The following is a 57,671-nucleotide window of genomic DNA, read 5'->3' as shown; positions in this document are numbered from 1 at the left end:
TATTGATTAATTTTTCAGCTTCTTTTTTGATTAATTCTTTATGTTTTTCGTTTTTTAAACCATTTTCAATATATGGTGTTGCTTCTTGTAAGCTTCCTTGTCTGCTTGCTTTATAATCTTCACCTAAAATTACATGGAAACCAAATTGAGATTTTACAGCATCTGAAATCTCATCTTTTTTTAGTTTTTTAGCTGCATTAAAATACTCAGGAACTAATTCATTTGCACCCATATATGGTAAATCTCCGCCCATTGCTCCTGAACCTTTATCAAGTGATTTAGTTTTTGCTAATTCGCTAAATTTAGCAACTAATTTATCACCTTTTAAGCCTTTTAATTGCTTAATAATATCTTTTGCTTCTGCTTCAGTTTTTACTAAAATATGCTTAGTTTTTACTGCTTCTGGAACTTTAAAATCATTTAAGTGTTCGTTGTAGTATTTTTTAATTTCTGCTTCGCTTACTTTAATGCTCTCAAATTTATTTAATAAATATTGTTGAGCTAATAATAATTCTTTTGCACTATTTAAAGCTGCTTGATATTTTGCGTCTTTATCTAATTTTAAATTTTGTGCTTCTTTAGCAAATAATCTTTTTGATAATACATCTTTTATTAAACCTTCTTTAGCTTCTTTTGGAAGTGCATTAATATCACTTATTTGAAATTGTGCTAAATATGGAGCTAAATCATCGCTTGTAATTTCTCCACCTTTATAAGTTGCAACTACTGCTGCATTTAAACTCATACCACATAAAAGTCCTGCTAGAACTAATGAAAATTTTTTCATAATATCATCCTTTTTCAATTGATTTGATATATCATTTTACAAATGTTGTGTAAAAAAATAGTAAGATAAGAAAATGAAAAAAGATGCAAAAGAAATTAAAAAAAGATTTTTAGAAAATTATAAGAATGCAAAAAGTGAATTAATTTTTCATAATGATTATGAATTATTAGTTTGTGTTATGTTGTCAGCTCAATGCCTTGATAGTAGGGTTAATCTAATCACCCCTAGTCTATTTAGCAATTACCCTGATATAAAGAGCTTATCAAATGCAAAATTAATAAGCTTAAAAGAGCTTATTAAAAGTTGTAATTTTTATCAAAATAAAGCAGAAAATCTCATAAAAATGGCAAAAAGTGTTATGGAATTTCATTCAGGAATTATACCTATGAAATTTGAAGAACTTATAAAGCTTGCAGGGGTTGGAGAAAAGACAGCTAATGTGGTTTTATGCGAGAGTTTAGGTGCAAATGTTATGGCTGTTGATACGCATATTTTTAGAGTTAGCAAAAGATTAAAAATTTCAAACGCAAATACTCCAAATGATTGTGCAAAAGAGCTTACAAAACTATTTAAAACTGACCTTGATAAACTACATAAAGGAATGGTTTTGTTTGGAAGATATATTTGCAAAGCTAGAAAGCCAGAATGCAATAATTGTTTTTTAACTGATTTATGTGATGAATATAAAAAGCAAAAGAAATCTAAAAATTAGCAAAAAATTATATTTTGTAATTTTTATAAATTTGATTGCTTTGTTTTGCTTGCAAGTTCATTTAAAATTCTTAGATTTTTGCGAATTTTTAGAGCAAGATAGCTATGAGTTAAAAATCACTAATAATTATTTAAAGACAAAAAACAATAAAAGTTATTATGTCTTAGCACTTGCTTATAAAGATGTGTTAATTTATACAACTACAAATTCAAAAATAAACTCAAATCACATAAGCTTAAAATTTGCAGCCAAAGATAAGCTAAACTTTTATGAATATTTACAGGCTAGATTTTATTTACCTAGCTATGCCTTAGAAGAATTAGATGAAATTAGCGAAAACGCATTTGTAAAATACTTTATAAATCAGCACGAAAACGAAACTATGAAGCAATTTTTTGGAGCTTTATTTTTTGCAAAAAGTATTAGCAAGGATTTGCGAGATAGCGTAAATTATTATGGAATCGCACATTTACTAGCAATATCAGGCTATCATTTAGGGCTTATTTATTCTATATTTTTCTTTATATTTTCTATTGTTTATAAATATTTTCAAAAACGATTTTTCCCTTATAGAAGTATGCATTTTGATTTAGGAATAATCATTTTTATAATACTTGCTTTATATTTTTATGAAATCGGTCTAGTTGCTAGTTATTTTCGTTCATTCGTTATGGCTATTTTAGGATTTTATTTCATTATTAGAGCGATTAAAATTGTTAGCTTTGCTCATTTATTTTTAGCATTTTTTGTTTGTATTGCTATTAATCCTAGTTTTTTGTTTAATGTTGGGTTTTTCTTCTCTTGTCTTGGAGTTTTTTATATATTTTTGTTTATTTATCATTTTAAAGTTGATAATTTATTTAAATTGATTTGCCTTGAGCTTAGCACATTTTTTGCTATGATTGCACCTGTTTTATACTTTTTCCCACTTTTGAGTTTTCAGCAATTATTTGGGATAATTTTAACGCCAATTTTTGTGATTTTTTATCCTTTGGTTTTGTTTTTGCATATAGTTAATTGCGGAGATTTTTTAGATAAATACTTATTAATATTTTTAGATTTTAAAATGAATGCGATTAATTTTAAACTTGATTTTACTTATTTTATTACTTATATAATTATTAGTTTTTTAGCTATTTTACATAGGTATTTAGCAATTTTTGTTATAAGTTTGAACTTAATATTTTTTATTTATTTAGGACTAACATGAAAAAGATTTTACATATCTTAAGAACAATAGTAAATGTAAGCGATAAAGGCATTTTACAGCACGCAAGCTCTCTTAGTTTTTATAGCGTTTTAAACATTATTCCTATATTATCACTTAGTTTTTTTGTCTTTGCACATATGCCAAGTTTTAAAGAACAAAGCGCTCAAATTAATAATTTTATTTTAGGAATAATTTTGCCTAATCAAGAAGCAAATTCAATAAACTACATAGAACAATTTTTACAAAATAGCACCAAGCTTGATGCTGCTGGAATTATTGCTATGGTATTTGCTTTATTTATGTTTTTTAATTCTTATGAAAACACGATTTCTCATATTAGCAATACTGCAAAAAGAGGCTTTTTTTCATCACTTAGCATATATTGGTCTTTAATTACCTTAGCACCATTAGGCTTACTTACTAGCTTTTATTTAAGCTATAAAATACAAAAATACATAGATGCAATAGGAATTAAATTTAACTTTTTAGGTATTTTGCCATTTTTAATAATTTGGGCTTTATTTTTTATATGCTTTCACATATCAATAAACAAAACCTTAAACCCTAAAAAAATAGCACTTGTAAGCTTTTTGGTTGCATTAATTTGGAGTATTTTTAAATCATTATTTGTATTTTATATATCTCTTAATCAAGTTTATACAAGTATTTATGGTAGTTTTTCTGCTGTTTTATTCTTTTTTATATGGGTTTATTTTTCTTGGATAATTTATCTAAATGGAATTAGAATAAGCTCTATTTTAAACGATGAACCTAGTAAAAAAGCTAAAAAAGATTGAAAGAATTTGAAATAGGATTTTGAAATGGTGCTTAGGGGGAGACTCGAACTCCCGACCTCCGGCTTATGAGACCAGCGCTCTAGCCAGCTGAGCTACCTAAGCACTTTTAAAAGTAAAACGCAAATTATATATTTCTTAGCTTAAAAGAATATAAAGAAAAATATTTTTTTATAAATTATCCAAAAAACTACTTTTTCATACAATTTTTTGCCATTTTTTAGCTAATTATTGATTTTTTATTGTAGAATAGGGCTTTTATTCAATATTAAGGAGTTTTAGATGACTAAAGCGGATTTTATTTCAATTGTTGCTGGTAAAGCAGGTTTTTCTAAAAAAGATGCTACAACAGCTGTAAATGCTTTCATTGAAGCATTAACAGAGTCATTAGAAAAAGGTGAATCAGTTCCATTCAACGGATTTGGAACATTCTCAACAGCTGACAGAGCAGAAAGAACTGCAAGAGTTCCAAGCACAGGTAAAGAAATTAAAGTTCCTGCAACTAAAGTTGTTAAATTTAAAGTTAGCAGCGTGTTAAAAGACAAAGTTGCTGCAACAGCTTGCAAAACAAGTAAGTGCGGAAAGAAAAAGAAATAATTATTAGTGGCTTTAATTAGCCACTATATTTTGTCTTTCTAATATAAATTCTTAAAGCTTTTAATTCTTTTTTACCTATTTTATAATATATGTAATTTAAATAGTTTTTTATATCTTCTTTACTTATTTGTCTAGTATTAGAAAAATGCTCTAAAATGTAATTAGGTATTTTAATTCTTTGATTAGGAGTTAAATTATGCTTTATGAAATCATTAAATATTTTTTTTGCTTGATTGTGATTTTTAACACTTGAAAACCTTGCAAACATAAATGGTAATTTGGTTAAGTCATACCACTTTTCGCACATATCAATATAGTTTTCAGGCGTTTTTACATACTCTTTTAATGCTTTATCTCCGATAATCACCCTACCCTTTAAATCAAGCACCTTTGCTAAAGCATTTGAAGTTGCTGATTCTTTATCGTTTTCTTGAGTTGAGTTTTTTTCTACTAAAACACTTAAAACTTTTTTATTGGCACAAATACCAATATTTAAATTTTTATATTTACTTTTTTTGCTTTCAATGCTTGAAATTATTGCGCAATCTATTCTTTTTTCATTTAAAGCCTTGTTAAGTTTAGCAGGAACATTTTTTTTATACTCAATGCTTTTTTTAACATAACTTGGCAATTTAGAGCTTTTTAAATAAAAATGTAAAGGCAATAAATTAATATAATCAATTTTTCCGAATATCACTTTTACTCCTAAATAACAATAAAAATGCAATAAATATAACCAAATAATGCAAAGTTTCAGGAATTTTGACACTCAAAGAATAGTGAAACGCAAGTAATAAAAACACAAAAGTAGAATAATTTAAATATTTTTTTAAAAACATTAAAACCATAAAAACAAATGCTATAAAACCTAAAAGATTTCTTATTGCTAATATGTTATATAGCAAATCTTTTAATACAAATTGATTATCTAAAATAATAAAATTTAAAAAATGCAAAATCGCATAAAAGCCAGATAATTTGCCAAAAAATTTAACAAAAATGATAAATCTATTTGGCAAAATAATACTTAAAAATAAAAATATTAAAGCAAGTTGTCCGCTTGCTTTATATATATCTTTTACAAAATCATAACCCAATAAAATAGATGCTGCAAAATATCCAAAAGATAATAAAACTAAAAGAACTTTAATTGTAAATATCATTAAAAATTCTTTCTTAAATCTAAATCTTTATATAAATACCCAACTTCTTCTTCATAACCATTAAACATTTGCGTATCTTCTTTAAAAAAGCTACCTAAAACTCTATGTGATGCTTGAGACCATCTTGGATGTGCAACATTTGGATTTACATTTGCATAAAATCCATATTCTTTGGGATTGTATTTCTCCCATGAGCTAATAGGCTGTTCTTTTGTAAATTCAATTTTTGCTATTGATTTAATATATTTAAATCCATATTTCCAAGGAACAACTAAGCGAATAGGAGCTCCATTTTGAGCTTTTAATTTTTCTTTATAAAGACCAGTTGCAAGCAGGGTTAATGGGTGCATTGCTTCATCAAGCCTTAGGCCTTCTACATAAGGATAATCTAATACTCCATTAAATCTTTGATCAGGAAATATATCAGGATCATACAAGCTTGTAAATTTTACATATTTTGCTTCTTTTGTAGGTTTTGCAAGATTAATTAATTCTCCTAATTCAAAACCTTGCCAAGGTAAATTCATACTCCAAGCTTCTACGCAGCGTAATTTATAAACTCTTTCAACAATTTTAAAAGCTGATAAATCAGTTAAAGTCATTGGATTTTCACATAAACCGCTAATCTCTATTGAAATTGCTTTTTCATTTAATTTAGACTTATTTGCTAGTTTTACGCATTCGCTTTTATTAGTGCTAAATTCATAAAAATTAACATAATTATAAGCATATTCACTATCGCTTGGAACTAAATCAAGATTTGTTTTACTTAATTCTTCAGCTATTGCACTACTTGAAACTAAAGCTCCTGCACCTAATTTTAAGAAATTTCTTCTATTTAAATAAAAATTTTTATTAGTTACCATTTTTTCTCCTTATTAATTTTTATTCTATGTGAAAAAAATAAATACTTATTATGAAAATTCTGTTAAACTTCCCAAAAAATATTAATTTAAAGGATATGTCATGGCAATTAAAGCTGATTACATTTGGATGGATGGACAAATTATTGATTTTGCTGATGCAAAAGTTCACTTTTTAACTCATTCTTTACATTATGCAAATGCTGTTTTTGAAGGAACTAGAGCTTATAAAACTGAAAATGGTATGGCTATTTTTAGATTACAAGATCACACAAAAAGATTATTAGAAAGTGCAAAAATAACAGCTATTACACCTCCGTTTTCTCAAAAAGAATTAGAAGACGCTCAAATTGAATTATTAAGAAGAAATAAATTTAATTCAAATACTTATATTCGCCCTTTAATTTTCTTAGGCGATGGAATTATGGGAATTTATCATGCAAAAGCTCCTGTTAGAGTTGGAATTGCTGCTTGGGAATGGGGTGCTTATTTAGGTGAAGAAGGATTAGAAAAAGGAATTAAAGTATGTTGCTCATCTTTGATGAGAAATAGCACAAAAGCAAACTTTAATAAAGCAAAAGCAAGTGCAAACTATCTAAACTCAATGATGGCTAAATATGAAGCTATTAATTCAGGTTTTGAAGAAGCTTTAATGTGTGATGAAGAAGGATTTATTGCAGAAGGTACAGGCGAGTGCTTTTTCATGGTTAAAAATGGCGTATTAATTACACCTCCAAATGATTATGCTCTAAAATCAATCACTCAAGATTCAGTATTAAAAATCGCTAAAGATTTAGGAATTAGCGTTGAAAGAAGAAGAATTAGTAGAGATGAAATTTATGTTTGCGATGAAGCATTCTTTACAGGAACTGCAGCAGAAATCACACCTATTAATTCACTTGATCACAGAATCATAGGAAATGGCTCTCGTGGTGCAATGACTAAAAAAATCCAAGATGCGTTCTTTGATATAGTATATGGAAGAAACGAAAAATACGCTTCTTGGCTAACTTATATTTAATTTTTAGAGCGTTAAATCGCTCTAAAATTACAAGAATTTGAAATAGGAATTTAAACTACACAATCTTTAGCAAATTATCAACAAATCTATGCTTTTATAAAGTCTTTTCTAATTATAAACTTATACAATGTAAAATGCCTTTTTAATCAAAAATAAGGAGTATAAATGCCAGCAGATTTGAATGATTATTTCAATAAAAATAAAAAAAATGAAAATAAAAAATCAGATTTTAATATTGATTTTAATTTTAAAGGCTTTGGTAAATTTAATGGCGTAATTATTGCTGCTATTGTAATATTTTTAATTGTCGCTATTTCAAAACCATTCGTTGTAATTAACTCAGGTCAAGTAGGTATTAGATCAACTACTGGTAAGTATGATCCTATCGCACTACAACCAGGTTTTCACTTCATAGTTCCATATTTTCAAAAAGTGTTAATAATTGATACTAAAGTAAGACAAATAAATTATGCAAGCTATGAAGGTGCAAACGAAAGAACTTATGGTAAAGAAAGCATTATTAATAAAGAATCAATAAAAGTAACCGATGCAAGAAACTTACCTGTATCAGTTGATATTACCGTTCAATATCGCCTTGATGCAAGCAATGCACCACAAACCATTGCTCAATGGGGACTTGATTGGGAAAATAAAATAATTGACCCTGTTATTTTAGAAGTTGTAAGAAGCGTTGTGGGCAAATATACAGCTGAAGAACTAGCAGTTAAGCGTAATGAAATAGCAACTGCAATTGAACTTGAATCAAGAAAAAGTGTAGATGCACAAGCAAATAAACCTGTACTGCTTGAAAGTGTTAAGCTTCGTGGAATTATTTTACCAACTAATGTAAAAGAGCAAATTGAAAAAGTTCAAATCGCAAAACAAGAAGCAGAAAGAACAAAATACGAAGTTGAGCGTGCAAATCAAGAAGCACTTAAAAAAGCAGCTCTTGCAGAAGGTATAGCAAAAGCAGCAATCATTGAAGCACAAGGTAAGGCAGACGCTCAAAAAATAGAAGCAGACGCTCAAGCTTATGCAAACAGAGAAATAGCAAAAAGTATAAGCAAAGAATTATTAGAATTAAAGCAGATTGAAACCCAAAGACAATTTAACGAAGCTTTAAAGGTTAATAACGATGCTAAGATTTTCTTAACACCTGGCGGTGCAGTTCCTAATATTTGGCTTGATAATGCAAGCACTAAAAGAACTACAAGCTATAATAATTAATGCAAAAAATATTAGATTCGATAAGCTTTTATTTAGCTAATTTTTACGCCCAAGATTTAATACTTCTTGGGCTTTGCTTTTTGTTTTTTATAATTATTTTAATACTTGCTATATTTTTAAGAAGATTTCCGGTTTTTTCATTGTTTTTAATAATTTTTGGAATTATAGGTGAATTTGTTTTGTTTTTTATGGGTGAAAATTATATAAATATGACCTATCGCCCTGCTGAACTTGAGTTTATTAAAAACGAAAAATTATTATTTAGCGATAATATTTTTCTTGATTTTAAACTACACAATAAATCCCAAAAAGATTTTAAAATATGCAAAATCAAATTTAGCATAAAAAAGCCTAGCAAAAATAATTTTGTATTAATCAAAAACACTCTTAAGCCTATTAAAACAATAGAAATCGTTCTTAAAGATATACCGGCTAATTCTTATGAAAAATCATTTTTAATAATACCAAGTAATGTGAAAAAACACACAATAAGCACATTTATAACTTGCTTTTAAAGGAGTAATATGTATTTATCAAGCTTTCATATTTTTACAATTTTTGCGGGATTTGTGATATATATTTTCGCTCAATATTTGCTATATTATTTTTTTAAAGAAAAAATAAAACTATATACATTTTCATTCACGCTTTTTGTGTTTATGATGATTTTAACCTATTCTGTTTTACTTACTCTTGATGGTGTGCTTAAAAAAAGTGAGTTAAGAAATGTTGATGATTATAAATCGCAAAATAATGTAATAATTCAAGGTCAAATTTATAATAACGGCAAAGTGCCTTTAAAAACTTGTAATTTAAATATTAGAATTATGAACCTTAATGTCAAAAAAGTTGATGGAAGCATATTTGATACAAGCAAGCATACAAGTATTTTTAAACTTAAAAAATTACAAAATTCTTATTCTTATGATTTTGAAATAGATGGAATAATTAGTGAAAATACTGCAAAAACATTTAGAGTAAATGTCTCTTATCCAAAGCATTTTACAGATTATAAACTAAGATATAATCTAAGTTGCAAATAATAATTCCTAATTTCGTAATTCTTTACTATAAGGATTATGAAATAAAATTAAATAAATCAATCACTTTTATTTATATATAGAAAATTATATTTTAGCAATTTTTATAAGTTTTAAAATATTTTATAATCTTGGAATTTATTTATAAAATAAATTCCAATAAATCTTAAATTATAATAACTAAAATTTTTCATCCATATACCAAGTGTTATTTATCTTTGTAAGATTCATTTTATGGTTTTCAGTTCTACCATTGTTATGTGTTATTACAGAACTAACTTTAGCTTTACTTTCACTTATATCTAATATATTTGTTTCTATTGATTTAATTCCGCCTTTTTCAACAATCTTTGTTTTTATATAGCTTAAATCTTCAGTTAAACGTTTTGTGTATTCTCGTCTTTCATCTTCTGATTGAAAATAGAAACATTTGGCAAATTGCTTTGCATCTCCTTCAAAAAATGCGTTATAACATTTTTTTACTACAACATCTGGGGTATCACTTCCGCAAGCAACAAACATAATAGCAAGGGTTGCAAAACTTAATAATTTTTTCATTTAATCTCCTTTAATTTTTGTGTTATTTCATAAAATTTTTAACGTTAATGCTAATTTTATTTATTTTCGTACCTCCTTTTATAAGTTTTATAAAATAATTTTTAAGATTTTTCTTAATATGTAGTGTTTTATGATTTTGAATTTTTCAATAAAAAATAATCCATAATTTACTTGTTGTATTATGAAGCAATATTTTTGATTTTTATAAATCTCACCTAATATTACATACTTAAAAATCTTTAATTAATTGAATATAATACCCCCCCCCATTCTTAAATAAGGCTTAAATTGGTAGTAAATAAAGATTTTTATTCCTATTTTAATTTTTTTTAAAATAGAAATTTGGTTTTTGTAGTCTAGAATATCACTAAAATTTAGTTTGTTTTATATTTAAAATCCTATTTTAAATTCCAAAGATTTTGCAAGGAATTTGAAATAGGAATTTGGTTTAGATTTTAAGCTCCCATTCGTAAGCGCTTTTGCAGATTAATTCTAAATCATCGTTGTGGTATTGCCAATTTGTAAGGCTTTTTATCTTTTCGTTTGATGCAACTAACGAGCTTGGATCTCCCGCACGCCTACTAGCCATCTCAACCACAAAATCATTACCGCTAACACGCTTCATAATATCAATTACTTCTTTAACGCTTGTTCCCTTAGAATAGCCAACGTTAAAAGCTTCACTTTGCTTTTTATCTTCTAAAAATTTTAAAGCTTCAATATGAGCTAGTGCTAAATCATCTACATGTATATAATCTCTTATACAAGTTCCATCAGGGGTATTGTAATCATCTCCATATAAATACATCTTCTCACGCTTATTTGCAGCACATTCAGCAGCGATTTTTATAAGCAAAGTTGATTTGCTAAATTGTCCTAAAGGAGCGATTAAGCTTGCACCTGCAACATTAAAATATCTAAGTGCTATATAATTAAAATCTTTTTTAGCATTAGCTAAATCATTTAAAATATACTCACCCATTAATTTCGTAAGCCCATAAGGATTTATAGGAGATTTTTCATAGTCTTCTTTGATTAAATCACTTGTCTTTGGCTCTCCATAAGTTGCTGCAGAACTTGAAAATATGAAATTATTCATATTGTATTTTTCACAAATTTTTAATAAATTAATCATATTAGCGACATTATTTTCATGGTATTTTAATGGATTTTGAGTGCTCTCAAATACGCTTGTATTGGCTGCAAAATGCACTACGCATTTAATATCATGAGTTTTAAAAATCTCTTCAAGTAGTTTTATATCTCCGAAATTTCCTTCATAGAATTTAAAATCACTAAACTCATTTAATACCTCTAAAGCCCTTGAATTTCCTGTGCTTATATCATCAATACCTATAACTTTATAATTATTTTTTAAAAAATGATAACTAGTAATTGAACCAATATATCCAGCCGCACCTGTAATTAAAATCATTCTTCATTCCTTTCTAAGTGTATTATTTCATCTAGCACTACTGTTGCGTATGAGCCTTTTTGAAGACTAAACTCAAGACTAAGCTGTGCTAATTCTTCATTGTAATTTAATTTTTCATTACTTGTATAAGTCCATAAATATCTTCTAGAGCCATTTTGAGTTTTTAGTAAATCAAAATAATCTTTATAAATATTATTTTCAATTTCTCCTAAAAATCCTTCATTTAATTTAGGCTTAGCACCCAAGATTATTCCTGAAGGGCTAATATCCCTTACTAAAAATCTTTTTAAACCTTCTTCTAAATTCTCATTAAATACCTTGCCATAAGGATAATGCTCGTATATTTCATTATCAAATAATTTAAAAAATTGTTTTTGTTTTTTTAGATTATCTACCAAGGTTTTATCTTTGTAAAGTGCTAATAATTCTTGTTTTGAAAAATCATTACTAAATCTTGAAATCTCAATTCTTTTTGATAAATAAGTATTAAATAATTCGCTTTGAAATGCAGAAATTAAAAAATTATTTAGCTTATTATTTTTAAAACTTAATTCATTTTTTAAGATTTCCAAACCTGTTTTTGCATTATCATTATTTTTGCCAAATCTTTGATAGCCAAAATAATTTGGAAAGCCATTTTCTTTAATATTATTAAAAACTTGCTCTATTTTTAAAGCATCAATTTTATTAACTTTTTTTAATCTTATAAAAAATGAATTACCTTTTAAATGCCCTATTTTTAACTTGTTATTGTGTAAAAAAGTATCAATAATTTTGCATTTTTCATGAGAAAAATTTGCTAATTCTTTTTCATATTTTTTTGGCATTGAAATATATTGAAAAGTTAATCCTTGCTTATCTTTAAGCCCTGCATAGCCAAAATCTCTTGCTTTTACGCCAGTTGCTGCGCTTAAGTCTTTTAACAATTCATTTGTGCTTAAGTCTTTTTTTTGTATATGCAAAATCAAATGTTCTCCAGAACCACTAAATTCATATAATGGTATTTCACGAACTACGAAATCATTTGAATTTTTAGAAAAATAAACATCAATTTTTGAATGAGTGTTTGCTCTTAAATACATATTAAATCCTTTTAATAATTTATAACATTTTTTTGATATAAATTAGTAAAAAAGGAAGTGTTATGAAAAGTTTTATTTTAAGAGTATTTAGATTTGACGCAACAAGAGATTATGAGTTTTATTACAAACCTTATGAAATTGATTTAAGAAATTGTAATGAAGATTTTACGCTTTACAAAGTATTGGAATTGGTAAAAGAGCAAGATAGGTATTTTAATATGCCTTGTGCTAGTGAGTTTGCAAGAATTGATAATAAAGTTTTATCGTTAGATACAAAGATTTTTGAACTATTAAAAGTTTTTGGAAATGATTTTTGCCTAAGTGCAATTGATTTAAAAAGAGCTAAGCTTGATTTAATGTGCGATAATAACGACTTTTTAAAAGTATTTGAAAAATTCAAAAATATTTGTGATGAGAGTGATTTTGAGCTTTATAAATCTTATAAATTTTTATATTACGCAAGTGATGTTCGTGAATATAATGAAAATTATTTAGGAGATAGTGCTTTTATTTTTGCAGCAAAACTTCTTGAAAAATATCCTGATAAAAGAAAAGAAATTTTAGATATTGTTTTTGATGAAGAAGGCGGAATTGATTATGCTGTAAATTTAAAGCCATTTTTATACAAAGACTACGAAATTTACGAAGAAATTAAAAATAGTTTAAAGCATCAAAAGGAGATTAGATGATAACTTTAATTAATGATGATTTTAATTTTTCAAATCTACTTCAAGGTGATTTTAGAAAAACTTATATGAAATCTTTATATACAAAACAAGAATATAAACCAAGCGAATATAAAAAAGAATTTGATGCTTGTATGGGCGAAACAAACTTAATTTGTGATGTTAGCTTACTTGATTATGCTAAGAAAAATTATAAAAACACAGCTTGTGTAATTCAAGATTTACAGAATATAGAAATCAAAAACGATTTTAATGGTTTTAATGTTGCTGTTTATCGTGGTTTTACTATTGATTTATTTTTACATTTTCTATCAAAAACTAAGGCAAAATTAGTTAATTTTGAAACTCAAGAATTTGAAAACGGAATTAGATACTTAGAATTAGATGAAGAATTAGCATATAAAAAAGCAGCAAAAATTATTTTAGATGCTTATGATAGTGGAGCTGATTTTTTAGTTGTAGCTGATAGTTCAAGCTTTAAAATGTTTGATACTTTAAGCAATGAATTACAAAGAGTTTCAAATAGAGATTTTAGTGATTTTTATATTTTGCACGCTGCTGAGTTTATTTCATTAGCACATGGAATTATTCCAGCAAGTTTAAAAAATCATAAATTAAAGGTTAGCTTAGTATGAAAATATCTATTGCGTGTAAAGATGTTTTGTTAGAGCGAACTTTGATTTTATTTTTAAAAGAACATTTAGTAAATAAAAAAGATTGCGATTTTTTAATAACTGACGAAAAACTTATGCACGCAAAAAAACCTCAATTTATAATAGGTTTTAAAAATGCTCATTTAAAGCTTCCTTTTAGCAAAGAGCAATTAATTGAAGCTTTATATGAGTTTTCAAGCACAATTAATCAAGACGATAATAAGGTTTTAAGTTTTGAAGAAAAACTTGATAATTTACTTAATAAATTCAAATACGATTTAATCCAATTAATGTATGAAAAATAATGTTTTAAGAGTTCAAAGCGGCTTTTTAAAAGGAAAAGCCTTAGAAAATCCATCAAAAGAAACAACAAGAGCTACAAAAAGTATTGTAAAATCTTGTGTTTTTAATGTTTTAAGAGATGAATTAAGAGAGTATATTTTTATAGAAGCCTTTGGTGGAAGTGCTAGTATGGCAATAGAAGCGATTAGCAATTATGCTAAAAAAGCCTATGCAGTAGAAATTGATAAAGCCGCTTTTAAAAGTGCATTGAAAAATACAAAAGATTTAAATATAGAAGTATTTAACGATGATACTTTTAAGCTTTTACCAACAATCATTAAAAGCTTAAAAAATGAAAAAACTATTCTTTATCTTGACCCGCCATTTGATATAAGAGATGGTTTTAGCGATGTTTATCTTAAAATCCAAGAACTTTTTGAAAACTCAGGGTGCGATATTGTAGTAATTGAGCATTCTAGCAAAGTAGAATTTAAATCGGGAAATTACACTTTATTTAAAAGTAAAAAATTCGGCAACACTACACTTAGTTTTTTTGCTAGGTCTTAATTTATTTACTTTAGCTTAATAGAATATAAGCCATAATTTTTCTAGTAGGGGATACGCAATCCGAAAGGAAAATTAAATATATTTTAGGGGACTTTTATGAAAAAGTTTTTATTTTTATTATTTGCTTTAACTGGCTTTACTTATGCTAGTGAAGTAGGTGCTGAAGGGCTTATTAAGGCTTATTCTGTTCTTGTTGCTGGTATAGGACTTGGTATAGCAGCATTCGGTGGTGCTATTGGTATGGGAAATGTTGCTGCATCAACAATTGCAGGAATCGCAAGAAACCCAAGCCTAGGTGGTAAATTAACTTCAACAATGTTCGTTGCAATCGCATTAATTGAAGCACAAGTTATCTATGTATTAGTTATAGGATTATTATTACTATACGGTAATCCATTTTTATAATAGTTAGGCTACTTAAAGGTAGCCTTTTTGCGTTTATGGTGGAATTGGTAGACACGCTATCTTGAGGGGGTAGTGCCAGCAGGTGTGCGAGTTCAAGTCTCGCTAAACGCACCATCAAATAATATTAAAAGGATTTTAAAGTGAAATTATTAGTGGTAGATGATAGCTCTACAATGAGAAGAATTATTAAAAATACTTTACAAAGATTAGGTCATGAAGATGTTTTAGAAGCAGAACATGGTGTAGAAGCTTGGGGGTTATTATGTGCAAATAGTGATATTGATGTTTTAATAACCGACTGGAATATGCCTGAAATGAATGGTCTTGAGCTTGTTAAAAAAGTAAGAGCAGAAGCAAAATATGCTGATATGCCTATTATCATGGTAACAACCGAAGGTGGTAAAGCTGAAGTTATTACAGCATTAAAAGCTGGGGTTAATAACTACATAGTTAAACCATTTACTCCACAAGTTTTAAAAGAAAAACTAGAAGATGTTTTAGGATAATTATGCAAAAAACTTATCAAGAATTAGTTATTAAGACGAATAATTTAGAGTTTATTAGTGATTTTGTATTTGCATTTGATATTGATGCAGTTGAAGAAAAAAACAATGAGTTAATAATAAGAAGCGATAAAAGTCTTGATGATTTAATTTTTGCTTTAGATGAATTACAACAAAGACTTAATGATTGTAATTTAAATATAAACCTTTCTTATTCTCTTAGCGAAAAAGAAAATAAAGATTGGATAGACGAATATAAAAAGAACATAAAACCAATACTAATAGATAATATATATATTCATACTACTTGGCAAGAGCCTAAAGTTGGTTGTATTAATCTAAAAATAGATCCAGCTTTAGCTTTTGGTTCAGGTCATCACGAAAGCACAAATTCATGTGTTGAGTTCTTGCAAAAATACACTAAAGATTGCAAAACAGGACTTGATGTTGGCTGTGGTAGTGGGATTTTATCTCTTGTTATGGCTCAATATGGTTTAAACGTTGATGCATGTGATACTGATGAGCTTGCAGTAATTAGCACAAATAATAATTTTAAACTAAATAATCTTAGTTTAAATAATATATGGCAAGGCTCTTGTGATAAAACTAATAAAAAATATGATTTAGTAGTGGCTAACATAATTGCTGATGTAATACTTATAATAAAAAATGATTTAATAAAAAGACTAAATGAGAACGGAGTTTTAATTCTTTCTGGTATTTTAAATACTTATTCAGAAAGAATTAAAAGTCAATTTTCTTCATTGTGTTTAGTAGATGAGAAATTAAAAGGAGATTGGCTAACTTTAGTTTATAAGGTGAAAAATGAATAATAATGAAAATAAGAATTCTAACAAAAATCCAATAGTAATATTTTTGATTTTTTCACTATTGGTATTCGGTGCGTTTTCTTTATTTTTTGAAGAAGGCGGATTAGCTGATAACAATAATAAAATAAGCTATTCAGACTTTAAGAAAAAAATAGAGTCAGGTGAAATTACAAAAGTTCAAATAGGACAAACTCAAATAAAGGGTAGTGGTAATTTTAATACAAACTATACAGCAAATCTAGTAAGAGATTCAAATTTAACTACATTACTAGATGAAAAAAATGTAAATTATACTTCTTATTCAGAAAATAACTTTTTATCAAATTTATTATTTACTTGGATTATTCCTATCTTTATATTTTTTGCAATATGGGGCTTTATTACAAGCAGAATGCAAAAAAAAATGGGTGGTGGAATACTAGGGATTGGCAATTCTAAAAAATTAGTTAATTCAGAAAAGCCAAAAGTTAAATTTGATGATGTAGCTGGAGTTGAAGAAGCAAAAGAAGAAGTAAAAGAAATAGTAGATTTTCTAAAATATCCAGAAAGATACATTAAATTAGGTGCAAAAATACCAAAAGGTTTATTATTAGTAGGACCTCCAGGAACAGGTAAAACACTTTTAGCAAAAGCAGTAGCTGGTGAAGCTGAAGTTCCATTTTTTAGTGTTTCAGGTTCAAGTTTTATTGAAATGTTTGTCGGTGTTGGTGCTAGTCGTGTAAGGGATTTATTTGAAAATGCAAAAAAAGAAGCTCCTGCAATTATATTTATAGATGAAATTGATGCTATTGGTAAATCTCGTGCTGCAGGCTCTCACATGGGAGGACACGATGAAAGAGAACAAACTCTAAACCAGCTTTTAGCAGAAATGGACGGCTTTGGTTCTGAAAGTCCTGTTATTGTGCTAGCGGCTACAAATAGACCTGAAGTATTAGATGCTGCATTACTTAGACCAGGTCGTTTTGATAGACAAGTATTAGTTGATAAGCCTGATTTCAAAGGAAGATGCGATATTTTAAGCGTTCATATGAAAGATGTTAAAATTGCTAAAGAAGTAAAAGTTGAAGATATTGCAAGACTTACAGCTGGACTTGCAGGAGCTGATTTAGCAAACATAATCAATGAAGCAGCACTTTTAGCAGGTAGAAATAATAAGAAAGAAGTAGAACAAAGCGATTTGACCGAAGCAGTTGAGCGTGCAATCGCTGGACTTGAGAAAAAATCAAGAAGAATTAGCGATAAAGAGAAAAAAATAGTAACCTATCATGAATGTGGACACGCATTAATTGCAGAAACTACAAAAGGTGCTAAAAAAGTTACAAAAGTATCAGTTATTCCAAGAGGTTTAGCTGCACTTGGATACACTTTAAATACTCCTGAAGAAAACAAATTCTTAATGCAAAAGCATGAATTAATAGCTGAAGTTGATGTTCTTTTAGGTGGTCGTGCAGCTGAGCATGTATTTATAAAAGAAATATCAACTGGTGCAAGCAATGACTTAGAGCGTGCAACTGATATTATTAAAGCTATGGTTTCAATGTATGGAATGAGTGATATTGCAGGTCTTATGGTTCTTGAAAAGCAAAGAAATCAATTCTTAGGTGGTGGTCAAACCATAAAAGACTATTCAGATGATATGGCTCAAAAATTAGATGAATATGTTAAAAATTTACTAAACGAAAGATTTAATGCCGTAGTTACCACATTAGAACAATATAGTGGTGCCATTGAAACTATGGTTGAAAGACTTTATGAAAAAGAAGTTATTGAAGGTAGTGAGGTAAGAGATATTATTAAAAACTACGAAGTAGAAAACAACTTAGAAACAAGATTAAGTGAGATTGAAAAATGAATTTAATAGCAAATTGTGGAAAAAGAATAATTTTAGTAGCTTGGATAATTTTTATACTTTTTACTTGGATTTTTTCTTTTTCTTGTTTGCTTTTTGTAGTTTTAGTTTTTTTACATTTATTTTATAAAAGAGTAGAAAGAGAAATTACAGATGATGATATTAATAATATAGTAAGTCCTATTGATGCAAAAGTAATAGAAATTAATATAGATGAAGAAAATCAAAAAATAATATTAACTTTAGATAAAACTTACTGCGGCTTATTTCTTAACTCATCAGAAATAAGAAGTGTTATAAAATCAGATAATATTCAAACGCAAGCAATTAATGGATTAAAATATAATGATAATTTTTATTCAAATGCTACTAAAATTACTTTTAACGAAGAGATATCTTGTATTTTTAAACCTGCTAAATACTGCGTAAAATCAATATATAATACAAATAAAGCTTTAAAAGGTCAAAGGATAGGATTTTTCTCAGTAGGCTTAATAGATATTATTTTGCCATACAATAGCACACTTTTAGTGGGTGTTGGAGATAAAATTTTGGCTAATTCTAATATAGCAAGAATTGGAGAATAAAAAATGGAAAAAAATTCTCATAAACTAGCATATATTTTACCTAATCTATTTACAGCGGCTTCTATTTTTTTAGGAGTTTTAAGTATGCTTGCATCAATTAAAGGTGATTATGATAAAGCTATGATTTTAATTATTGTAAGTTTAATATGCGATGGAATGGATGGTAGAGTTGCAAGACTTACAAATACGGCTTCAAAATTTGGTGTTGAGTTTGATAGCTTGGCTGATATTATAGCTTTTGGTGTAGCACCTGCAATATTATTTTATTTTAATTTAGGTCAAGAATACGGAAGACTTGGCTCACTTGCTATGGCTCTTTTTATTATATTTGGAGCAATTCGCTTAGCAAGATTTAATGTAACCACAGGCACTTATGATCCTAGAGTATTTATAGGACTTCCTATACCAACCGCAGCTGTTGTTTTAGGAGTTTGGGTAGTGTTTTATAAACACCATTGTGATGGTTCTCATTTTATGGGAATTTTCATAATTTTTCTTACATTTTTATTATCATTTTTAATGGTAAGTAATGTTAGATATCCTAGTTTTAAAAAGATTGAATTTAAAAAAGCAAATATATTAAAAGCATTAATTGTTTTAATTTTTGCATGTTCGTTAATATTTTTGTTTCCTTTAGAAATATTTACATTAATTATGAGTGCTTATGTTATCTATGGTTTATCAAGAGCAATTTATAATCTTTACACGAAAAAAATAAAAAAGGAATGAGATGTTAGAAAATAATAGCGTTGCAGTTTTTATTGATGCTGAAAATGTTCCTGCAAAATATGCTAAAGACATTTTTGATTATGCTTCAAATTATGGCAATGTTATTATTAAAAGAATTTATGCTGATTGGAGTAAAGAAAATATCCAAAATTGGCGTGAAAAAATATTTGATTATGGCATTATTGCAATGCAACAATTCTCAACCTCATCAGGCAAAAACTCATCTGATATGTATCTTACAACCGAAGCTTTAAGTATATTTTATGAAAAGCAAATTGATGTTTTTGTAATAGTTTCGGGAGATAGTGATTATACAAGTTTAGTTCAAAAATTAAGAGAAAATAATAAATTAGCAATAGGAATAGGAACAAGTAAATCTATTAAATCTTATGTTAATTCATTTAATGAGTTTTTTTATTTAGATAATGAAAAAGCAAAAATAAATGACAAAGATAAATTAAAATCTATTCCACAAGAACAAAAGCACGAATTAGAACAAATAATTGAAAATCTAATAGATGAAAGAAATAGAGCTGAGTATGCAGTAATTAATTCTTTAATGCAAAAGAAATACTCTGATTTTCAAGCTAAAAACTATGGCTTTAGTAATTTTAAACAATTAATGCAAGAATTTTTAAAACAACATAAAAAATATCAAGAAAAAGTATCTGATGATAGATGCACATATTACCTTGAACTCCTTCGCCCAAGCAAGGGCGATTTAGAATAAATTAAAATATACACACATTAAAACATAACTAAAATTAAACTAAAGGAAAGAAAATGAGCGAAAGAATTATAATATTTGATACAACTTTAAGAGATGGTGAACAAAGCCCAGGTGCTTCAATGAATACAGAAGAAAAAATCCAAATAGCCTTAGCACTTGAGCGTTTAGGCGTTGATGTTATGGAAGTTGGCTTTGCAGCATCTAGCCCAGGTGATTTTGAAGCAATTAATAAAATCGCACAAATTATTAAAAACTCAAGCGTTTGTTCGCTTGCACGCTGCGTTGAGAATGATATTATTCAAGCAGGTAAAGCACTTGAGCCAGCAACTAAAAAACGCATTCATACATTTATTGCAACAAGCCCAATTCATATGGAATATAAGCTTAAAAAAACTCCAGCAGAAGTTTTAGCAACTGCAGTTAAAAATGTTAAATTAGCTAAAAGCTTATGCGAAGATGTTGAGTTTTCTTGTGAAGATGCTTTAAGAAGTGATATAAATTTCTTAAAAGAAATGGCAGATGCAGTCTATGAAGCAGGTGCAAGAACATTTAATATCCCTGATACGGTTGGATATAGATTACCTGATGAAATATATAAGGTATTTAAAGAAATAAGCGATTATACAAAAGGAAGGCTTATAGTATCAGCACATAATCACAACGACTTAGGCTTAGCTACTGCGAACACACTTGCTGCTATTAAAGGTGGTGCTAGACAAATTGAAGTTACACTAAATGGTTTAGGAGAACGTGCAGGAAATGCAGCTTTAGAAGAAGTTGTGATGGCTTTAAAAGTTAGAGCTGATGAGTTAGGAGAATTTTACACCACTATAAATCATAAAGAAATATATCCATCAAGTAGATTATTATCAAACATAATCGGTGTAAATCCACAACCAAATAAAGCAATCGTAGGTAAAAACGCATTTTCTCACGAAAGTGGCATTCATCAAGACGGAGTATTAAAACACCCTGAAACTTATGAAATTATGAAAGCTAGTGATATTGGCTTAATTCAAGATAATTTGGTTTTAGGAAAACACAGTGGAAGAGCAGCATTTAATGATAAATTAAAAGCACTAGGCTTTAGCTTAGAAGCTGAAGAATTAAATCGTGCATTTGCTGAGTTTAAAGACCTTTGCGATAAGAAAAAAGAAGTGTTTGATGATGATTTAATAGCTATTGTAGCTGCTGATAAAATTAAAATTGAAGAGAAATTTAAGCTTATCAATCTTCAAGTAAGCGATTGCTCATCAGCACTTGCAACTGCTGCTGTAACTATGGAATGTGAAGGCGAAACTATCCGTGAAGCTGCTATTGGAGATGGTGTAATTGATGCAGTATTTAAAGTAATTGATAGAGCAAGTAAGGTTAATGGTAGCTTACTTGATTACAAGGTTGATGCAGTTAGTAAAGGTAAAGATGCCCTAGCTCAAGTAAGTGTTAAGGTTAGTTTTGAAGGTCAGCGTGCTATTATTGGACACGGACTTGATTTAGATACTATGAAAGCTAGTGCTAAAGCATATTTAGGTGCTTTAAATAGCTATATTTCAATGAATAAATAATGCAAGAAATTATAGATTTTTCAAATGAATTTAACAAGTTTGCTAAGGAGAATTCCTTAGCGCTTGTTGAATTAGAACAAGCAAATTTCATAGCTGCATCAAAAAATGTTTTAAACTTAGAAAATATAGTAAAAAACATTATTTCTTCAACATTTTATAATTTATATAAAGGCGTAGTTTTTTCTGATTTAGATTTATTCATAGATAGAATACTAATATCACAATTTAGCCTAATTGATAAAAAACATATGATGTTATTATTAATCGCAAGTAGAAGTGAAAAATACGCACAAACACTAGCAGGAAATCTAAAAGAAGATGAGAGAAAATTCCTTAATTCTTATCTTAAAAAAACAAAAGAATTTGTAAATTATGTCCTTGATAAAAACAATAAAGATGAAATAGCTTTATTTTTATACGATTTAAATGCTTTTAGAAAATATATTAAAAAAGATGAGTTTTTAATGCCGATGAAAATTACTCAAGCATTTAACTGGGTTAAAAAAATAGAAGAAAAAGATGTTTTAAAAGAGTTAGAAAAAACAAATCAAGCATTATTTTTATCAAGAAGAAAATATTATGATAAATTAGACTTATACAAAGACTTGGTAAAAGATTATAAAAATTACGAAAAACGCTTAAATATTTTAATAAAAGATATTCAAAACAAATTCTAATTTCCTAATTCAAATTCCACAAATTTTTTTAAGAATTTGAATTAGGAATTTGATTTCGTAATTATACGAAATCAAATTATGATTACTTACTCAAAGCCTCGTTTAAATCAAAAGGCCAAGCTTGATAACCGGTAGTATCTTTTAACTGAATTTCAACACTTGGAGTTGTTGAACCATACTTAAACTCCATTAAATAAGGACTTGGAGCAGAAGTAAATGCACCATTTGCTAAATCAAAATTAGCTCCTGCAGTAGCCGAATAAGTAAAAATTGAGTTTTTATCAGCATTGTATTTTGTTAAAGATGTTACAGGACTATACCACTCATGCCCTCTTTGCTTACCATATTCCCAAACTTGCTCTACACTCATTTTTTTCTCATCTATTTTATAAACAACAGCACGAGAATACTTTAGCGTAGCAAATGCAGGTTGTTCCATACCACGGCTATCTCCATTATCAAATACCGTAATATAAGTAATGCCTTTTTTGCTCATTTCATTAATTATATAAGCTGTATGTTGTGTCCATGTAAAGTCAAATCCGCCTTCATCATTTTCATATCCTGGGCATTTGCTATAATCATCTTCACAAACTATTTTTTTACCTTTATTATCAACAGGTTGTAATAAATACTTTCTAAACTCATCTTTCCAACCTTTATGAGCGCCTAAAATCCATTTGATTTTTTTATCACGACCAATTTTTACAATAGCATTTTGATGGCGTGATGAAATTATAATGCTATCATCAAATTTATCATAACTAACGCTATTTACATGAGCCCAGTTTCTACCTGCTCCAGTTCCTACAATATCTCCAAACTTATCGCTACTATCAAGCTTAGCTAATTCTTCAGCACTTAAAGTTTGACCTGCTTTATTTGCATCAATATTTAAACAAACTGCACCTTGATCAAGAACTTTTAAAGCTATATCTCTATATGGATCAAGTATTTCGTATAATCTCCAATCATCAACAACGTTACCATCTCTATCAATCTCTACGATAACATCTCTTACAGTTCTAACATTTTTACCATCAGGGCGAAGGGTATTTGCACTAGCAACCCTTAAAAAATAATTACCATTAGCAGCTACATCTAATTGATGTGAGTAATCAACATAATTAGCAGGCAAACGACGATTGAAAATCTCTCTTCCCATAATATCGTATTTTGCGTATCTTTGACCATAACCCCAAACTAAAGCACCATCAGTATCTTGCTTAAAGCCCATCATAACACCAGCTTTATATTGTTGTTCAAAATCATAAATAGGATTTGCGAACATATACCAGCGAACATCACCTGCTGTATCTATTATGAAATTTTGTGGATAATAATTCCATTCTAAAGCACCACCGGTAGGATTATTCCAAACTACATTTGAGCCTGCTCCACTTTTTTCTGTAATATTATTTACAAAATAAAGCCTATCTTTAAACTCAGGATCTACCTTAGTAATCTTTGCTTCACTAAATAAAGCTGATTTTTGAAACTTTAGTCCATTAGGCTCTACATAAACAGCACTAGCATACATTTCATATACTTCATTTTCTATTCTTTCGCTTTTGCCGTTTGCTTCTTTTGTATAGCTAACTTTTACAGTATTGTAATAATCAGGATAAAGTCCAAATACAGGAATACCACCATGAGTTAATAAAAACTTATTAGCCACTTTATATTTTAAAGGCACTCCGTTTTCCTTAGGAACAATTTCAACACTAACATCACTTAATTTATATCCACCATTTTTAATTACTGCAGTAAGAGGTGCGATTTTATAAGGGTTCATTACAACCTCACCTATTTTGCCTTGTTTTGTATAATCAGTTTTTGCTCCACTAGCACCACCTATTGCATAAGCACTTGTTGAAAGAATTGCAGCAGCTGCAAATAAACTTAAAAATTTTTTCATCTTAAACTCCTATTTTTTAAAAGATTTTTCTACATCAATTGGATATGCACGGTATCCTATCGTTCCACCCATGCCTTTAAATCTTAATTCAAATAAAATCTCTTTGGTATTATAATCAACTTCATCTAAAATAGGCTCTGTTACGCCTGTTTTTGTCATAAGCTTACCAAGACCTGCGGTAGCTGAATACATAAATACAGAATTTGTTTTCGGAAAATACTCAGTAATTGAAGTAACTGGACTATACCAATCAAATCCTCTTTGTTTGCCATATTCCCAAACTTGCTCTACTGTCATTTTTTTCTCATTAATTTTATAAATTACACCGCGAGAATACTTATCAGTTGCAAATGCAGGTTGCTCCATACCTCTTGTATCACCATTATCAAATACGCTTACATAAACTTCATCTTTATTTGACATACTAGGGATTACATAAGCTGTGTGTTGTGTCCAAGTCCAGTCAAATCCACCTTCAGCATTTTCATATCCTGGGCATTTACTATACATATCATCACATTCAATTTTTTTACCCTTATTATCAACTGGTTGAAGTAGGTATTTTTTATACTCATCACTCCAGCCTTTGTGAGCACCTAATATCCATTTTACTTTTTTATCACGACCTAGCTTTATAACAGCACTTTGATGGCGAACAGAAATTATGATACTATCATCTCTTTTATCATAATTTGCACTATTTATGTGAGCCCAGTTTCTACCCGCTCCAACTCCTGTTACATCACCCCAAGGAGCGTTTTTATCTTCTAAATCTTCTTTAGAAGCTACTTGTCCAGCTTTATCCAAATCCACATTAAGACATACTGCACCTTGATCAAGCACAAGTAAATTTGTATCTCTGTAAGGATCAAGAATGTCGTATGTTTTCCACTCATCAAGCACATTACCATTTGCATCAACTTCTATGATAACATCACGAACTGTTCTTACATTCTTACCATCTTTTCTTTTTTGATCAGCACTTGCAACTCTTAAAATGTAAGTTCCTTTTTCTGTTTCTTCAATATGATGTGAAAAATCTATATATCCTAAAGGCAGTCTTTTGTTAAAGATTTCTCTACCCATTAGGTCATATTTCATATATCTTTGACCCATACCCCAAAGAAGATTTCCATCCTTTGTTTGCATGAAGCCCATCATATTACCTTTTTTGTAGATATTATTTGAATCTCTTATTTCATCAGCTTTTAGATACCACCTTACATCTCCGTTTGTATCAACCATCCAAACATAAGGCTCCAAATCCCATTCCATAGCACCACCTACTGGGTGATTCCACACAGCTTCTCCACTATCTGCTAAAGGTGAGCGGATTAGATGATTTACTAAATATAAGTTATTTGCTAGTTTTTTATCAGCTTTTTTGATTACTTCAGCTTTAGGAACTGGACTATATTGGTCTGTTCCTGTTCCTTTTGTATAAATTGGTGGAGCGTATATTTTATACTCTTCGCTAATTTTTTCACCTTTATCCTTGCCTATACTTCTTGTATAGCTTACTTTAACGGTATTTATATAATCAGGATAAAGACCAAAAACAGGAATTCCACCATGAGTTAAAACATCACTATTACTTGGCTGATAGCTTATTGTAACTCCGTTACCTTCTTTTCCAACAACACTAACGCTAACATCTTTTATATCGTAGCCACCATTTTTAATAATAGCTGTAAGAGGAGCTACTTTATATGGATTCATCATAACAGTTCCAATTTGCCCAACTGATTTATAACTAGCTGGACCGCTTGCACCACCTATTGCAAACAAAGGTACAGAGAACAAAATAGCACCCAAAACCATACTTCTTAAAATTTTATTTTTCATACCAAATCCTTTTTACATTCCAGCTGCCATAGAAGCAATTTTTGCTGCTTTAATAGCATTACCGCTAAATACTAAAATCAATGTAACAACAACCACTATAATTCCGCCAATTTTTGCACATTTGCAAGGTTTTGTTATAAATCCAACAAACATAGCTAAAAGTGCTGCAAAACAACAAACAAAACATAATAAACAAGCAATTGCCATATTCATAAACTTAAGGCTAGGTATTAAATACCAACCATTTGAATAAAAACCATCTTCAAAATCACCCGCCTCAGTTCCTACAAAAAATTGCTGAATCACACTTAAACTACCATATGCGTCTTCTGGCACAATAGGATTATCAAGCCCACACTCACCAGTAGGTAAAAACCAATTAGGAGCGATTTCATGTAGTGGTAAAGCAAAAGGATAAACTGGAATTTCTCTACAACCCTCAACTCCACCAAAAGCATTCGCACTATGAACTGCTTCGTGAATTTCATTTAATATAATACAAAAATTAAAACCTATTAAGCACCCATAAAAACCTAAAATATATCCGATAATTCTAATTATTTGATGTGGATAAGCTGCTGCAAGAATTCCACCTATTGCCATTACTATCATTGCATATCTAATATACACACATTGTTCGCAAGGCTGCATATATAAATAATCTTGAAAGAAATAATGAGCTACACAAGTAAGACCTAATGTAACTACTGCCATTAATATCCATAAAAGCCTACCTTCTTGTAGGCTTGTTAATTTATTAAGAAGCTTCATAACAAAACTCCTTACATGCTAAGTAATTCTTTTATTACCTCAATTAAAGCCTCAGGTGAGCTAATTTTAGAAATATTTACTTCATATTTTCCATTAACTACAAAACCTGGGGTTCCAAAATTTTTTGAAATAGGATCAGCTACATCATAAGAAGCAATTATTTCTTTTCCTTTTGCTGTATTTACGAAATTATCAAGATCAGCTTTGCTAATACCTAAGGCTTTTAAGCCAACATCGTAAAATTTATCAGGACTTGCCCCGTTATCCCATCTTTGATTTTTCTTAAAGTAAGCAGTAAAATATGCTTCACTTACTTTATGATGTAAGCTATTTGCATTTGCAAGTTTTCTTCCTGCTTTTTCATCTTCATTTTGTGCATAAGCTAAAACCTCAGCAGCTTGTTTGCCATAATCACCCATAGTTTTTACTAATAAATATCCAACTTTTACATCAGGAAATGTTGCTTGGATTTTTTCCATAGTTTTTGCTTTATGATGTGAGTAACAGTGAGTGCATCTATAAGACCAAATTTCATAAACAGAATTTGAAGCGTTAGGAATAGGTGTAGATAATTTTATATATTCATTACCTTCAGTTAGAGCGAATAAATTCCCCCCCCCCATTAACATACTAGCTAATACAAGCGAACTTGAAACTTTTTTTAAGATTTTCATCTTACTCTCCTTAAATTAAAATTATATTTTTATTTTAATTATTTAATTTTAAAATAAACTGAATATTTTTACGAATAATTACTTTATTATTTTATTTAAATATTGATAAAATACCTATAAATTAAATAAATTAGCAATTTTCTTAAAAATATATATTTAATTAATATTATTAAGAATATAAATGTTTTAATTTAAAGCCTAATTCCGAATTCAAATTCTTATTGATTTTTTTAAAAATGTAGAAAAATTAAACACAATTTGAGATTTTTTATAAAAAATATAAATTTTAAGCTAAAATTAATTTTAAAAAAGATAAAATAAAAAGTTTGTGCTTAAAAATAAGCTTAAGCGAAACTTAGAAAAACAAAGGCCTTTTACTTTTCTAAAACTCACGATAAGAAAGGTAAAAAATGTTTAAAAATTATACAAAAAGACAAGTTGCAATCATAACTTCGTCAGCTCTTGGAATGTGTCTTGAGATGATGGATATTATGTTTATTGCTTATGCGCTTAGCTCTATTATGAATGAGTTTAATCTTAGCGGTAAAGAAGCTGGATTTATCTCAACTGCAACGAATTTAGCAATGTTAGCAGGTGGGCTTATATTTGGTTTTTTAGCTGATAGATATGGTAAGATTAAAGTATTTTCATATTCAATTATTTTCTTTGCTGTTGGAACGGGGCTAATATTCTTCGCAAATACTTATTATTGGTTAATTTTATTTAGAGTTTTAGCTGGACTTGGTGCTGGTGGAGAATACGGCATTGGAATGAGCCTTATTAAAGATGAATTTGGCAATAAAAATATGGGGAAATACTCAAGCATTATTGCTATTTTTGGTCAAATCGGTGCTGCAATGGCTGCAATCTTAGCAGGAATGTTGCTGGCTTTCGGTTGGAGATATTTATTCTTAATCGGTCTTGTGCCTGTTATTTTAGCAGTTGTAATTCGCTTAAAACTTGATGAAGCACCGATTCAAAAATCAAGCAAACAAGAATTTCTTAAAGCATTTAAAAGCAATATTTATTTAAGCATTGCACTAAGCATTATGGCAAGTATTCAAATCGCAGGGTATTTTGGTATGATGAACTGGCTTCCTAAAATGGCTCAAACTAGCCTAAATCTAACAAGCTCAAGTGCAAGTTATTGGATGGTTAGCACTATTTTTGGAATGAGCGTTGGAATGTGGGTATTTGGTAAGTTTTTTGATAGATTTGGACCAAGACTTAGTTATGCAGTGTTTTTATTAGGCTCAGCTGCTTTAGTGTTTTCATTTGGCTTAGTTAGTAATTACACAGAGCTTTTAATAATAGGTTTTATCATAGGATTTTTTAGCAATGGAATGTTTGCTGGGTATGGTGCATTAGTAAATATTTTATATCCTGCAAATGTAAGCTCAAGTGCAAATAATCTAATAATAAACACAGGTCGTGCTGTTGGGGGCTTTAGCTCAGTAATTATTGGAATATTACTTGATTTATACGGAAGTGTTGTAGTCGTTATGGGATTTTTGAGTGCTTTATACCTTATAAGTTTTTGTATTATGCTAAGCTTAAAAGAATTAAAATATGATAAGTTTTTACAACTAAAGGAGAAAAATTGAAAACAATAATTGCCTTAGATTTTGATAGTTTAGAAGAGAGCAGAAATTTTGTAAAACAAATCTCATTTGATAATTTACAAAATTACGCAAAAGAGCATAATTGTGAATGCATTATGCCTTATCTTAAAGTTGGTATGTGGCAATACTACACTGCAGGAAATGATTTTTTAAAAGAGCTTAAAGATTTAGGTTTTAAAATATTTTTGGATTTAAAATTAATTGATATTCCAAATACAATTTATAACGCTACTAAAACGCTTTTAAAAAACGATATAGATATTTTAAGTCTTCATTCTTTTGCAGGCGAAAAAGCCTTAAAAGCAGCTGTTAATGCTAAAAATGAACTTAATAGCAAATGTGAATTATTTGGAATAAGCGTTCTTACATCTTTTAGCGAAGCTGAGTTTAAGAGCGATTTAGGATTTAATGGTTCAATTAGCGAATGCGTAAAGCAACGCACAAATATTTGCAAAATCGCAGGACTTGATGGCATAGTAAGTAGCGCTTATGAAGCAGAGTTTGTAAAATCTCAAGGACTTAAAAGCCTTACACCTGGCATTAGATTTAAAGGCACTGATGCAAACGATCAAGCAAGAGTTGCAACGCCAAAATTTGCACTAGAAAATAATATTGATTATATAGTAGCTGGTAGAATGATTACAAAAAGCACTAATCCTATTAGAGCTTATTTTCAATGTTTAAAAGGAGAAGAAAATGAATAAAGAAGTAGCTAGCGAAGTTGTAAAGATTTTAAAAGATTGTGAAGCGATTTTTATTAATACAAAAGAGTTTTTCACATATTCAAGCGGTATTAAAAGCCCTATATATTGTGATAATCGTGTATTAATTAGCTATCCAAAAGAAAGAAAAATAATAGCAAATCATTTAGCAAATTTAATTAAAGAAAAGGCAGGAGATGTTGATTACATAGCAGCGACAGCTACAGGAGCTATTGCTCACGGAGCTTGGGTTGCTGATATTTTAGATAAGCCTTTAATTTATATCTTATCAAAGAACAAAACCCACGGAAGAGCAAAAATGATTGAAGGAAGCTTTAAGCACGGAAGCACTTGCGTAGTATTAGAAGATTTAATCTCAAGTGGTGGTTCTAGTATAGCAGCAGTAAGCGCAGCAAGATCGCACGGACTAGATGTAAAAGGAGTGTTTTCAATATTTAGCTATGAACTAAATCAAGCTAAACAAAATTATGAAAGCATAAATTGTCCTGCATACTCACTTAGTGGATTTTCTGCATTTAGCGGATTTTTAAGTGATGAAGAAGTAAAAGTGCTAAACGAGTGGCGTGAAGCTCAAAAATAATCTTAATTCCTAATTCAAATTCTTTTAATTTTTTAAGAATTTGAATTAGACTTTTATATCAAGCAATTTTGTTTCGCTAAGTTCATTTATAAAGTCTTTTGTATAAGATATAAAATCTCCTAGCTTATCGTTATTAATCAAATCGTTTAATTTCTCTTCACTTATTTTTAATTCATTGCTTATATTTTGGATATTAAATTTTTGTAATATTTCTTTTTCGTTATTATCTAAAGATTGTGATTTTTTAAGTTTTTCAATTATATTATTTAGTTTGACTTGTTCTTTTACTCTTTTAATTTCTTCTTCAGCTATATCAACATCAGCTTGTTTGTGAAGTGGAATGCTCATAAAAGGTTGATCATCAAAAAACACTCCGTATTCATAAACAATATCTTTAAAATCATATTTTTCAGCAATTGTTATATAACCATCAAGATTTTTATCCATACTAATAGTTTTATCAAGTGCTTTGCTAATACTGCCTGCATTATCTTTATTGATAGCAAAAAGACTTGGAACATAACTTGCAACTTTAGTAGCTTGTCCTGAACCATCTTTAGTTGGCTCTATATATAAAGAAAATGCTCCTATAGTATAATTAATTTCTTTTTTATCTACTTCTCCATCGTTATTTCTATCAGCTGCTAAAAAATTACTTTTATATGCCACATCACTAAACCACCCAGCTACAAAACTTGCTGCATCTTTATCTAAAATAATGCCTTTGCTAGTATCAATGAAATTATCTTCATTAAAAAAGTCTTTTAATCTATTTACATTGCTTTCGCTAAGTTTTACTCCGATATTGCTCTCATCAAATTTAAAAAATACATTGTAATTTTGCTCTTTATTTGTCTTAATCTCAAAATTATTTTTATTTATATTATCTTTTAAATTGCTAATATCTTTAGTATTTAATTCTTTAGCTTTAACATTATCAGCCCAAGAAATTGCTATATTTTTTACTTGCGATATGTCTATTTTCATAAAACTCCTTTATTGCTTTAAATCGGTTAGATTACAAAAATCTTAATTCCTATTTCAAATTCTTTAAGAATTTAAAATCGGAATTAGCTAATTGTTACTTATCGTTACGAACTAACTATTTTTTTAAATAAAATCATAATACTATTTATTTAAGTTAGATTATAATAATTTAAATCAAATTAAAGAAAGGAGCTTTTATGAAAAAAGCAGTTTTAGCTATTTTAGCTTTAGGTTTTATTTGTAACGCAAGTGCGTATTCTTGGAGTATGAGTTTTCCGTGGGCAGGTTCTTGGAGATGGCCATACATAAGCACAGAAAAAGCTAATGTTTATAAAAATCAAAGACCAATTGATTGTGGCTATAGCTATAAATACAGAAAATATATGTGTGGAGATTATTAACATAATGGCAGTTTTACTGCCATTAAACTTTTTTAAAATATATCCGATTTAAAGCAATAAACATTAAGGATTACTTATGAAACACTATATCAACAATACTGCTAACACTGCTGTTATGTGGCAAAGTCAAGTTGCTAAAAAAGAATTAAGCACACAAGAGCTAGCAAGTATAAATGCTAGTATAGAAAACAATTCTTTTAGTATTAAAACAAACAGAGCACAAGATTACAATACTTATTTTAAATTTAATAATGAAAACATAGGAGTGAAATTAAATGAAGCTAGCATTGAAAAATTAAAAGAATTTTTTGATAGTGATAATTTCATTGAAACTAGCAAAGGCATTATCTTAGATAAAGACGCAGCAAGTTATGTCGCTGGTTGGTTTAATGATATTGCGTATAAACAAAAATTCTTAGAAGCCGATAGTAATAATAATGGAGAATTAACTCATAAAGAAGCAAGAATTACATTAGGTGGATTTCGTGAAGATGCAGTTCTTATAACCGATGAAAAAACCAAAGAAAAATATATAATCTCAAATGCTATTACTAAAACTTATGAAGAAAGTAGTTTTTTACCAAAAAATGATGCTTATTATTCAGATATTTCAAGTTCTATAAATGATGCTATAAAAGATGATAAAAACCTTGATGGTATTATTACATTTGCTGAGTTTATGGATGTTGGCGAGAAGGGATATTTTGAAGATTTTATGAATGATAGTAGCTCTAATGCTCCTGCAATTAGCCTTGATGATTTGATAAATGGACTTACTAAGCACTCTAAGCAGCTTGCCGAAAAAGCTGAAGAAAAACTTGCCGAAGTAATTGCAAAGATTAAAAAACTTGGAGTTAGCAAGCTTGATCAAAGCGATAAAGATGTATTAATTCATCTAGGAATTGACCCTGCACCTTATGAGAACGAGTTTAGACTAAAACAAAGTATAAGCGATAAGCTAAAGATAAGCCCTAGCAAGGTTGAAAATCTAGCAAGTGAAAATAAATTAGATGAGTTTGTAAAATTTAGTCAAGATTTTATAAAAACTCTAAGCGAAACAAAGCTACTTGATATAAAAGCCTAATTCCGATTTTAAATTCCTTACAATTTTAAAAGAATTTAAAATAGGAATTAGCTAATTGTTACTTATTGTTACAAACTAATTATTTTTTAAATAAAATCATAATACTATTTATTTAAATTAGATTATAATAATTTAAATCAATTTTGAAAGAAGATTTTATGAAAAAAGCAGTTTTAGCTATTTTAGCTTTAGGTTTTATTACGAGTGCAAGTGCGTATTCTTGGAATTACTACTATACAGGCAGTGGTGCTTGGAGATGGCCTTTTATAAGTGCTGAAAGGGATAGCTTAAAAAGACAGCCAATAAATTGTTATTACGATTTTAATCAACACAGAAGAGTATGTTTTAACGATTAATTAAATGCTAGGTTATCCTAGCATTTAATTTGCTAATAATTTTAAAGGATTATTTATGAGACATTATCTAGGAAACTCTTTAAATACACCAGTAGTTTGGCAAGACTTTGTAAAAAAAGATTTAAGCACACACGATATAACAAGTATAAATGCTAGTATAGAAAACAATTCTTTTAGTATTAAAACAAATAAAGCGCAAGATTATAATGTATTTTTTAGATTCAATGAGAACAATATCGGCGTAAAGCTAAATGAAAATAATATTGAAAAATTAAAAGAATTTTTTGATAGTGATAATTTCATTGAAACTAGCAAAGGCATTATCTTAGATAAAGACGCAGCAAGTTATGTCGCTGGTTGGTTTAGTGATATTGCTTATAAACAAAAATTCCTTGAAGCTGATAGTAATAATAACGGAGAGCTAAGCAATAAAGAAGGAAAAAAGACATTAAGCTATGTGTATGAAAGAGCTGAGATTAGAGAAGATATTAAAGGTGCATATATAATTACTAGTTATGTAAAAGGCTATGAAGAGAGTAAATTTTTAGCAGATAATAATGAGTATTATACCGACATTAGTAATTCTTTAAATCTTACTTTAAAATATGATAAAAACCTTGATGGAGTGATAACATTTAGCGAATTTTTAGATGTAGGTGAAAATGGATATTTTGAAGATAATTTAGAAGCAACTAATAATAAAAACAATGAAGATTTGATTAATACATATAAGCTTACAAATACAGATAAATTAAAAGAAAAAGAATTAGAAGAATTAAAAAAGTTAGCAACCTTAGCAAAGCTAAAAAATCAAGGCTTAGAAAGTCTTACAAATGATGAAAAGAAACTCTTAAAAGATTTTGCTATTAGTCTTAATATAAGCGAAGATAAATTAAAGGATTTGATTAGTAGCGATAAGCTAGGAGATTTTATATCTTATACAAAAGATTTTATAAATGAACTTAGCGAAACAAAGCTACTTGATATAAAAGCCTAATTCCGATTTTAAATTCCTTACAATTTTAAAAGAATTTAAAATAGGAATTAGCTAATTGTTACTTATTGTTACAAACTAATTATTTTTTAAATAAAATCATAATACTATTTATTTAAATTAGATTATAATAATTTAAATCAATTTTGAAAGAAGATTTTATGAAAAAAGCAGTTTTAGCTATTTTAGCTTTAGGTTTTATTACGAGTGCAAGTGCGTATTCTTGGAGTGATTATTTCACAGGCAGTGGTCCTTTTGGCTGGGCTTTCAATTCTTCAGCAAGAGATAGTGTAATGCCGCAAAAAGAAGGCTGGAAACCGCCTAGATTACCAAGATATTAAAACATCAATTAATATATACTTTTACTAAATTACTTTAGTAAAAGTATTAAGGAAAATTTATGAAAATAGACATATCGCAAGTAAAAGATATAGCTATACTTTGGGCTGATAATGTTAAAGCTAAAGAATTAAATACTAAAGATATTAGCAATTTAAAAGATAATATAAATCAAAATAATTTTGAGATTAAGACAAATAAAGAGCAAAATTACAATGTATTTTTTAAATTTGATGAGAGCAATATCGGAGTAAAACTTAGCGAAAGCAATATAAATAGATTAAAAGACTTTTTTAATGAAGATAATTTCATTGATACTAGCAAAGGCATTATCTTAGATAAAGATGCAGCAAGTTTTGTAGCTGGTTGGTTTAGCGATATAGCATATAAAAGAAATTATCTTGCAGCTGATAGAAATAACGATGGAGAAGTAGATAAACAAGAAATTAATTATACTATAGAAGCATTTTCTTTATATGTGGAACCAACCAAAGATGATTCAGGGCAAGCCACTAAAGTTGCAAGCTATATTCCAAGTATTTTTGCTATCAATAAAGATAATGCAAGTAGTATTAGCAAAGCACTTGATGGAACTATTAGTATGGATAAAAATCTTGATGGTTATATAACAACTGCCGAAGAATATAACAATTCTAATACTGCTTATGAATACGGAGTGTTTTTTGATAATCAACCTTTTATGAGTATTCCTAGAGTTAATATCTTAGCAAGTATAGAAAAATTAAAAGAAAAAGAATTAAAAGAAATAAAAAAAATAACAACCTTAGAGAAATTAAACACTCAAGGTCAAGATGCGCTTAATGATGATGAAAAGAAACTCTTAAAAGATTTTTCTATAAATCTTAATATAAGCGAAGATAAATTAAAGGATTTAATTAGTAGCGATAAATTAAAAGATTTTATATCTTATACAAAAGACTTTATAAATGAACTTGGCGAAATAAAATTGCTTGATATAAAAGTATAATTCCGATTTTAAGAATTTGAAATAGGAATTAGCCAAGAAATTTCTTTAATATTTTTTGATTTTAAAAACTCATTGCATTTTAAAAAATGTTGATTATTAAAAAATTTTCCCCTTGCAAGTGGGCTTGGGTGTGCTGAGCTTAGGATTAAATGCTTGTTAGTATCAATAAATCTTGCAAAATCATTTGCAAATTTTCCCCATAGCATAAAGACTAAATCATTATAATCATCATTAATTCTTCTAATAACATAAGTAAAAAAATCTTCCCACAAATGCTTATGTGAATTAGCTTTGCCCTTTTGCACGCTAAGGCTTGCATTTAATAACGCTACGCCTTGTCTTGCTAAATAGCTCAAATCACTTTGCAAAATCACAGCTTCATTTGGATAATCATTTAAGATTTCTTTAAAAATATTCTTTAAACTAGGCGGAGTTTTAATGCTTGATGAAAACGCTAAGCCATCAGCACTTCCATCATGATAAGGGTCTTGTCCAATAATTACTACTTTTGGCACTTCACATAAGCTAAAGGCTTTAAACAAATCTTGCCTTTTTGGATAAATGATTTTGCTCTCATATTCGCTATTTAAAGTATTTAATAGCTCTTGTCCTTTTTGTGTATTTAAATATTCATTTACTATATTTAGCACAAAAACTTCTCCTATGAATAGCACTTAAGCCGTGTTTTTTAATAGCTTCTATATGAAGCTTTGTTCCGTAGCCTTTATGAGATTTGTAATTATATAAATCATCATCTAAATTAGTCATATAAAAATCTCTGCTAACCTTAGCTAAAATGCTTGCAGCCATTACGCAAGGCTCAAGTTCATCAGCATTTATTAGAGTTTTTATACCCATTCCATAATCAGTATTTCCATCAAATAATAATTCATCTTTATTAAACTTAAGAATAATCTCGCCTAAAGCTTTTTGATAAGCTGCTCTAATGCCAAAATTATCTATATATTCATTATCAACAAATACTATTAAATGCTCTGAGTTTTCTTTGATTATTTCATATAAATTCTCACGCTTTTTTGCACTTAGTTTTTTGCTATCGTTTAGCTCATTTATATTTATTTTTAGCTTACAAGCTGCAAGCACCAATGGACCCGCAAATGCTCCACGCCCTGCTTCATCAATCCCAATCATTTAATTCCTTTGAAATTAGCCAAGTATTTAATGTTTGCCCTATAAATTTCACACCATCAAAACTATCTTTAAACTGCTCGTTTAATGAAAGCACTAAAATCTGATTAATACCCAAATCTTTAGCTCTTTTGCTTAGTTTTTTGCTCTTTAATTTTATAAAATCTTTATTTGTAAATGCTTCACATAATATTCCTAAATTTGCTGATTTTATTATAAAGCTTATATCATAATCATAAAAAATCTCATCATAAACCATTAAAAGCTCATTAGCTATTAAATTCTCATAAGTTTTAGAAAAATCCTTTTTAAAACTAAGCGAGTTTTTCATTGAAAAATCACAAAAATAAGGCTTTTTGAGATTTTTATCAATATGTTTTACCCAATGTAATAAAAACTTATCTTCAAGTGAATATATACATTTAAAAAAATCATTTTTTGAGATTTTTTTATGCTTTAAAAACTCTTTAAAAAGATTTAAAATGCTTGTTTGAGTGCCTATTTTTAATGCAAGTTCTTTTAAAGCTATTATTTCGTTTTCGCTTAAGCTTTGCTTTAATATTTTTTGAGTATTTAAGGCTGCATTTAATGCACTTAGTTCAACATTTGCAGGATTTTGCCCTAATAATAAATAATTTGATAAATGTTCGCTTGGGCTGTAATTTTTCTTTGAAAATGAAATAAATTCTTCATAATCTAAAAAATCAAGCTTTATTTTAATAAAGTCCTTATATGAATAATTTTTATTAGAGCTTAAAATATAACAACGCTCTAAATTTCCTAATTCAAATTCCGTGCAAGGTTCGTTTATAATAAGGTTTTTTATATTGTTTTTTTCTATAAAGCTTTTAAAATCTGCATTTATAAATCTTAAATCGCTCATATCAATATAAGCAAAATCATCTAAATTATAAAATGCTAAAGATTTTTTGCCACTAGAGATTGCCCCACAAATTAGGGCAAATCTAGGTAGCGAATCTAGTTTTCTTGGCTTTAAGCCGTCTTTACTTATTTTAAATTGTAAAAAACTCTCTAAACTCATATTATTGGACTAGCGTCTAAGAACTCATTTGCCTTATCGCCGTATCTTTTGAAATTTTCAACAAACATCTTAGCTAATTTATCTCTAGTAGCTATGAAATCCGCTTCATTTTCCCAAGTCTTAATAGGATATAATAATTTCTCATCAACACCTGCTAAGCTTTTTGGAACTGCTAAATTAAATACATCATAATTATAAAATTCACTATTTTTAATAGAACCATCTAAAATAGCATTAATGCAAGCTCTAGTAGCCTTTATGCTCATTCTCTTACCAACGCCATAGCTTCCACCGCTCCAGCCAGTATTTACTAAATACACATCAACATTATGCTTTTTAATCTTTTCGCCTAATAATTTCGCATATACACTAGGTGCAAGCGGCATAAATGGCTCTCCAAAGCAAGCACTAAATGTAGCAACAGGCTCTTTTATACCACGCTCAGTTCCTGCAACTTTTGCAGTATAACCGCTTAAAAAATAATACATTGCTTGAGTGATATTTAGCTTACTAACAGGAGGTAAAACACCGAACGCATCAGCACATAAGAAGATTATATTACTTGGATGTCCTGCTTTTAGGCTTGGTTCGTGATTTGTGATATGCTCTATCGGATAGCTTACACGAGTATTTTCTGTCTTACTAGCATCGCAAAAATCTACTTCTTTAGTGCAAGTTATAACAACATTTTCAAGTAAAGCATTACGCTTAATCGCTGCATAAATTTCAGGCTCACTAGCTGGGTCAAGATTAATACATTTTGCATAGCAACCTCCCTCGAAATTAAACACTCCATTATCATCCCAACCATGCTCATCATCACCTATTAAAGCACGATTTGCATCAGTACTAAGAGTTGTTTTACCCGTGCCGCTAAGCCCAAAGAATAAACAAACATCGCCATCTTTACCAACGTTTGCACTACAATGCATACTCATTTTTCCTTGTAGTGGAAGCCAGTAATTCATCATAGAAAATACACCTTTTTTCATCTCGCCACCATACCAAGTGCCAAGAATTAAACCTATGTTATTTTCTATATCAAAACCTACAAAAACATCGCTATTTAAATCTTGATGTTTATACATTTCGTTTTTTAATTTACAAGCATTGATGATTGTAAAATCAGGTTTAAAGTCTTTTAATTCTTCATCACTTGGGCGAATAAACATATTTTTTACAAAGTGTGCTTGCCAAGCGATTTCGGTTATAAATCTGATTTTTTTTCTACTATCTAGGCTAGCTCCGCAAAATACATCCATAACATAAAGTTTTTTGCCGTTTAAATACTCTTTTGCTCTTCTTAAATTATCATTAAAAGTATCTTTGGTGCAAGCTCTATTAACGCTTCCCCACGCTATATTTTCGCTTGATGGATTTGCATTTACAAAATACTTATCTTTAGGGCTTCTTCCTGTAAAAATCCCAGTATCTACTGCAAAAGTGTCATTTTGACAAACTTCACCCTCACGGCACTCTAACTCATGAGCTCTTAACTCATCATAACTTAAGTTATAAAAAATCTTGCTAGGCTCTATGCCTAAATCTTGTAACATCTTTAACTCCTCTTTTTTCTTAAAAATTGCATCATTTTACTTCAAAAAACTTCCTAAGGGGTAAAAATTATTAATTAATATCAAAATTATTGCAATAGGTGTTACGAATTTTAAAAAAACAAAATAAAACTTAGTTAGTTTTTTGCCAAACATAGGTAAAAAGATTTTAAAAAACGAATATCTTTTCATCAAAAACCCAGCATAAATGCTAGAAAATAATACCCCTAAAGGTAGCATTATATTGCTTGTTAAAAAATCAAGCATACCAAAAGCATCAAAACTAAGCTTTCCTGCCATTCCTAAAAGTGCTAAAATACCTATTATATAAACAAAAGCTCCTATTAAAACTAAGGCTTTTAACCTTGTCATCTTTCTTTCAAGATAGAAAGTAAATGGTTCTATCATTGAAACAGCACTTGTAATTCCTGCAAAAAATAAAGCCACAAAAAAGCTTAAAGCTAAAATCTCTCCTACAAGACCTAATTTCGCAAAAAGTGTTGTAAGACTAACGAACACTAACCCTGCTCCGCTTTCATTAGGGTTTGCGCCAAATGTAAAGATGAAAGTAAATACAATAAGCCCCATTATAAGACCTATAATTAGATTTATAAATACTACAAAAAGACTTGAGCTTAAAATATTTGTTTCATTATTTAGGCTTGCTGCATAAGTGCTAATACAACCAATCCCAAGGCATAGTGTAAATAAACTAAGACCTAAAGCATCTAGTAAAGAATTAAGCCCTAATTTAGAAAAATCAGGTTTAAACAAAAACTCGCAAGCCTTTAAAAAACCATCTTGAGTAAGGCTAAAACCAAGCATTAATAAAAGTATCACAAAAAGTGCAGGCATAAGCACTACATTTAATTTTTCTATACCATTAATTATCCCACGACTTACTACATAAATCGTTGCAAAAAAGCAAAAGCTAAAGCATAAAATACTTTTAAAAATATCATTTGAAATGGTGTTTTGAAACAATGCCCCCGCTTCTTTAATATCATTAGGCAAAGAAAAACTTAAAAATATATAATGAAAAACTAAAGATAAAATAACCAAATAAAAGCTTAAAACAAATATTCCTGTAAGCATAAAAACACCACCAAGCTTACACAAATTAGGCTTAAATCTAGCAAGTGTAAAATAACTTGTCGCTAAATCGCTCTTTGTGATTTTTCCTAGTGCAATTTCTGCTAAAAACAACGATAAACCTAAGCTTAAACATAAGAATAAATAAAGTAATACGAAAGCCGAACCACCATTTAGTCCTACCATCGTAGGGAATTTCCAAGCATTGCCAAGTCCAACAGCACCACCTGCAAGGGCTAAGACAAAACCTATTTTAGAAAACGTGCTCCTAGCTGAGCCAAAGTAAACTCCTCATGTAATTTCTCCTTTTAAATAAAGTTAAAAACCGAATAATAGCTTAAAAGAAAACTTTATGCAAGATAAATAAATTTAATTATTTTCAAAAACTTTCAATTTTAATAATCGTTTTGTAACCAAAAATAGGAATAATTTTGTCTTATTTTAAAAAAGGAGAATTTTATGAAAGTTAATTTTAAAGGTAACCCAGTTGCAATCAGCGAAGCAATCAAAGTTGGAGATAGTATAAAAGATACTAAAGTAGTAGGAAAAGATTTAAGTGTTATTAATCTAAATGAAGATGCAATCGTAATTTGCGTTCCTAGTATTGATACACCTGTATGTGCAAAAGAAGCTCGTGAGTTTAACGTAAAAGCTAATAAACTTGGAATGAAAGTTTATGTTGTAAGTATGGATTTACCTTTTGCTATGGGTAGATTTTGTTCGGCTGAAGGATTAGAAAACATAATTCCTGTAAGCGATTTTAGATACGGCGAATTCGCTAAAAACTATGGCTGTAGAATTCAAGAAGGCGCTTTAGAAGGGCTTACTACAAGAGCGATTTTTGTTCAAAAAGCTGGCAAAATAGTTTATAGCGAAGTATGTGCTGAAATTACTGAATTACCAGACTTTGACGCTTTAGAAAAAGCTCTAGCATAATTTTAAATATCTAAATCTTAGGATTTAGATATTTAAATTCCTATTTCAAATTCCTTGATTTTTTTGCTTGAAATTCTAAGGAATTTGAAATAGGAATTTTAGTTCCGTGCTAAAAAGCACGGATTGAAATTAGTTAAATTAGAAGTGAAAGCCTAAGCCAAGATTTATATAAATATTATTGTTTTTTTGTGAAAATAAATTATCTTTTACGCCTATTTTTGAGCTTACATAAGGGCTAAAGCGAGACTCGGTAGTATTAAACAGCATACCTACTGATATATCATAGGCATTTCTACTCTTTTTAACATCAAAATCTTTTTTAACGTCATCAAAATAATCATTGCTTAAATAAAAATTATAATAAGCATCAAGAGTTACCATATATTTTTTTGTATCAAATGGCTTTGATAATGCACTAAAACCAAATTTTAAGCCCTTTATACCATAATTAGCACCGCCTCTAATACCCATATGATGATAAGCAAGACCGCCCATTAAGTTAAGGCTTAATTCATCTTCATAATCTTCGTTAAAAAACATTCCGTATCCAATCAAAGCACTAAAATCAAACTGAGAATTCCTAACAACCGGAACTATATCATCAAATTTATATTTGTAATTATTCCAAAAATAATTCGCCTCAAAATTCCAAACAAACTCAGAATCAACTTCATGCTCTTTATAGGTTTTAATATAGCCATTTACATCCCAGTTGTTCTTATCCAAATATTCTTTGCCATTGATTACAAAAATTGTTTTAGAAGTAGATAAAAATCCTAAACTAATGCCAGAGTAAGTTCCAGCATTTGCGCCAATGCTTAATGCACTTAAACAAATTGTTGAAAATAACAATTTTTTCATTCATTCTCCTTTTAAAGTCAAAAAGAGAATAATACCCCCCCCCAGTTCTTAAAATAAACTTAAAAAAATAAATGAAAATCAAAAGAAGTCCGTGCCAAAAAGCACGGATAAAATTAGTTAAATTAGAATTTATAGCCTAAGCCAATATTTACAAATGAGCTACCTGTTTTTTCTGAAAATAATATATCTTTTCTTCCAGCTTTAATACTTGCAAAGGTTCCGCTATCATCTTTACTAAACTTATATAAAGCCCCTAGCTCAACATCTATTGCGTTTTTGCTTCTATTTTCAAAATCTTCGTATTTAGTGTAGTGATTATAATATCCATCAAAACTTATCATAAATTGCTTAGTCTCACCGAATTTCATCAATCCACCTAAGCCAAGTATTAAAGCATTAGCATTAGCGCTTACACTATCTTCTACTATACTTGATTTTAATTTAGCATTATTTACGCCAAGACCTAATAAGATATTAAAGCTTGTATCTATACTAGAACTTTCATAAAAACCATAACCAACTAAAGCCTTAAATGAAGTTTGCGAAAATGTATCCTTATATGCTCTTTCGTTATTTATTGTAAGCTCATAAGTTGATTGATTGTAATCCATTTTGATAGTACCAACGAAGCTTGACTCGCTATCTTTTTCTTTATAAGATTTAAGATATAAACCAAATTGAGCCATATTTTTAATAACATTTTCATCAAAACTTTGTGATAATTTTGCAGCTCCAATGTCAAAACCAGTATAAACTCCAGCATTTAAAGCACTTAAAGAAATTAATGAAAATAATAATTTTTTCATCTAATCTCCTTAGAATTTATAGCCTAAGCCAATATTAAAATAAGTATTGTTTAGTTTGTCTGAAAATAATGAATCTTTTGTTCCTACATTAATTTTAGTATATAAACCTTCTTTGCTTGAATTAAATTTATATAAAGCACCTAGCTCTGCACTAAAGAAGTTTTCTTTTCTATCTTCAATTATGTCATAATCTAAATAGCGATTAAAATAAGCATCTAAAGTAACGCCAAATTGTTTGCTCTCGCCAAACTTAGCAAGTGTGCTAAATCCTACTTTTGCGTATGGTGTATGAACGCTAATTGAATCATTGCGTGGTTTATAATTTTCTTCTGCAAGATTAATTCCAGCACCTGCTAATAAGTTTAGACTAAAATCAGATGAAAAATACATACCATATCCAAGTAAAAGCTCTGCATTTACATTTGTATAGCCATAATTATCTTTAGTCTTTGTATCGTAGCCTACTCTAAATGATTTTACGAAGCTTGAGTTTTCATCGCTTTCTTTATAATCACGAATATAAGCACCGATGCTAAACATATTTCCTATGCTCTCGCCTTCGTTTGCTTTATTTGTTATTGAGCCAAACTCAATACCTGAGTAATAATCAGCATTAGCACCAACGCATAATGCACCTAAACAAATTGTTGAAAATAACAATTTTTTCATATTTTCTCCTTTTAAAAACTTAAAAGAAGAATAATACCCCCCCCCGTTCTTAAAATAAACTTAAAATTTAAATTCCTATTTCAAATTCTTTGTAATTTTTTAAGATTAGTAAAGGTAGCTTTGATTTTTTTAAAACTTCGTTTGTAAAAGAGCCAAAAATTATATGTTTTATCGCCATATTTTTATAAGCTCCCATTACGATAATATCAAAATTATTATTATGTGCGTAATCTACCAAATCACTAGGACTAGTTCTGTCTAATATCTCAAGGCTTATTGCTTTATTGTATTTATCAAAAACTTTTTTTCCTTTTTCTAAAATCTCTTTAGCTTTTTTCTCATCTTTGCTTAGATGAATTAAAACTCTTGAAGCATTTTTGATTATTGGATTTACTAAAACTTTGTTTAAAGCTTTGTCTAAATTATCGCTTCCATCATAAGCATATAATGCTTTATCAATAGAATGAAAATCTTTATTTGCTAATAAAATAGGAAGATTAACGCTTTTTATAATTTCTTTTATCTGCAAATCTTGTTCGTTATCAAGTAATTTTCCTACCACTAATAATTTATAATCTTTTTCAATAATAGTGATTAAATTAGCTAAATCTCCATGAAGATGAAGGGTATTAGTAATTACTCCTGCGTTTTCGCAATAGTTTTGATAATAGTTTAATAATTCTTTCCCATCTTTATCTTTAGCTTGTTCATCTTTTTCTTTATGTTTTGCAAATTCTTCAAAAACCTTTGGCTCAAAATTAGGATTTATAGTGATATTTATCTCTAAATCATCACTTTGCTCTAATGCGTGTAAAAGCGTAACACCAGCTCCTAACAAATTCGCAAAATAAATCGCAGCATCACAAACGCCTTTTGCGTTTTCTTTAGTATCTATGCAAGCTAAAATATATTGTTTCATCTTCATTTCACCTTTTAAAAATTATTTTAATTTTTATTAATACTAAATTTTTTCATCATATATGAACTTGCTATATTTATGCCTATTATCTCAACTTTTGTGCCTTTATCTTTAAACTTTGAAATAATCTTATCAAGAGCATAAATAGCACTAACATCCCAAAAATGTGCTTTGCTAACATCAATTATAATACATTCACATTTCTCATCAAAGTTAAATTCATCATAAAATTTATCAACACTCTTAAAAAATATCTGTCCATAAAATTTATAAGTTTTAACACCATTATCTAAACTTTTCTTACAATTTAAAAAATAAGAAACTTTATTAGCAAAAAATAAAGCTTCAAGCAAAACCCCTATTACAACACCTATTGCTAAATTATGTGTAAATATAGTGGCAATAACGGTTGTAATCATAACGGCATTTGCTGAAAAAGGAAAGCTTTTTAATTTTTTAATTGAACTAAAATCAAAAGTTCCAATTGATACCATTATCATAATAGCTACTAAAACACCCATAGGAATGTAATTTACAAAATCAGCTAAAGAAACTATTATAATACACAAAAAAGCACCAGCTAAAAATGTAGAAAGCCTTGTTCTTGCACCTGATTTTACATTTATCATAGATTGACCTATCATTCCACAACCTGCCATTCCACCAAAAAATCCTGTGCTAATATTTGCTAAACCTTGCCCTATACATTCACGATTTTTGTTACTTTTCGTTGCAGTTAGCTCATCTAAAACATTTGCCGTCATTAAGCTTTCCATTATTCCAACCATTGCAAGGCTTAATGAATAAGGCAAAATAATTTGTAATGTTTCAAGATTTAAAGGAATATTTGGAATTAAAAAATGTGGCAATTCGCTTGGTAATTCGCCTAAGTCTTTAATAGTTCTAACATCAAAACCAGCACTAATGCTAATAATAGTTATTAACACAATAGCTACTAAAGAACTAGGTATCATCTTGCCTATTTTAGGAAGTAAAGGAAATAAATAAATTATGCCTAAAGCAATGCAAATTATTGCAAGCCCTAATGAATTTGCCTTAAAAATTTCATCAAGCTGAGCCATAAAAATCAAAATTGCCAAAGCATTAACAAAGCCTACCATAACTGAACGAGGTATAAAACTCATAAATCTAGCTACTTTTAAAACTCCAAAAAGTATTTGAAAAATACCAGCCAAAATACCTGCAGCCATTAAATAATCAAGCCCATAGCCTTTCACCAAATCAATCATAAGCAAAGCCATAGCACCTGTTGCAGCTGAAATTAACGCAGGTCTTCCACCCGCAATAGAACTAACTAATAATATGCAAATACTAGCGTATATTCCAACCTTAGGATTTACACCTGCAATCAAGCTAAAAGCTATGGCTTCAGGGATTATCGCAAAGCCAACTACTAAAGCTGCTAGAGCTTCTGTTTTGATATTGTTTATATTTAATAAATAATTTTTATTCAAAAAATCTCCTTAAGAATTAGATAAGAGATGTCGGGTAAGGTTTGCAGTCTAGCGAATAAATGTTACTAAAGGTAACTATTTTGATTTTTATTAATATATTATTAGTTTGATTTTAATAATTCTAAATTGTATGAATTAAAAGCCTAATTCAAATTCTTGAATAATTTTTATGGAATTTGAATTAGGAATTTGAATAATTATTTTTTATAAATATGTCTAAACCATAAATTAGCAAAATCAATCAAAGCACTTCTTTTATTGTTTGCAAAAAAGCTATCATATTCACTAAGACTTACCCAAACGCTTTCTATAAACTCGCCATTATCAACGCCGCCGCCAACTCCTACTATATCATCATCGCTAACTTCTGCAAAAAACAAATGCTGAGCACTCACTCCACTGCCAAATCCTGTGTAAAATTTATCAATATAAATTAATTTTTTTGGCTTAAATCCTAGCTCTTCAATACATTCATCTAAAGCAATTTCTTCTAAGCTTTTGTCTTTATCAATTATTCCGCTACAAAGCTCAATTGAAAAGCCATTTTCTAAATTAGCACAATTTTCGTGATAATAAAGCGGTGCTCTAAATTGTTTTACAAATATAAAGCTATCTTTAGCTTTATGATAAAGCATTATACTAACGCAATCAAAAGATTTTATAAAATCCCAATCAACCTTATGAGTATTTATCACATAACTTGCACGAAGTGGCTTTATGAAATTAGATTCTTTAAAATCAACTATTTTAAAATCGCTTATATTCATCTTAGCTCCTTTAAAACTTTTTTACCTAATTCATCAAAATCTTTATTTTTATAATGATCTTGCATAAGATTATCAATGCTAGCTGAAAAACTCATATAAATATCAGCTAAATTATCAGTATTTAAGGCTTTATAAAAATACTCATCATCTAAACCTTCGCTTAAAATCTCACTTGCTTCTTCATAGCTTTCAAATGTAAAATCTAAAATATTTAAAAGTTTTTTTGCATTTGCATTTATTACTAAACTAGGCTTTTTTAAAAGAAAATTATTAAGCATTAAAGCCGTATCAAAACCTACACCTTTAATTTTTAAAAACCATTCAAAATCTGCATTTTGCATAAATTCATCAAAGCTTGAAAAGTCTTTTATAATAGCTTTTGCTAAATCATTTAGCTTTTTTGCCTTTGTATTATAAAAGCCACTTGGTTTAATTAGTATTGCTAATTCTTTTACATCAATTTCAGCTAACTTTTCAATGGAATTTGAAATAGGAATTTCAAGATTTACAAAAACTTTTTCTATCTTATTTGTGCTTAGAATTATTGCTAAAAATTTATGAAAATCATCATAATTTTGTAGTTCTATTGGTCTTACTAAATTATTTTTTAATAATGCTTTAAAAATACTAGCTCCATTTATCATTTTACTTCCTATAAATTTCATAAAATTGCTTAGCAATACGACCATTTCTAGCAGCTTTAAGATTTGCAAATTCTAAAGCCTTTGCTCTTATTTCATCGTTATACTCATCTTTAAAAAATGATTTTACTATGCTTAAATACTGCTCTTGTGAAATTGAATAAAAATTTAGCCATATTCCAAAGCGTTCTTTTAATGCAAATCTATCATCACTTTCATCGTTAAAATCTGCATCTTGATAATTTAAATTATTTGATTTTAAAAGATTTTTATAATTTGAACTTAGAATAAACATAATATTATTACTAAGTCTTTCTAATCCGCCATCTAAAATAGGTTTTAAAGCCTTAAAACTATCATCGTTTATCTCAAAACTTATATCATCTAAAAATATTACAAATTTATATTCTAACTCGCTTAAATCATCAATAATATATCTTAAATCATTCAAGTCTTCTTTAAAAACCTCAACTATTCTTAAATCACTATTACTAAACTCATTAAAAATAGCCTTTATTAAGCTTGATTTTCCACAGCCTTTAGCCCCTGCTAATAAACAATGCTGATATAATGATTCATTTAAAAAGTTATTCATATTATCTTTTAAGATATTAAATTCTTTATCTAAAAACAAAAGCTCTTTAATATCTACATAATCAATGTTTTTAATGGGTTTAAAGCTGCTAGTTTTTGCTCTAAAACTTGCAGCTTTATAGTTTTTAAATATTGTTTTCAAAACTTACTTCTTTTAAATCAGCAATACTTGCAATATGCTTATAAATGCTATAAACTAGAGCTAAACGATTATTTTTAATCTCTAAATCATCAACATTAATCATAACATTATCAAAAAACTCATCAATAATAGGCTTAAGTGCAAAAATCGCAGCTAAATTATCGCTAACATTTTCGCTAAAGCTAATATCTTTATAAGCTTTGTGTAATTTTCTTTCATATTCATTACTTAACTTGCTTTCATCACAATATAAGTCTTTACTATCTTTAATAATGTTTGCAAGTCTTTTAAATGTTGAGATTTTGCTCTCATAATCTTTATCTTTTGATAAAGTAATTAAAGCATTAATATTTTCATCAATCGTTACTATATCAGTATTATTAGCATTTAAAACTGCTTTAATATAAGATGAATTCACAGGATATAAAGCCGAAAATCTATCATTAATAAAGCTAATTAATTTTGAAATATCATAAGCTTTATAAAGTCCTTTAAACTCTCCTAATAAATCTAAAAGATTAAATTTAACGCCTAAATCAATTAAAATTTTAATAATACTTAAAGCCGCTCTTCTTAATGCGTAAGGGTCTTTATTACCACTTGGAAGTTTATTGATACTAAAAAGCCCCATTAAGGTATCAAGTCTTGTTGCAAGGATGATAATTTTGCTAAGCTTTGTGCTTGGTAATTCATCATATAAATATTGCTCTTTAATCGCTGTGCAAACTTCGCTAGAATATCCCATATTAGCAGCATAATATGAGCCTACAATCCCTTGAAGTTCTGGGAATTCTCCTACCATTTGAGTTCTTAAATCAGCCTTGCTAAGATTGATTGCATCTTTTACATTTTTTTCGTTTTCATATCCAAATATCTTTGCAAGTCTTAAAGCAATGCTTAGTTCTCTTGCTTGCTTATCTTTTAGCGTTCCTAATTCTTGCATATAAATTGTATTTGCTAAACTCTCAGGCTCTAAACCAACTTTTAAGTCATTTTCCCAAAAGAATAATGCATCACTAAGTCTTGCTCTTAAAACCTTTTCATTACCTTTTTTAATAGTTTCAAGGTCAGGATTGAATGAGTTTGTAATCGTTATAAAATTATTGCTTAAAGAATTATCTTTATATACTGCAAAATAGCGTTGATTTTCTTTCATTGAAGTAATAATTACTTCAGGTGCAACTTGTAAAAATTCTTTATCAAAACTACCTAAAAGCGCTGATGGATATTCAGTAATTGCTACAACTTCTGCTAATAATTCTTCATCAATTTCCGCTTTTAAATTCCATAATTTTTCAATGTTTCTTATCTCGCTTAGAATTATTTCTAATCTATCTTTAGGATTTAGAATAACTCTGCCTTCTTTTAAGGTTTTAAAATACTCTTCTTGAGTATTAAAAGCAACTTTTTGCATACTTACATTTCTATGAACGAAAGTACTCTTGCAAGATTCTTGATTAAATAACTTCGCATTAATTAATTCATCATCCATCATAACACATAGCCCAGTAATAGGACGAATAAAGCTAAAAGTATTTGCTCCCCAACGCATACTTTTACCAAAATTAAGACTTGTTATAAAGCTTTCTAAAATATCGTTTATTAATTCTTTTATATGCTTTCCTGCTTCAGTTTTTAGAGCGTATAAACAAAGTTTTCCTTTAATTTCTTTAAACTCTAATTCGCTTTCGCTAATATTTGCTTTAGCTAAAAAGCTCTCACCAGCTTTGCTTAATTTTCCATCTTTATAGGCTACTTCTTTAGGAGCACCGATTAGCTCTGTTTGACTATCTTTTGAAAATTCTTTGGCTTTAAAAGTGAATAAAAAGCGTCTTGGAGTATACAAAAACTCTAAATCGCTAAAAATAATATTATTCGCATTTAAAATAGTTTCTAATTTATTTTTAATATTTGGCTCTTCTTTTAAAAAAGGAATAGCCGGTAATTCTTCGCAAGTTATTTCTATTAAAAACTTTTTCATCTTATCTCCTTATAAATAAATCCTTGTTCGCTTAAAACTTTACAAACTTGTTCTTGATGAGCCTTACCTTTAGTCTCTAGTGTAATTGTAATATTTGCATCACCAAAATCAGCCCCAAATCTATCATAATCAACCTTAATAATATTAGCTTCTGCATCTTTTAAAGCCTTAGTTAAATCAAGCAATGCACCTGCTTTATCAATTAAAGTTACGCATATTTGCATTTTTCTATAACTTTTTACTAGACCTTTTTCAATGATATTATTTAGCATTGTTACATCTATATTTCCACCACTTAAAATACATACTACATTGCCACTTAGATTAGGGATTTTGCCGTGCATTATAGCAGCTACGCTAGCAGCTCCTGCACCTTCTACAACTTGTTTATGCTGTTCTAATAAAAATAAAACCGCATTAGCAATTTCTTCATCGCTAACCATTACTATATCATCTACATTTTGCTTAATTATATTAAAGCAATCTTCATTAACATCTCTTACAGCAATACCATCAGCTATTGTTTTTACCTTGCTTGAATTTATGATTTTGCCTTCATTAAAGCTATTTAGCATAGCACTAGCACCCTTACTTTGAACGCCTATTACTTTAATGTTTGGATTTATTTGTTTTGCTGCACTTACAATTCCACTAATTAAGCCACCCCCACCAATAGGCACGATGATATAAGAAATATTATTTAATTCTTCAATTAATTCTAAAAATATAGTTCCTTGTCCTGCCATTACGAATGGGTCTGCAAATGGATGAATAAAGGTTAGATTTTTAGTCTTTTCTAGCTCTTTTGCATAAGCGTATGCTTCATCAAAATTATCGCCCTTTAAAATAACTTCAGCACCTAAGTTTGCTGTGCTGCTTACTTTATTAACCGGTGTTGATTCAGGCATTACGATATAAGCTTTTATTCCAAACTTTGAAGCAGAAAATGCTACTCCTTGAGCGTGGTTTCCTGCACTTGCTGCAACTACTCCTAATTTTTTTTGCTCATCACTTAAGTTTGCAAGTTTATTATAAGCGCCCCTTATTTTATAAGCTCCTATTGTTTGAAGATTTTCACATTTTAAATAAATGCTATATTTGTCATTTGATAAAAATCTTGAATAATTAAAAGGCGTTTTTATCGCTACATCATAAACTTTTTCTTTAGCAGCATATATTTTGCTAAGCTCTATCATTTTACATCCTTTCTAGGTAAAATCCACACTCTAAATGCTCTGAATTAATGAATTGATCAAACAATACAAACCTTTTTAATTCATGAGTTTTACATAATTTTTCTAAATCAATTTTAGCCGTTAATGGATTACATGAAATATAAATTATATTATCATAGTTTTTTACTAATTCTACACACTCGCCTAAACCACATCTAGGAGGATCTATTAAAATATGCGAAAAGCAAAAATCATCTAAATTAATATGCTTTAATCTATTAAAAGCTCTTACCTTATTAAAAGCATCTTTTACTTCGCTATCTTTTAGCCTTGCTGTGTAAATATTATTAGTATTATTTATTTTGCAATTTGTATTTAAAAATTCTACATTTTTTTTGCTAAGTTCGGTTGCGAAAACTTTTTTAAAATAAGGAGCAAGTGCTAAAGTAAAATTACCATAACCACAATAAAGCTCTAATAAATCAGCATTAGGCTTAACTTTTGCGCAAGAGATTGCAAATTCAAGCATTTTTTCATTCATTAAAAGACTTGGCTGTATAAAACACTCATCGTTAAACTCATATTTAATGCCATTGCTAAAATGCTCTAAAATATCGTTTGGATAGGCAATTCTTTGCTTTCTTGATTGCATTATGATATTTAGCTTTAATTTAGTTAATTTGCTAAGTTTTTTGTAGTAATTTCCGATTTTGAATTCTTTTATATCTTTATGATATAAAAGCAAAACATTTAAAGTATAAAAACTTTTAAAAAATCTAATTTCAAATAATTTATCCTTTAAAGCTTCATCTAAATTCTCAAGTAATTTAGGCATAAAATCTCTTATCTCATCACATATAAAAGAAGTATCAAAATCAGTGATTTTGCACTTATCTTTAAACATAGCATAAGAGATTTTGCCATTATCTTTATATAAAGCAAAATTAACTCTAGTTCTTAAACCATTTTCATAAATTTTTTCGCAAGGAATATTAAATTCCTTGCAAACTAATTCAAATTTATTCAACTTTTTTTCCTATTAAGCGAAGTGCTAAGCTCATCATAGCTACACCTAAAATAATTGTTAAATATACATTTAGACCAAAACTTACAGGAATATAGCCAAAAATAACGCTAATTGCACACACTAAAAGTGCATAAGGCATTTGAGTTTTAACATGCGCACTTAGCTCACACTTTGCACTCATAGCACTTAAAATTACAGTATCAGCAATAGGTGAGCAGTGATTTCCAAAAATAGCACCCGTTAGAACACAAGAAATATTTATTACCATGTATTCATGAAGTTCATTGCCACTCATACCTGATTCAAGTCCTACTGCATGTGCTAAAGGAATTGCTAAAGGCATTAAAATACCCATTGTTCCATAGCTTGTACCTATTGCAAAGCTCATTGCTGAACCGATTAAGAAAATCATACTAGGAAGTAAAACATGCGGAGTTGAGCCTGATAATAATTGCACTATGTATTTATGAGTTCCTAATTCTTTTACAATAGCAGCTAAGCTCCATGCAAAAAGTAGCATTGCAATTGTAAATATCATACTCTTCCAACCATGCAGCCATGTCTCAACTGCTTCTTTATGATTTATCTTTTTGCGAACTAGACCTAAAATAACTGCTACAACACTAGCAAATAATGCAGCTTGAAATAATGCAAGGCTTGAATTTGCTTCACCTAAGGTTGTTCTTATCGCATAAAAGCTTAAATAATTTTCTTCAATCTTACTTAAAATATCAGCCTTATCAGGATCATCAATAATAGCATTTAAACCACTAAAATAAAAGCTTGTTAAAGCTGTAATAATAAGAGTTAGAATAGGAATTAAAGCATCGCTAATTTTATGCTCTATTCCTTCACGAGGTTTAAGCTCACGCTCTAACTCAGCTCCAACATCAAGTGCAGCTTCGCTTACTATTCCTGCACGAGCATTCTTTTCAGCAATATACATTGAGCCAAATTCTCTTTGCTGAACAGCAGTTAAAACCACGAAAATTAGCATGAAAATATTATAAAATCTATAAGGAATTGTCTGCATAAATACACCAAAAGCATTTACATCATTAATTCCAACTAAAGTGTAAGCTGTTTTTATAAGCCCTACTTCAATACCTATCCAAGTAGAAATTATAGCAATTCCTGCAACAGGTGCAGCTGTGCTATCTAGTATAAAACTTAGCTTTTCACGAGAGATTTTAAACTTATCAGCAATTGGTCTCATAATAGGACCAACGGTAAGACTATTTGCATAATCATCAAAGAATATACATAAGCCTATTAACCAAGTGCTAACTTGAGCTGAAACAGGACCTTTTACAAAGCGAGTAAGTGCAAGTGCTACTGCATTAATTCCACCCATTTTAGTTATAAGAGCAACCACACCACCTATACAAAATACTTGTAAGATTACTCCTGCATCATCGCTATCTATCATAGCATCAAGCAAATGCTTTACTATGTTTGAAAACGATGCTAAAAATAGATTTACCCAATCCATAAAAGATGGATTATTATAAGTAAATGTATAAGTATCATTTACAACATTTGCTGTGTAAAAATTAGCAAAAGCTAGAAGAAAAGTTCCTGTAAAAACACCTATAAATAAAGACAAAATTACTTCACGAGTAATAAAGGCTAAAATAATTGCCATTAAAGGCGGTAAAAGTGTCAAAACGCCATACAAGTGCATATTGCTAACACTTGTATCAGCAGCATTTAAAAACACTGAAAACAATATTAAAAACAAAAATCTCATTTTAAATTCCTAATTCAAATTCTATATTCTTTTTGATACTAAACAAGCCGTAATAAATGCAACAAAAGCAACAAGAATTATATAAGCTCCGCCACCTATTTGATATAAAAATGGTGGGTTTTCACTAATTGCAACCTTGTTTAAAAATGGCAACAAAATAGGCGTAATAAAACCTGCAATAGCATAAGCTAAGTTATAGCTAAAGCTAATTCCACTATAACGAATTTTTGCAGGGAAAATCTCAACCATAATTAAAGGTGTAAAGTTCATAATACCAGCACTAAGAGTTGCTAATAAATAAAATAATATTAAAAGTGTTAAATCTTTTGCAATGTAGAGCTCATAAAAATACAAGGCTCCAAACACTCCCCAAAGAATTGCAAATATCTTACATATTCTACTAATGCCAAATTTATCGCTTAGAAATCCAGTAAGAACACAACCAATCATCATAGCAAATATACCTGCCATTTGAATATAAGTATTATCAACAGGCTCTAAATTCATAATAACTCTTACAAAATTTGGAGCAATTAATAAAAACACAACAACACAAGCAGTTAAAACCCAAGTAACTAAAATAGAAATAAATATTCCAAATCTATGATTTTCTATAACATCTTTAATAGGAAGTTTTACTAAAGAATCACTTTTTTGCATTTCTTTAAACACAGGAGTTTCATTTAAATAGCGTCTAAGATATAGTGAAATTATTCCAAAAACACCGCCTAAAGCAAACGGAACTCTCCATCCCCAATCTTTTAGCTCTTCAGTAGTAAAATTAAGTTGCATAATAAGTGCAACCAAACAACCAAGTAAGATTCCACCAACAACGCTTGAAGTTAGTAAGCCTATAAATAAGCCCTTTTTGTTATCTTCGCTATGCTCTCTTACAAATACCCAAGCACCTGGTAATTCTCCACCTATTGCCATTCCTTGAAATATTCTTACTAATAATAACGCTATTGGCGCACCATATCCTATCGTTTCATAAGTAGGAATAACTGCAAGTGCAAAAGTAGGAATTACCATTAGTAAAATACTTAGCATAAACATATTTTTTCTACCGAACTTATCTCCAAAGTGAGCCATTACAACCCCGCCTAAAGGTCTTGCTAAATATGCAGCTGCAAATGCTCCATAAGTGTTTAGCTCTTGCCAAAAAGGGCTAAGTGTAGATGGAAAGAAATGATGCGAAAAATAACTCGCAAAAAATACAAAAATAATAAAGTCATAAAACTCCAAAGTCCCACCAAGTGAGCTTAGGGCTAGAGTTTTTACTTGCTCTTTACTTAAACGCTTGTTCATAATTCTCCTTTTTCATAATTTAATTTTTCTCTATTATTTGCTAATTCTTCATAAGCTTCATTTATAAATTTATTGATTTGATAATCAAAAGAAACCGTATGAGATAAGCCAAAAACAACTTGAACTTTAGCTCCTTTTACACCAAAACGATTTCTCATAGCATCTTGCTTGATTTCTTCAATATAGTTTCTTACAACAACCTCATCTTCATTTGCAATAAATACTAAAAACTCATTACCGCTCCATCTAGCGATATATTTTTCATAGTTTTCACTATGTTTTCTAAGAATATATGCAAATTCTTTCAAAACTTCGTTTCCAAGCTCTGTTGTAAATTCTTCATTTATTTTTCTTAGGTTGCTAATTTCTATAATTATAGTGCTTGCTTGAGTTATAACATCTTCATTAGAATTATGATCTAATTTTGCGTTCATTATTTCTAAGAAAGAATATTTATGATATGTATCTGTTAAAGTATCAAAGCTTGTTAGTCTTTTTAAATGTGATTTTCTATTTTCATCATTTACATACCTAATAACTCTTCCAAGTTCCATAATAACTTGAGAATAAAAAATAGAACTAATAGTAAAAATAACATTAATTATATAAATAATAACTTGTCCATCTTGATAATTACTCTTAGTACTTAAAAAATAAATAGTTAAATAAATTATAAAATAAGCTAAAGGAAATAAATATATTGCAGGACTATATTTTCTAAGATTTAGATAAAAAAACGATGCAACCAAAAGTATATATAAATCAAATCCCCAACCCCAACCTACTTTATAAGATATATAAGCAGTAGTTGCAATAATTTCTATTTGAAATAAATACCAAGCAAAATGCCTAATTTTTATAAAATCAACTCTTGTTATTTTTTTAAACAAATACGCCCTAAAAGAACGCTTTTTGTTTAATAGTTTTTTATAATTATTAAAAAAATAATTTTTTTGATTAAAGCTTTTTTGAAAACCTCTTCCTATAAAAACAGAAATTATAAAGCCTAAATAAAATATAGAAGCAACAAAACACCAATAAAAACAATCTAAATAATCATAATAAGAAAATACAACTCCGCTTACAAATCTAGCTAAAAATATAAAAACACTATTTACTACAATTAAAATCTCGTATTTTACCACTATAACGCCTTTTGATTTTGCTCGCCTATGCCGCTTTTATATAAGATATATTCTTTACCCATTGTTCTAGTTTCGTATTTTAATTTAATTACTTCGTTGATTTTTTCTAATAATATTTTAGGGCGTTTATTTGTATTTAAATGCTTATAGTATTTTGCAACTATTTTTAAATATACATCAAAGCTATCTTTTTTTCTTCTTACCATATTATCAAAATCTTTGCTAATCGATTCAAGTGTAAAATAAAAACTATTGCTTTCTTCTTCGCCGATTAAAATAATAGAGTTTAAATCCCATTTAATTAGCATTGTTGTGCTAGGCTTTTTGTTTTTATCAAACTCTGGGTAATACACCCTTAATAAACTAAGCAATTCATTCATTAGTTTGTTTTGATAATAGTAGTCCATTTTAAAATATGCACTTTTATCTTTTTGAGTAAAAGACATTTCAAATATACAAACATTGATATTATCATATTGTGCTAATTGTCTTTGTAAAATTTCTTGAGTGAAATCTTTTTTTTCTATTACATTATACTTATTGTCTTCTTGTGTTTTTGCTTTTATTTTATTTTGATTATTTGATAATTTTTCTATATCTTCAATTGATTTTAATCCAACAACATTTGCTGCAAAAACAATGCCAAAAAACACAACAACAACTGACATACCAAAAAGCATATTGCCAAAAATATTTTCTTTAACTTCGCTATGCCATACTAAGCTATCAAGTAAAACAAGTGATACAAAAGCAGTTAATAAAACAACATAAATTATATTTGCAACTATAATTCTTTTTTTACTATC

63 protein-coding genes and 2 tRNA genes (2 of these 65 only partly in view) are annotated in these 57,671 nt (G+C 28.7%); 32 read left to right on the top strand and 33 right to left on the bottom strand.

Translation table 11 applies throughout. The annotated features are described in order from the left end of the window. Positions 1-787, bottom strand: partial view of a peptidylprolyl isomerase gene (locus AVANS_RS01800; protein WP_239817951.1) — the 5' portion only. The gene continues 23 nt to the left of window position 1, outside the view; the window shows 787 of its 810 coding nt (coding positions 1-787); it begins with the start codon at positions 785-787; its stop codon lies beyond the left edge, outside the window. Positions 788-860: 73 nt separating this feature from the next. Between AVANS_RS01800 and nth the strand changes: the two genes are divergently transcribed. From nth to AVANS_RS01785, 3 genes are read left to right on the top strand one after another with little or no spacing between them, the layout of a single operon-like run. Continuing rightward, positions 861-1,499, top strand: a complete 639-nt coding sequence (gene nth / locus AVANS_RS01795) for an endonuclease III (protein ID WP_239817950.1) — start codon at positions 861-863, stop codon at positions 1,497-1,499. Continuing rightward, entirely contained in the window at positions 1,465-2,709 is a 1,245-nt protein-coding gene (locus AVANS_RS01790) for a ComEC/Rec2 family competence protein (protein WP_239817949.1), read from the top strand. Before nth ends, AVANS_RS01790 begins: the two co-directional genes overlap by 35 nt. Further along, a complete protein-coding gene (locus AVANS_RS01785; RefSeq protein ID WP_239817948.1) occupies positions 2,706-3,506 on the top strand; it encodes a YihY family inner membrane protein in 801 nt (266 codons plus the stop codon). Before AVANS_RS01790 ends, AVANS_RS01785 begins: the two co-directional genes overlap by 4 nt. Positions 3,507-3,531: 25 nt before the next feature. On the opposite strand, the gene AVANS_RS01780 is transcribed toward AVANS_RS01785, so the two are convergent. Further along, positions 3,532-3,608 (bottom strand) — tRNA-Met (locus AVANS_RS01780). Positions 3,609-3,785: 177 nt separating this feature from the next. On the opposite strand from AVANS_RS01780, the gene AVANS_RS01775 reads away from it, so the two are divergent. After that, positions 3,786-4,100, top strand: coding sequence for an HU family DNA-binding protein (locus AVANS_RS01775; protein ID WP_239817947.1), 315 nt, complete (start codon positions 3,786-3,788; stop codon positions 4,098-4,100). A 16-nt stretch (positions 4,101-4,116) separates the two neighbouring features. On the opposite strand, the gene AVANS_RS01770 is transcribed toward AVANS_RS01775, so the two are convergent. From AVANS_RS01770 to msrP, 3 genes are read right to left on the bottom strand one after another with little or no spacing between them, the layout of a single operon-like run. Then, entirely contained in the window at positions 4,117-4,797 is a 681-nt protein-coding gene (locus tag AVANS_RS01770; protein ID WP_239817946.1) for an MqnA/MqnD/SBP family protein, read from the bottom strand. Then, a complete protein-coding gene (locus tag AVANS_RS01765; protein ID WP_239817945.1) occupies positions 4,778-5,263 on the bottom strand; it encodes a hypothetical protein in 486 nt (161 codons plus the stop codon). Before AVANS_RS01765 ends, AVANS_RS01770 begins: the two co-directional genes overlap by 20 nt. Beyond that, a complete protein-coding gene (gene msrP / locus AVANS_RS01760; RefSeq protein ID WP_239817944.1) occupies positions 5,263-6,129 on the bottom strand; it encodes a protein-methionine-sulfoxide reductase catalytic subunit MsrP in 867 nt (288 codons plus the stop codon). The genes AVANS_RS01765 and msrP overlap by 1 nt, the downstream gene beginning before the upstream one ends. Positions 6,130-6,229: 100 nt before the next feature. On the opposite strand from msrP, the gene AVANS_RS01755 reads away from it, so the two are divergent. The 4 genes from AVANS_RS01755 to AVANS_RS01740 all read left to right on the top strand — a co-directional run bounded on the left by AVANS_RS01755 (position 6,230) and on the right by AVANS_RS01740 (position 9,417). Next, on the top strand, positions 6,230-7,147 hold the full coding sequence (locus AVANS_RS01755; protein ID WP_239817943.1) for a branched-chain amino acid transaminase: 918 nt from the start codon (positions 6,230-6,232) through the stop codon (positions 7,145-7,147). Positions 7,148-7,312: 165 nt separating this feature from the next. Next, a complete protein-coding gene (locus AVANS_RS01750; protein WP_239817942.1) occupies positions 7,313-8,374 on the top strand; it encodes an SPFH domain-containing protein in 1,062 nt (353 codons plus the stop codon). Continuing rightward, positions 8,374-8,889, top strand: coding sequence for a DUF2393 family protein (locus AVANS_RS01745; RefSeq protein ID WP_239817941.1), 516 nt, complete (start codon positions 8,374-8,376; stop codon positions 8,887-8,889). Before AVANS_RS01750 ends, AVANS_RS01745 begins: the two co-directional genes overlap by 1 nt. Before the next feature lie 9 nt (positions 8,890-8,898). After that, on the top strand, positions 8,899-9,417 hold the full coding sequence (locus AVANS_RS01740; RefSeq protein ID WP_239817940.1) for a DUF2393 family protein: 519 nt from the start codon (positions 8,899-8,901) through the stop codon (positions 9,415-9,417). Positions 9,418-9,594: 177 nt separating this feature from the next. On the opposite strand, the gene AVANS_RS01735 is transcribed toward AVANS_RS01740, so the two are convergent. The 3 genes from AVANS_RS01735 to truD all read right to left on the bottom strand — a co-directional run bounded on the left by AVANS_RS01735 (position 9,595) and on the right by truD (position 12,489). Further along, positions 9,595-9,972: a DUF4878 domain-containing protein gene (locus AVANS_RS01735; RefSeq protein ID WP_239817939.1), complete on the bottom strand. Its 378-nt coding sequence runs from the start codon at positions 9,970-9,972 to the stop codon at positions 9,595-9,597. Positions 9,973-10,420: 448 nt separating this feature from the next. Then, entirely contained in the window at positions 10,421-11,407 is a 987-nt protein-coding gene (gene galE / locus AVANS_RS01730; RefSeq protein WP_239817938.1) for a UDP-glucose 4-epimerase GalE, read from the bottom strand. Beyond that, on the bottom strand, positions 11,404-12,489 hold the full coding sequence (gene truD / locus AVANS_RS01725) for a tRNA pseudouridine(13) synthase TruD (RefSeq protein ID WP_239817937.1): 1,086 nt from the start codon (positions 12,487-12,489) through the stop codon (positions 11,404-11,406). The genes galE and truD overlap by 4 nt, the downstream gene beginning before the upstream one ends. Before the next feature lie 62 nt (positions 12,490-12,551). Between truD and AVANS_RS01720 the strand changes: the two genes are divergently transcribed. The 14 genes from AVANS_RS01720 (at position 12,552) to AVANS_RS01655 (ending at position 22,552) form a co-directional block, all read left to right on the top strand. Then, entirely contained in the window at positions 12,552-13,178 is a 627-nt protein-coding gene (locus AVANS_RS01720) for a DUF5644 domain-containing protein (protein WP_239817936.1), read from the top strand. Beyond that, on the top strand, positions 13,175-13,810 hold the full coding sequence (locus AVANS_RS01715) for a hypothetical protein (RefSeq protein WP_239817935.1): 636 nt from the start codon (positions 13,175-13,177) through the stop codon (positions 13,808-13,810). The genes AVANS_RS01720 and AVANS_RS01715 overlap by 4 nt, the downstream gene beginning before the upstream one ends. Next, positions 13,807-14,133 carry a hypothetical protein gene (locus tag AVANS_RS01710; RefSeq protein ID WP_239817934.1) on the top strand — a complete coding sequence of 109 codons (327 nt, stop codon included), beginning with the start codon at positions 13,807-13,809 and terminating at the stop codon, positions 14,131-14,133. The genes AVANS_RS01715 and AVANS_RS01710 overlap by 4 nt, the downstream gene beginning before the upstream one ends. After that, a complete protein-coding gene (locus tag AVANS_RS01705; RefSeq protein WP_239817933.1) occupies positions 14,123-14,677 on the top strand; it encodes an RsmD family RNA methyltransferase in 555 nt (184 codons plus the stop codon). The genes AVANS_RS01710 and AVANS_RS01705 overlap by 11 nt, the downstream gene beginning before the upstream one ends. A 96-nt stretch (positions 14,678-14,773) precedes the next feature. Continuing rightward, entirely contained in the window at positions 14,774-15,082 is a 309-nt protein-coding gene (locus tag AVANS_RS01700) for a F0F1 ATP synthase subunit C (RefSeq protein ID WP_239817932.1), read from the top strand. A gap of 29 nt (positions 15,083-15,111) precedes the next feature. Beyond that, positions 15,112-15,196 (top strand) — tRNA-Leu (locus AVANS_RS01695). A 26-nt stretch (positions 15,197-15,222) separates the two neighbouring features. Further along, positions 15,223-15,588: a chemotaxis response regulator CheY gene (locus tag AVANS_RS01690; RefSeq protein ID WP_214115879.1), complete on the top strand. Its 366-nt coding sequence runs from the start codon at positions 15,223-15,225 to the stop codon at positions 15,586-15,588. Positions 15,589-15,590: 2 nt separating this feature from the next. Further along, positions 15,591-16,418 (top strand): 50S ribosomal protein L11 methyltransferase, encoded by an 828-nt coding sequence (locus AVANS_RS01685; RefSeq protein ID WP_239817931.1) that lies wholly within the window; start codon positions 15,591-15,593, stop codon positions 16,416-16,418. After that, on the top strand, positions 16,411-18,267 hold the full coding sequence (gene ftsH, locus AVANS_RS01680) for an ATP-dependent zinc metalloprotease FtsH (protein ID WP_239817930.1): 1,857 nt from the start codon (positions 16,411-16,413) through the stop codon (positions 18,265-18,267). Before AVANS_RS01685 ends, ftsH begins: the two co-directional genes overlap by 8 nt. Then, positions 18,264-18,851, top strand: coding sequence for a phosphatidylserine decarboxylase (locus tag AVANS_RS01675; protein WP_239817929.1), 588 nt, complete (start codon positions 18,264-18,266; stop codon positions 18,849-18,851). Before ftsH ends, AVANS_RS01675 begins: the two co-directional genes overlap by 4 nt. A gap of 3 nt (positions 18,852-18,854) precedes the next feature. Beyond that, complete coding sequence (pssA, locus tag AVANS_RS01670) at positions 18,855-19,580, top strand: CDP-diacylglycerol--serine O-phosphatidyltransferase (protein ID WP_239817928.1); 726 nt, start codon at positions 18,855-18,857, stop codon at positions 19,578-19,580. 1 nt (position 19,581) lies between these two features. Continuing rightward, the gene (locus tag AVANS_RS01665; RefSeq protein WP_239817927.1) at positions 19,582-20,310 is read left to right on the top strand and encodes an NYN domain-containing protein; all 729 of its coding nucleotides are present in this window, start codon (positions 19,582-19,584) and stop codon (positions 20,308-20,310) included. 53 nt (positions 20,311-20,363) lie between these two features. Next, complete coding sequence (locus AVANS_RS01660) at positions 20,364-21,875, top strand: 2-isopropylmalate synthase (protein WP_239817926.1); 1,512 nt, start codon at positions 20,364-20,366, stop codon at positions 21,873-21,875. After that, the gene (locus AVANS_RS01655; protein ID WP_239817925.1) at positions 21,875-22,552 is read left to right on the top strand and encodes a hypothetical protein; all 678 of its coding nucleotides are present in this window, start codon (positions 21,875-21,877) and stop codon (positions 22,550-22,552) included. The genes AVANS_RS01660 and AVANS_RS01655 overlap by 1 nt, the downstream gene beginning before the upstream one ends. Positions 22,553-22,634: 82 nt before the next feature. Here the strand turns inward: AVANS_RS01655 and AVANS_RS01650 are convergent, their stop codons facing one another. From AVANS_RS01650 to AVANS_RS01635, 4 genes are read right to left on the bottom strand one after another with little or no spacing between them, the layout of a single operon-like run. After that, the gene (locus tag AVANS_RS01650; RefSeq protein ID WP_239817924.1) at positions 22,635-24,470 is read right to left on the bottom strand and encodes an aryl-sulfate sulfotransferase; all 1,836 of its coding nucleotides are present in this window, start codon (positions 24,468-24,470) and stop codon (positions 22,635-22,637) included. Between the two features lie 9 nt (positions 24,471-24,479). Then, a complete protein-coding gene (locus AVANS_RS01645; RefSeq protein WP_239817923.1) occupies positions 24,480-26,315 on the bottom strand; it encodes an aryl-sulfate sulfotransferase in 1,836 nt (611 codons plus the stop codon). Between the two features lie 12 nt (positions 26,316-26,327). Next, the gene (dsbI, locus tag AVANS_RS01640; RefSeq protein ID WP_239817922.1) at positions 26,328-27,086 is read right to left on the bottom strand and encodes a protein-disulfide oxidoreductase DsbI; all 759 of its coding nucleotides are present in this window, start codon (positions 27,084-27,086) and stop codon (positions 26,328-26,330) included. Positions 27,087-27,097: 11 nt separating this feature from the next. Beyond that, positions 27,098-27,760, bottom strand: coding sequence for a thiol:disulfide interchange protein DsbA/DsbL (locus AVANS_RS01635; protein ID WP_239817921.1), 663 nt, complete (start codon positions 27,758-27,760; stop codon positions 27,098-27,100). 410 nt (positions 27,761-28,170) lie between these two features. On the opposite strand from AVANS_RS01635, the gene AVANS_RS01630 reads away from it, so the two are divergent. The 3 genes from AVANS_RS01630 to pyrE are packed head-to-tail and all read left to right on the top strand — an operon-like array spanning position 28,171 to position 30,684. Further along, on the top strand, positions 28,171-29,364 hold the full coding sequence (locus tag AVANS_RS01630; protein ID WP_239817920.1) for an MFS transporter: 1,194 nt from the start codon (positions 28,171-28,173) through the stop codon (positions 29,362-29,364). After that, positions 29,361-30,086 carry an orotidine-5'-phosphate decarboxylase gene (gene pyrF, locus AVANS_RS01625; RefSeq protein ID WP_239817919.1) on the top strand — a complete coding sequence of 242 codons (726 nt, stop codon included), beginning with the start codon at positions 29,361-29,363 and terminating at the stop codon, positions 30,084-30,086. The genes AVANS_RS01630 and pyrF overlap by 4 nt, the downstream gene beginning before the upstream one ends. Next, a complete protein-coding gene (gene pyrE, locus AVANS_RS01620) occupies positions 30,079-30,684 on the top strand; it encodes an orotate phosphoribosyltransferase (protein WP_239817918.1) in 606 nt (201 codons plus the stop codon). Before pyrF ends, pyrE begins: the two co-directional genes overlap by 8 nt. 45 nt (positions 30,685-30,729) lie before the next feature. Here the strand turns inward: pyrE and AVANS_RS01615 are convergent, their stop codons facing one another. Next, entirely contained in the window at positions 30,730-31,671 is a 942-nt protein-coding gene (locus AVANS_RS01615; protein ID WP_239817917.1) for a hypothetical protein, read from the bottom strand. 197 nt (positions 31,672-31,868) lie between these two features. Between AVANS_RS01615 and AVANS_RS01610 the strand changes: the two genes are divergently transcribed. The 6 genes from AVANS_RS01610 to AVANS_RS01585 all read left to right on the top strand — a co-directional run bounded on the left by AVANS_RS01610 (position 31,869) and on the right by AVANS_RS01585 (position 35,833). Next, the gene (locus AVANS_RS01610; RefSeq protein WP_239817916.1) at positions 31,869-32,072 is read left to right on the top strand and encodes a hypothetical protein; all 204 of its coding nucleotides are present in this window, start codon (positions 31,869-31,871) and stop codon (positions 32,070-32,072) included. Positions 32,073-32,148: 76 nt separating this feature from the next. Next, positions 32,149-33,156 carry a hypothetical protein gene (locus AVANS_RS01605; protein WP_239817915.1) on the top strand — a complete coding sequence of 336 codons (1,008 nt, stop codon included), beginning with the start codon at positions 32,149-32,151 and terminating at the stop codon, positions 33,154-33,156. Between the two features lie 158 nt (positions 33,157-33,314). Further along, positions 33,315-33,512 carry a hypothetical protein gene (locus AVANS_RS01600; protein WP_239817914.1) on the top strand — a complete coding sequence of 66 codons (198 nt, stop codon included), beginning with the start codon at positions 33,315-33,317 and terminating at the stop codon, positions 33,510-33,512. A gap of 55 nt (positions 33,513-33,567) precedes the next feature. After that, positions 33,568-34,509 carry a hypothetical protein gene (locus AVANS_RS01595; RefSeq protein ID WP_239817913.1) on the top strand — a complete coding sequence of 314 codons (942 nt, stop codon included), beginning with the start codon at positions 33,568-33,570 and terminating at the stop codon, positions 34,507-34,509. 158 nt (positions 34,510-34,667) lie between these two features. Continuing rightward, positions 34,668-34,847 carry a hypothetical protein gene (locus tag AVANS_RS01590; protein WP_239817912.1) on the top strand — a complete coding sequence of 60 codons (180 nt, stop codon included), beginning with the start codon at positions 34,668-34,670 and terminating at the stop codon, positions 34,845-34,847. 59 nt (positions 34,848-34,906) lie between these two features. Further along, positions 34,907-35,833, top strand: coding sequence for a hypothetical protein (locus tag AVANS_RS01585; protein ID WP_239817911.1), 927 nt, complete (start codon positions 34,907-34,909; stop codon positions 35,831-35,833). Between the two features lie 8 nt (positions 35,834-35,841). On the opposite strand, the gene AVANS_RS01580 is transcribed toward AVANS_RS01585, so the two are convergent. From AVANS_RS01580 to AVANS_RS01560, 5 genes are read right to left on the bottom strand one after another with little or no spacing between them, the layout of a single operon-like run. Continuing rightward, positions 35,842-36,483, bottom strand: coding sequence for a uracil-DNA glycosylase (locus AVANS_RS01580; RefSeq protein ID WP_239817910.1), 642 nt, complete (start codon positions 36,481-36,483; stop codon positions 35,842-35,844). Beyond that, entirely contained in the window at positions 36,464-36,985 is a 522-nt protein-coding gene (locus AVANS_RS01575; protein ID WP_239817909.1) for a ribonuclease HII, read from the bottom strand. The genes AVANS_RS01580 and AVANS_RS01575 overlap by 20 nt, the downstream gene beginning before the upstream one ends. Beyond that, positions 36,972-38,024, bottom strand: a complete 1,053-nt coding sequence (locus AVANS_RS01570) for a hypothetical protein (protein WP_239817908.1) — start codon at positions 38,022-38,024, stop codon at positions 36,972-36,974. Before AVANS_RS01570 ends, AVANS_RS01575 begins: the two co-directional genes overlap by 14 nt. Continuing rightward, on the bottom strand, positions 38,021-39,580 hold the full coding sequence (pckA, locus tag AVANS_RS01565) for a phosphoenolpyruvate carboxykinase (ATP) (RefSeq protein WP_239817907.1): 1,560 nt from the start codon (positions 39,578-39,580) through the stop codon (positions 38,021-38,023). The genes AVANS_RS01570 and pckA overlap by 4 nt, the downstream gene beginning before the upstream one ends. Positions 39,581-39,616: 36 nt before the next feature. Continuing rightward, positions 39,617-40,921 (bottom strand): sodium-dependent transporter, encoded by a 1,305-nt coding sequence (locus tag AVANS_RS01560; protein ID WP_239818523.1) that lies wholly within the window; start codon positions 40,919-40,921, stop codon positions 39,617-39,619. 207 nt (positions 40,922-41,128) lie between these two features. Between AVANS_RS01560 and tpx the strand changes: the two genes are divergently transcribed. Beyond that, positions 41,129-41,605, top strand: a complete 477-nt coding sequence (gene tpx, locus AVANS_RS01555; protein ID WP_239817906.1) for a thiol peroxidase — start codon at positions 41,129-41,131, stop codon at positions 41,603-41,605. A 138-nt stretch (positions 41,606-41,743) separates the two neighbouring features. Here the strand turns inward: tpx and AVANS_RS01550 are convergent, their stop codons facing one another. From AVANS_RS01550 to AVANS_RS01480, 15 genes are all read right to left on the bottom strand, one after another. Beyond that, positions 41,744-42,466: a hypothetical protein gene (locus AVANS_RS01550; protein WP_239817905.1), complete on the bottom strand. Its 723-nt coding sequence runs from the start codon at positions 42,464-42,466 to the stop codon at positions 41,744-41,746. Between the two features lie 122 nt (positions 42,467-42,588). Then, on the bottom strand, positions 42,589-43,272 hold the full coding sequence (locus AVANS_RS01545; RefSeq protein ID WP_239817904.1) for a hypothetical protein: 684 nt from the start codon (positions 43,270-43,272) through the stop codon (positions 42,589-42,591). A gap of 9 nt (positions 43,273-43,281) precedes the next feature. Beyond that, positions 43,282-43,941 carry a hypothetical protein gene (locus tag AVANS_RS01540; protein WP_239817903.1) on the bottom strand — a complete coding sequence of 220 codons (660 nt, stop codon included), beginning with the start codon at positions 43,939-43,941 and terminating at the stop codon, positions 43,282-43,284. Between the two features lie 67 nt (positions 43,942-44,008). Further along, entirely contained in the window at positions 44,009-44,860 is an 852-nt protein-coding gene (locus AVANS_RS01535) for a universal stress protein (protein ID WP_239817902.1), read from the bottom strand. Between the two features lie 26 nt (positions 44,861-44,886). Further along, positions 44,887-46,335 carry a SulP family inorganic anion transporter gene (locus AVANS_RS01530; protein ID WP_239817901.1) on the bottom strand — a complete coding sequence of 483 codons (1,449 nt, stop codon included), beginning with the start codon at positions 46,333-46,335 and terminating at the stop codon, positions 44,887-44,889. Between the two features lie 197 nt (positions 46,336-46,532). Beyond that, positions 46,533-47,102 carry an NUDIX hydrolase gene (locus AVANS_RS01525; protein WP_239817900.1) on the bottom strand — a complete coding sequence of 190 codons (570 nt, stop codon included), beginning with the start codon at positions 47,100-47,102 and terminating at the stop codon, positions 46,533-46,535. Beyond that, positions 47,099-47,767 (bottom strand): hypothetical protein, encoded by a 669-nt coding sequence (locus AVANS_RS01520; protein WP_239817899.1) that lies wholly within the window; start codon positions 47,765-47,767, stop codon positions 47,099-47,101. The genes AVANS_RS01525 and AVANS_RS01520 overlap by 4 nt, the downstream gene beginning before the upstream one ends. Then, on the bottom strand, positions 47,748-48,479 hold the full coding sequence (locus AVANS_RS01515) for a DUF815 domain-containing protein (RefSeq protein WP_239817898.1): 732 nt from the start codon (positions 48,477-48,479) through the stop codon (positions 47,748-47,750). Before AVANS_RS01515 ends, AVANS_RS01520 begins: the two co-directional genes overlap by 20 nt. Continuing rightward, the gene (gene glyS / locus AVANS_RS01510; RefSeq protein WP_239817897.1) at positions 48,463-50,460 is read right to left on the bottom strand and encodes a glycine--tRNA ligase subunit beta; all 1,998 of its coding nucleotides are present in this window, start codon (positions 50,458-50,460) and stop codon (positions 48,463-48,465) included. Before glyS ends, AVANS_RS01515 begins: the two co-directional genes overlap by 17 nt. Further along, a complete protein-coding gene (ilvA, locus tag AVANS_RS01505; protein WP_239817896.1) occupies positions 50,457-51,656 on the bottom strand; it encodes a threonine ammonia-lyase in 1,200 nt (399 codons plus the stop codon). The genes glyS and ilvA overlap by 4 nt, the downstream gene beginning before the upstream one ends. A gap of 1 nt (position 51,657) precedes the next feature. After that, on the bottom strand, positions 51,658-52,662 hold the full coding sequence (locus tag AVANS_RS01500; RefSeq protein ID WP_239817895.1) for an rRNA adenine N-6-methyltransferase family protein: 1,005 nt from the start codon (positions 52,660-52,662) through the stop codon (positions 51,658-51,660). Beyond that, the gene (locus AVANS_RS01495) at positions 52,655-54,412 is read right to left on the bottom strand and encodes a Na+/H+ antiporter NhaC family protein (protein ID WP_239817894.1); all 1,758 of its coding nucleotides are present in this window, start codon (positions 54,410-54,412) and stop codon (positions 52,655-52,657) included. The genes AVANS_RS01500 and AVANS_RS01495 overlap by 8 nt, the downstream gene beginning before the upstream one ends. 21 nt (positions 54,413-54,433) lie before the next feature. Beyond that, positions 54,434-55,720 (bottom strand): MFS transporter, encoded by a 1,287-nt coding sequence (locus AVANS_RS01490; protein WP_239817893.1) that lies wholly within the window; start codon positions 55,718-55,720, stop codon positions 54,434-54,436. Continuing rightward, a complete protein-coding gene (locus AVANS_RS01485) occupies positions 55,717-56,865 on the bottom strand; it encodes a diguanylate cyclase (protein ID WP_239817892.1) in 1,149 nt (382 codons plus the stop codon). Before AVANS_RS01485 ends, AVANS_RS01490 begins: the two co-directional genes overlap by 4 nt. Next, positions 56,865-57,671: the 3' portion of a hypothetical protein gene (locus tag AVANS_RS01480; RefSeq protein WP_239817891.1), read on the bottom strand. Its footprint extends 393 nt past the window's final position; only the last 807 of its 1,200 coding nucleotides appear in the window; its start codon lies off the right edge, out of view — the gene reads right to left on this strand; its stop codon occupies positions 56,865-56,867. The genes AVANS_RS01485 and AVANS_RS01480 overlap by 1 nt, the downstream gene beginning before the upstream one ends.

Source organism: Campylobacter sp. RM5004 (assembly GCF_022369455.1).
Classification (GTDB): domain Bacteria; phylum Campylobacterota; class Campylobacteria; order Campylobacterales; family Campylobacteraceae; genus Campylobacter_E.
This window is presented reverse-complemented; position numbering and strand designations above follow the sequence as displayed.

Excerpts from the sequence above, each read along its gene's own strand:
- nth (WP_239817950.1), top strand. The coding sequence starts at position 861 with ATGAAAAAAGATGCAAAAGAAATTAAAAAAAGATTTTTAGAAAATTAT.
- AVANS_RS01790 (WP_239817949.1), top strand. The coding sequence starts at position 1,465 with ATGAATATAAAAAGCAAAAGAAATCTAAAAATTAGCAAAAAATTATAT.
- AVANS_RS01785 (WP_239817948.1), top strand. The coding sequence starts at position 2,706 with ATGAAAAAGATTTTACATATCTTAAGAACAATAGTAAATGTAAGCGAT.
- AVANS_RS01775 (WP_239817947.1), top strand. The coding sequence starts at position 3,786 with ATGACTAAAGCGGATTTTATTTCAATTGTTGCTGGTAAAGCAGGTTTT.
- AVANS_RS01765 (WP_239817945.1), bottom strand. The coding sequence starts at position 5,263 with ATGATATTTACAATTAAAGTTCTTTTAGTTTTATTATCTTTTGGATAT.
- msrP (WP_239817944.1), bottom strand. The coding sequence starts at position 6,129 with ATGGTAACTAATAAAAATTTTTATTTAAATAGAAGAAATTTCTTAAAA.
- AVANS_RS01755 (WP_239817943.1), top strand. The coding sequence starts at position 6,230 with ATGGCAATTAAAGCTGATTACATTTGGATGGATGGACAAATTATTGAT.
- AVANS_RS01750 (WP_239817942.1), top strand. The coding sequence starts at position 7,313 with ATGCCAGCAGATTTGAATGATTATTTCAATAAAAATAAAAAAAATGAA.
- AVANS_RS01745 (WP_239817941.1), top strand. The coding sequence starts at position 8,374 with ATGCAAAAAATATTAGATTCGATAAGCTTTTATTTAGCTAATTTTTAC.
- AVANS_RS01740 (WP_239817940.1), top strand. The coding sequence starts at position 8,899 with ATGTATTTATCAAGCTTTCATATTTTTACAATTTTTGCGGGATTTGTG.
- AVANS_RS01735 (WP_239817939.1), bottom strand. The coding sequence starts at position 9,972 with ATGAAAAAATTATTAAGTTTTGCAACCCTTGCTATTATGTTTGTTGCT.
- galE (WP_239817938.1), bottom strand. The coding sequence starts at position 11,407 with ATGATTTTAATTACAGGTGCGGCTGGATATATTGGTTCAATTACTAGT.
- truD (WP_239817937.1), bottom strand. The coding sequence starts at position 12,489 with ATGTATTTAAGAGCAAACACTCATTCAAAAATTGATGTTTATTTTTCT.
- AVANS_RS01720 (WP_239817936.1), top strand. The coding sequence starts at position 12,552 with ATGAAAAGTTTTATTTTAAGAGTATTTAGATTTGACGCAACAAGAGAT.
- AVANS_RS01715 (WP_239817935.1), top strand. The coding sequence starts at position 13,175 with ATGATAACTTTAATTAATGATGATTTTAATTTTTCAAATCTACTTCAA.
- AVANS_RS01710 (WP_239817934.1), top strand. The coding sequence starts at position 13,807 with ATGAAAATATCTATTGCGTGTAAAGATGTTTTGTTAGAGCGAACTTTG.
- AVANS_RS01705 (WP_239817933.1), top strand. The coding sequence starts at position 14,123 with ATGAAAAATAATGTTTTAAGAGTTCAAAGCGGCTTTTTAAAAGGAAAA.
- AVANS_RS01700 (WP_239817932.1), top strand. The coding sequence starts at position 14,774 with ATGAAAAAGTTTTTATTTTTATTATTTGCTTTAACTGGCTTTACTTAT.
- AVANS_RS01685 (WP_239817931.1), top strand. The coding sequence starts at position 15,591 with ATGCAAAAAACTTATCAAGAATTAGTTATTAAGACGAATAATTTAGAG.
- ftsH (WP_239817930.1), top strand. The coding sequence starts at position 16,411 with ATGAATAATAATGAAAATAAGAATTCTAACAAAAATCCAATAGTAATA.
- AVANS_RS01675 (WP_239817929.1), top strand. The coding sequence starts at position 18,264 with ATGAATTTAATAGCAAATTGTGGAAAAAGAATAATTTTAGTAGCTTGG.
- pssA (WP_239817928.1), top strand. The coding sequence starts at position 18,855 with ATGGAAAAAAATTCTCATAAACTAGCATATATTTTACCTAATCTATTT.
- AVANS_RS01665 (WP_239817927.1), top strand. The coding sequence starts at position 19,582 with ATGTTAGAAAATAATAGCGTTGCAGTTTTTATTGATGCTGAAAATGTT.
- AVANS_RS01660 (WP_239817926.1), top strand. The coding sequence starts at position 20,364 with ATGAGCGAAAGAATTATAATATTTGATACAACTTTAAGAGATGGTGAA.
- AVANS_RS01655 (WP_239817925.1), top strand. The coding sequence starts at position 21,875 with ATGCAAGAAATTATAGATTTTTCAAATGAATTTAACAAGTTTGCTAAG.
- AVANS_RS01650 (WP_239817924.1), bottom strand. The coding sequence starts at position 24,470 with ATGAAAAAATTTTTAAGTTTATTTGCAGCTGCTGCAATTCTTTCAACA.
- AVANS_RS01645 (WP_239817923.1), bottom strand. The coding sequence starts at position 26,315 with ATGAAAAATAAAATTTTAAGAAGTATGGTTTTGGGTGCTATTTTGTTC.
- dsbI (WP_239817922.1), bottom strand. The coding sequence starts at position 27,086 with ATGAAGCTTCTTAATAAATTAACAAGCCTACAAGAAGGTAGGCTTTTA.
- AVANS_RS01635 (WP_239817921.1), bottom strand. The coding sequence starts at position 27,760 with ATGAAAATCTTAAAAAAAGTTTCAAGTTCGCTTGTATTAGCTAGTATG.
- AVANS_RS01630 (WP_239817920.1), top strand. The coding sequence starts at position 28,171 with ATGTTTAAAAATTATACAAAAAGACAAGTTGCAATCATAACTTCGTCA.
- pyrE (WP_239817918.1), top strand. The coding sequence starts at position 30,079 with ATGAATAAAGAAGTAGCTAGCGAAGTTGTAAAGATTTTAAAAGATTGT.
- AVANS_RS01615 (WP_239817917.1), bottom strand. The coding sequence starts at position 31,671 with ATGAAAATAGACATATCGCAAGTAAAAAATATAGCAATTTCTTGGGCT.
- AVANS_RS01610 (WP_239817916.1), top strand. The coding sequence starts at position 31,869 with ATGAAAAAAGCAGTTTTAGCTATTTTAGCTTTAGGTTTTATTTGTAAC.
- AVANS_RS01605 (WP_239817915.1), top strand. The coding sequence starts at position 32,149 with ATGAAACACTATATCAACAATACTGCTAACACTGCTGTTATGTGGCAA.
- AVANS_RS01600 (WP_239817914.1), top strand. The coding sequence starts at position 33,315 with ATGAAAAAAGCAGTTTTAGCTATTTTAGCTTTAGGTTTTATTACGAGT.
- AVANS_RS01595 (WP_239817913.1), top strand. The coding sequence starts at position 33,568 with ATGAGACATTATCTAGGAAACTCTTTAAATACACCAGTAGTTTGGCAA.
- AVANS_RS01590 (WP_239817912.1), top strand. The coding sequence starts at position 34,668 with ATGAAAAAAGCAGTTTTAGCTATTTTAGCTTTAGGTTTTATTACGAGT.
- AVANS_RS01585 (WP_239817911.1), top strand. The coding sequence starts at position 34,907 with ATGAAAATAGACATATCGCAAGTAAAAGATATAGCTATACTTTGGGCT.
- AVANS_RS01575 (WP_239817909.1), bottom strand. The coding sequence starts at position 36,985 with ATGATTGGGATTGATGAAGCAGGGCGTGGAGCATTTGCGGGTCCATTG.
- AVANS_RS01570 (WP_239817908.1), bottom strand. The coding sequence starts at position 38,024 with ATGAGTTTAGAGAGTTTTTTACAATTTAAAATAAGTAAAGACGGCTTA.
- pckA (WP_239817907.1), bottom strand. The coding sequence starts at position 39,580 with ATGTTACAAGATTTAGGCATAGAGCCTAGCAAGATTTTTTATAACTTA.
- tpx (WP_239817906.1), top strand. The coding sequence starts at position 41,129 with ATGAAAGTTAATTTTAAAGGTAACCCAGTTGCAATCAGCGAAGCAATC.
- AVANS_RS01550 (WP_239817905.1), bottom strand. The coding sequence starts at position 42,466 with ATGAAAAAATTGTTATTTTCAACAATTTGTTTAAGTGCATTAAGCATT.
- AVANS_RS01545 (WP_239817904.1), bottom strand. The coding sequence starts at position 43,272 with ATGAAAAAATTATTATTTTCATTAATTTCTTTAAGTGCTTTAAATGCT.
- AVANS_RS01540 (WP_239817903.1), bottom strand. The coding sequence starts at position 43,941 with ATGAAAAAATTGTTATTTTCAACAATTTGTTTAGGTGCATTATGCGTT.
- AVANS_RS01535 (WP_239817902.1), bottom strand. The coding sequence starts at position 44,860 with ATGAAACAATATATTTTAGCTTGCATAGATACTAAAGAAAACGCAAAA.
- AVANS_RS01525 (WP_239817900.1), bottom strand. The coding sequence starts at position 47,102 with ATGAATATAAGCGATTTTAAAATAGTTGATTTTAAAGAATCTAATTTC.
- AVANS_RS01520 (WP_239817899.1), bottom strand. The coding sequence starts at position 47,767 with ATGAAATTTATAGGAAGTAAAATGATAAATGGAGCTAGTATTTTTAAA.
- glyS (WP_239817897.1), bottom strand. The coding sequence starts at position 50,460 with ATGAAAAAGTTTTTAATAGAAATAACTTGCGAAGAATTACCGGCTATT.
- ilvA (WP_239817896.1), bottom strand. The coding sequence starts at position 51,656 with ATGATAGAGCTTAGCAAAATATATGCTGCTAAAGAAAAAGTTTATGAT.
- AVANS_RS01495 (WP_239817894.1), bottom strand. The coding sequence starts at position 54,412 with ATGAGATTTTTGTTTTTAATATTGTTTTCAGTGTTTTTAAATGCTGCT.
- AVANS_RS01490 (WP_239817893.1), bottom strand. The coding sequence starts at position 55,720 with ATGAACAAGCGTTTAAGTAAAGAGCAAGTAAAAACTCTAGCCCTAAGC.